The organism is Erwinia rhapontici (assembly GCF_012271765.1).
GTDB classification, from domain to species: Bacteria; Pseudomonadota; Gammaproteobacteria; order Enterobacterales; family Enterobacteriaceae; genus Erwinia; species Erwinia rhapontici.
This window is the reverse complement of sequence record NZ_VRKO01000014.1, coordinates 346029-402925: the sequence shown is the minus strand read 5'-3', so window position 1 is coordinate 402925 and position 56897 is coordinate 346029. Positions and strand designations below refer to the sequence as shown.

The window sequence follows — 56897 nt, the reverse complement described above, 5'->3', positions numbered from 1 at the left end:
TGCATCACGTACGTCAACCTTGTACAGGTTACGCGCGGCCAGGAACAGGTTCTCTTCCAGTTCGCCAGTGATGATCAGCACGTCTTCCAGAGCCATGTCTTTCAGTTTCTCTACCAGCAGCTTAGTTTTAGGTGCTTCCAGAGAGAACTGCTCGACAACGATCAGACGATCTTGACGTACCAGTTCGGACAGGATGCTTTTCAGCGCGCCGCGGTACATCTTTTTGTTAACTTTTTGACTGTGGTCCTGTGGCTTCGCAGCGAAGGTAACACCACCTGAACGCCAGATTGGGCTCTTTACAGAACCTGCACGAGCGCGGCCGGTACCTTTCTGGCGCCATGGCTTTTTGCCTGAACCAGTTACTTCAGCACGAGTCTTCTGAGCACGAGTACCCTGACGAGCACCTGCTGCATAAGCAACAACAACCTGGTGTACCAGCGCTTCGTTGAAATCACGACCGAAGGTAGTTTCGGAAACAGTCAGCGCGCTTTGCGCGTCTTTCAATACTAATTCCATTGCTATCCCCTTACGCCTTCACAGCTGGTTTAACGATAAGGTCGCAACCGGTAGCACCGGGTACTGCACCTTTAACCAGCAGCAGGTTGCGCTCAGCGTCAACACGTACAACGTCCAGACTCTGAACAGTTACACGCTCGTTGCCCATCTGGCCTGCCATTTTCTTGCCTTTGAACACTTTGCCCGGAGTCTGGTTCTGACCGATAGAACCCGGTACGCGGTGTGACAAGGAGTTACCGTGCGTAGCATCCTGAGTACGGAAGTTCCAGCGCTTTACAGTACCGGCAAAACCTTTACCTTTAGATGTTCCAGTCACGTCAACTTTTTTCACGTCAGCGAAAATGTCAACATTAATGCTCTGACCTACAGTGAACTCTGCGCCATCAACGGTGCGGAATTCCCACAGACCACGGCCAGCTTCAACGCCAGCTTTAGCAAAATGACCTGCTTCAGGCTTAGTTACGCGGTTAGCTTTTTTAGCACCGGTAGTTACCTGGATAGCAGTGTAACCGTCGTTTTCCAGGCCTTTGACCTGAGTAACGCGGTTTGCTTCAATTTCGATCACGGTTACAGGGATAGAAACGCCATCTTCTGTGAAGATACGGGTCATACCCACTTTTTTACCGACTAAACCAATCATTGTTTCAACCTCTCAATCGCTCAATGACCTGATTAACCCAGGCTGATCTGCACGTCAACACCTGCAGCCAGATCCAGACGCATCAGAGCATCAACCGTTTTTTCGGTTGGCTCAACGATGTCAACCAGACGCTTGTGAGTGCGAATCTCATACTGATCGCGCGCATCTTTGTTGACGTGCGGAGAGATCAGAACGGTAAAGCGCTCTTTGCGGGTCGGCAGCGGGATAGGACCACGTACCTGCGCACCAGTGCGCTTGGCAGTCTCTACGATTTCCGCAGTTGATTGATCGATCAGACGATGATCAAACGCTTTAAGACGGATACGGATTCTTTGGTTCTGCATGAGACCAGAGCTCCAATTATTTATAAACGAAAAGAATTACTACTCGCATCCATTACGATTGATGGAGGAGTGTAATCGTTGAGCACATAACCCGCATATCGCGAGTATTGTTGACAGGTACTTTCGTACTTGTCTGCGATTCATATCGAATCGCGCCTTACCATATTGGCAGGCCCGCGTATTATACGTACATCCGGAGGTAAAGCAAACACTATGTTCGTTTATCACCAAGGACGGGCATAAAAAAAGAGCGCCGAAGCGCTCTCTTTTCGTGCTCTGGCAGAGCACGCTCTGCCAGACAAGTTTCGACAATTAAGCGATAACTTTAGCAACAACACCCGCGCCAACAGTACGACCACCTTCACGGATTGCGAAACGCAGACCGTCGTCCATTGCGATTGGGTGGATCAGGGTAACAACCATCTGAATGTTGTCGCCTGGCATAACCATCTCAACGCCTTCTGGCAGTTCGATGGTACCGGTCACGTCAGTTGTACGGAAGTAGAACTGTGGACGGTAGCCTTTGAAGAACGGAGTATGACGGCCGCCTTCATCCTTGGACAGGATGTACACTTCAGATTCGAACTTGGTGTGTGGCTTGATTGAACCTGGCTTAGCCAGAACCTGTCCACGCTGGATATCTTCGCGCTTGATACCACGCAGCAGGATACCACAGTTCTCACCCGCACGGCCTTCGTCCAGCAGCTTACGGAACATTTCAACGCCGGTACAAGTTGATTTCACGGTATCTTTGATACCAACGATCTCAACTTCTTCACCCACTTTAACAATACCGCGCTCTACACGACCGGTAACAACAGTACCACGGCCGGAGATGGAGAATACGTCTTCGATTGGCAGCAGGAATGGCTTATCAATCGCACGCTCTGGTTCTGGGATGTAGTTATCCAGGTGACCAGCCAGTTCGATGATCTTAGCTTCCCACTCAGCGTCACCCTGCAGTGCTTTCAGTGCAGAACCACGAACAACCGGGATGTCGTCGCCAGGGAAATCGTAAGCAGACAGCAGCTCACGCACTTCCATTTCAACCAGCTCCAGCAGCTCTTCGTCGTCAACCATGTCGCATTTGTTCATGAATACGATCATGAATGGAACGCCAACCTGGCGACCCAGCAGGATGTGCTCACGGGTCTGAGGCATTGGGCCGTCAGTTGCAGCAACAACCAGAATCGCGCCATCCATCTGAGCAGCACCGGTGATCATGTTTTTCACATAGTCGGCGTGGCCTGGGCAGTCAACGTGCGCGTAGTGGCGAGTTGGGGTGTCATATTCAACGTGAGAAGTGTTGATGGTGATACCACGTGCTTTTTCTTCTGGTGCGTTATCGATCTGGTCGAATGCACGAGCAGAACCGCCGTAGGTTTTAGCCAGAACGGTGGTGATAGCTGCAGTCAGGGTAGTTTTACCGTGGTCAACGTGGCCGATAGTACCTACGTTGACGTGCGGTTTGGAACGTTCAAATTTCTCTTTAGCCACGACGATATTCCTTACTTTAATGCTCTCACCCTTTGGTGAGAGCATAGGATCAATATTTAAACTGTAGCTTATTTGCTACGAGCTTCAATTACGGCCTGAGCGACGTTGTTCGGCGCATCATCATACTTCAGGAACTCCATGGAGTACGAAGCACGGCCTTTAGTCAGAGAACGCAACTGGGTCGCGTAACCAAACATTTCAGACAGCGGAACTTCAGCATGAATCTGAACGCCAGTAGCGTTTGATTCCTGACCTTTCAGCTGGCCACGACGTCTGCTCAAGTCACCGATAACATCACCGGTGTTCTCTTCTGGAGATTCAACTTCAACCTTCATGATTGGTTCAAGCAGTACCGGCTTCGCTTTCTTAAAGCCGTCTTTGAACGCGATAGAAGCTGCCAGTTTAAACGCCAGTTCTGAGGAGTCAACGTCATGGTATGAACCAAAGTGCAGACGAACACCCAGATCAACAACCGGATAACCAGCCAGCGGGCCTGATTTCAGCTGCTCCTGGATACCTTTATCAACAGCAGGGATGTATTCACCAGGAATCACGCCGCCTTTGATATCGTTGACGAACTCGTAACCTTTAGGGTTAACGCCCGGCTCCAGTGGGTACATGTCGATAACAACATGACCGTACTGACCACGACCACCAGACTGCTTGGCGTGTTTACCTTCGATATCGGTAACTTTCGCGCGAATTGCTTCACGGTAAGCAACCTGAGGTTTACCCACGTTCGCTTCAACGTTGAATTCACGCTTCATGCGGTCAACGATGATGTCGAGGTGCAGCTCACCCATACCAGCGATGATGGTCTGGTTAGTTTCTTCATCAGTCCATACGCGGAATGATGGATCCTCTTTCGCCAGACGACCCAGAGCCAGACCCATTTTTTCCTGGTCAGCTTTGGTTTTTGGTTCAACAGCGATCGAGATTACTGGCTCAGGGAACTCCATGCGCTCCAGAATGATCACGTTGTCCGGGTCACACAGGGTGTCACCAGTGGTCACGTCTTTCAGACCGATAGCTGCAGCGATGTCGCCTGCGCGAACTTCTTTAATCTCTTCACGCTTGTTGGCGTGCATCTGTACGATACGGCCCAGACGCTCACGAGCAGATTTAACCGGGTTGAACACGGTATCGCCTGAGTTCACAACGCCAGAGTAGACGCGGAAGAAGGTCAGGTTACCCACGAATGGGTCGGTAGCGATTTTGAACGCCAGAGCAGCAAACGGTTCTTTGTCGTCTGAGTGACGAACAGCCGGAGTGTCTTTACCGTCGTCTAACATACCGTTAATAGCGGTAACGTCAGTCGGTGCTGGCAGGTATTCAACAACCGCATCCAGCATCGCCTGAACACCTTTGTTCTTAAATGCAGAACCACAGGTGACCAGAATGATTTCGCTGTTCAGTACGCGCTTACGCAGAGAAGTTTTGATCTCTTCTTCGGTCAGCTCTTCGCCACCAAAGAATTTCTCCATCAGCTCATCAGAACCTTCAGCTGCAGCTTCAACAAGCTTCGCACGCCATTCTTCAGCCAGTTCCTGCATATCAGCTGGAATCTCTTCGTAAACGAAGGTAACGCCCTGATCGGCATCGTTCCAGTTGATCGCTTTCATTTTCACCAGGTCAACAACACCGGTGAATTTCTCTTCTGCGCCGATGGCCAGCTGCAATGGCACCGGGTTTGCACCCAGACGCGCTTTCATCTGCTCAACAACTTTCAGGAAGTTAGCACCCATGCGGTCCATTTTGTTAACGAACGCAATGCGTGGAACTTTATATTTGTTAGCCTGACGCCATACGGTCTCAGACTGTGGCTGAACGCCACCAACTGCACAGTAAACCATTACTGCGCCATCAAGCACACGCATAGAACGCTCAACTTCGATAGTGAAGTCAACGTGTCCCGGGGTGTCGATGATGTTTACGTGGTGCGGCTCAAACTGCTTAGCCATACCAGACCAGAAACAGGTGGTCGCAGCGGAAGTGATGGTAATACCACGTTCCTGTTCCTGCTCCATCCAGTCCATGGTGGCTGCGCCGTCATGTACTTCACCGATTTTGTGGTTTACACCGGTGTAGAACAGAACACGTTCGGTAGTGGTCGTCTTACCGGCGTCGATGTGTGCGCTGATACCAATGTTACGGTAACGCTCAATGGGTGTTTTACGAGCCATTTGATTCCTCTGATTCTTAGACGTTCTAAGTTAAAAAAGCCCAGCAGGTGAGTCACTGGGACGCCCGCTGGGTTTATAACAACTACAGTGCTGTTACCAGCGGTAGTGAGCGAACGCCTTGTTGGCTTCGGCCATACGGTGAACGTCTTCACGTTTCTTCACTGCAGTGCCTTTGTTTTCTGCAGCATCAGAAAGTTCGTTCGCCAGGCGCAGAGCCATTGATTTATCACCGCGTTTACGAGCAGCTTCAACGATCCAACGCATTGCCAGAGCATTACGACGAACCGGACGGACTTCAACTGGTACCTGATAAGTAGAACCACCAACGCGACGGGATTTAACTTCCACGGTTGGGCGGACATTGTCCAAGGCTACTTCGAATGCTTCCAGCTCGTTTTTACCAGAACGCTGAGCCAGGGTCTCCAGCGCGTTATAAACGATAGTTTCAGCAGTAGATTTTTTACCATCTACCATCAGGATATTGACAAATTTGGCCAGCAATTCTGATCCGAACTTAGGATCTGGCAGGATTTTACGCTGACCAATGACGCGACGACGTGGCATGGAAATACTCCGTTGTTAATTCAGGATTGTCCAAAACTCTACGAGTTTATTATGACATTTAAGATAAAACGTTTGGCCTTACTTAACGGAGAACCATTAAGCCTTTGGCTTCTTCACGCCGTACTTGGAGCGAGCCTGCTTACGGTCTTTAACACCTGAGCAGTCCAGCGCGCCACGAACGGTGTGGTAACGCACACCTGGCAAGTCTTTTACACGACCGCCACGGATCAGGATCACGGAGTGTTCCTGCAGGTTATGACCTTCACCGCCGATGTAGGAGGTAACTTCAAAACCGTTGGTCAAACGAACACGACATACTTTACGCAGTGCGGAGTTCGGTTTTTTAGGGGTAGTAGTGTATACACGAGTACATACACCACGTTTCTGCGGGCAGGCTTCCAGCGCAGGCACGTTGCTCTTTGCAACTTTGCGTACGCGTGGTTTGCGAACCAGCTGGTTAACTGTTGCCATTAAATAGCTCCTGGGATTTAGCTTTGCTTCGTAAACACGTAATAAATCGCCTCGCGGAATCACGAGGCCGCAGAATTTTAGAGCTGGTCTGAAAAAGAGTCAAGAAATAACCAGGATTACCGCACTTACCAGGTCATTTGTTGCGAATGCCTGACCGCCAGCGTAACAAAACCAGTATAGCTTACTGTTGTTACCCTGGTCGAAATTTGAGCGGCCAGGCCGCGGGCATCAAGATCTTCCTGCAGAACGTACACAGAGATGGGGGCATTCAGCAGCGCTTCAAGGGCGGAACTGCCCTCAAGGGCAGCGATAACCCCATCCTGCAGCAGCAGAACATCATCACCCTCTGCCAGCAAGCGTAGCATGGCCGGCAGGTCACAGTGGAAAGGCGAGGTCATCAAGGTATGCAGCATGGTTTCCTCTAGAAGGTCATGACCCGGTCATAATCATTCAGCATGGTACGAAGGGCATCCGGGGCCAGGACTTCAGCCGACAGCACCCGCACAGCATCAGAAGCCATACCGCGTTCTGCCAGTGCTGCTGCGCACAGATAACAACGATCAACGTCATACAGCGGCAGCACACCAAATGTCGCGATGTAGTCGCGCGCCAAAATCTGCTGCGGCTGCTGGCCTTGAGTGAGTTGCAGCACACCATCGCTGACAAAAAAAAGTGCAATTTCATCGCTGAGCGCTGACGTGGCGAGAACCGCATCCAGCCCTTCACGGCCGGCACTGGAGCCATGCGGTCCCTGAGTGAATACAAATGCAACGCGTGCCATCAGAACTGCACCAGACGATCACAGGTCAGCGCGGCTTCAGCCAGCGCCCCTAACCCCGAAAGCTGAAACCCGTCTGCCAGATTGGCGACAGGCAGCCCCAGATTGCTGGCTTCCTGCTGGTCGGTAATGCCACGGCGCAGGGCAGCAGCCACGCAAATATTCAGCGTCACGCCCTGTTTCTGCTGCAATGATTGCCAATGACGGGTGAGGTCGAACTCATCGCTGGCGGGGGCATTGAGCACGCTGGCATTCAGGACCCCTTCACGATAGAAGAAAACACTGTCAAGTGTATGCCCCTGTTCCAACAGGGCATTAGCAAACAGCCAGGCACTGCTTGCCTGCTGCGTGCCATAGGCTGGCCCGGTGACCAGCAGGGAGAAACGCATTACTTATCCTGCCCGTGGAAATCGCCATTTTTAAACTGACGGATGTAGAGATAGACAGTGTGCTTGGAGATATTGAGACGATCCGCCACCTGATTGATGGCATCTTTGATATCAAAGATACCCTTCTCATACATATTGAGAACAATCTGGCGATTTTTGGCATTGTTCGACACATTACGGTCGGCACTAACTTCTTCAATCGTAAACTCCAGCGTCTGCATCACCAGATCTTCCACCGAAGAGGCAAAGTTCACTGAGGAGGCAACTTCCTGGGTTTCCGGCGGCATAAACGTCGCCATGATCTGTGAGAAAGGCACATCAAGGTTCATGTTGATGCACAGCAGACCAATCACACGCTGTTGGCGATTGCGGATGGCAATCGTCACCGACTTCATCAGCACACCGCTTTTCGCCCGAGTAAAATAGGCTTTGGAAACGTTACTGTCCGCCCCGGTCATATCGTGCAGCATACGCAGGGCAAGATCGGTAATCGGAGAGCCAATTTTACGCCCGGTATGTTCACCGTTAGCAATGCGCACCGCAGAACATTTTAGATCCTCCAGCGAGTGCAGAACGATCTCACAGTGCGAGCCAATCAGCATCGCGAGGCCATCAACGACGGACTCGTAAGATTTTAAAATTTCGAAATCACCGGGCGTAAAGGGGTGCTGCTCCAGCAGCTCCGAATCCGCAACATCACCGGAGAAAAGTGAATTAGACATGAACGACACCACCCTTTGACAAGAGCCTGTCACACGGCGCCAGGGGCAGACTCATTCTTATTAATTGCGCGCGGGTTAGTCTAGCAAATATGGGAAAGGCGTGTCCCGCCCTTTGTCGTTAAATACAACCTGGCGCAAAGAAGGAGTGGAAACAGGGGGTAAAGCAAAAAAAAACGCCACCCGAAGGTGGCGATTATCAACTTATTTCTTGGCTTTCGCATCAGCGGCGGCAGGAGCTGCCTGCTCTGCATTATCATCCGCTTTCGCTGCTGGCTTGATGTCGAGCAGTTCAACATCGAAGACCAGGGTGGAGTTAGCCGGGATGCCTGGAACGCCATTTTTGCCGTAAGCCAGATTCGGTGGGATCACCAGCTTGATCTTGCCACCTTTTTTAACGTGCTTCAGACCTTCGGTCCAACCCGGGATAACACCATCCAGACGGAATGACAGTGGCTCACCACGAGTGTAAGAGTTGTCGAACTCAGTACCATCAATCAGCGTACCTTTGTAATTCACAACAACCGTGTCGCTGTCTTTTGGCGCATCACCCGTCCCTTCTTTCTCTACCTGGTAGAGAAGACCGGTTTCGGTTTTCTTCACGCCTTTTTCTTTCGCGAATTTCGCCGCATAAGCATCACCTTTCGTGGTGTTCTCTTTTGCGTCTTTTTCCATCTTCGCCTGCGCTGCACCTTTCACACGACCTTCGAAAGATTGCAGTGTTTGTTCAATTTCCTGGTCAGAGAGCTTGCTCTTACCGGCAAACGCATCCTGTACACCCGCGATAAGCTGGTCTTTATCCAGTGCGATGCCCAGTTTTTCCTGCTCCTTCAGGGAGTTCTCCATGTAGCGACCCAAAGACGCGCCCAGTGCATAAGCTGACTGCTGGTCGTCATTTTTGAATGCGGCATTTTTTGGTGCCTGCTGCTGCGCAGTTGGCTTAACCGGAACAGCATCAGCAGCCATAACCAGAGGAGCATTCAGTGCAACAGCCATAGTGGTAGCTAACATTGTGACTTTAAACAGTGATTTCATCCATTTCTCCAAAACCGAAGCATCTCACCTCGGAAATCGTTTGCAGACCTGCGGTCTGTAATATAACCGGGGGCGGGATCACAAAACAATCTCGCCATAAAAACTCGAAGTTAACTTCCGACCGCGTGATTATCCGAAAGTTTCAACACAAGGAATGGTGATTCGTTCGCGCCTTTTCAACCTCTGGTGGCCAATTTAAGCCAATACACTTACTTCTGCCTGCATTTTACCGTTAGAATCGGACAATTCGCGAGCCCGGAAGACGGGCCGGTAGTAACAAGAGGAAACAGAATGCAACAATCACTGCTGGAACAACGGCTGGAGATAATGGAGAGTAAGCTGGCGTTCCAGGAGCACACCATTGAGGAACTTAACCTGACGGTGGTGCAACACGAGCTGGAAATGGCCCGACTGCGTGAATTGATGCGCCTGCTGACCGACAAGCTCAAAGCCGCCGCGCCATCGATGCTGGCGGATCCCTCCGAAGAAACCCCACCCCCTCACTATTGACACCGGGTCGAGGCGTGCCTCAGCACTACGATGGTTCTTCGGAAGGCCAGGTATGCCTCGCCCCTATGTTGATTCTTCGCAAGGCTCGGCATGGGTGCTTCGTAGGGGGCGGGCATGCCCGCCCCAATCCCCCCAGGCAAAGCAAAAAGGCCACCCGAAGGTGACCTTTTATCGCTGATATTCCTCAGTATGTCGTGCAATAGCCAACGCAGCTACAGCACGAAAGACGACGGAATATTAGTGGCTGCAGCCGCAACCGCCAGTCCCGCAACCGCCCTGACCATGGTCGTGATCATGGTCGTGGTCGTGGTGATGGCCGTCTTCGCCGTGAACGTGGCCGTGGGCCAGCTCTTCTTCCGTTGCTTCGCGAATAGCGATAACTTCAACGTTAAAGTTCAGGTTCTGACCTGCCAGCATGTGGTTACCATCAACCACTACGTGCTCGTCTTCCACTTCGGTAATTTCTACCGGCACTGGACCCTGGTCGGTTTCTGCCAGGAAGCGCATGCCAACCTGCAGTTCATCAACACCCATAAATACGTCTTTTGGGACGCGTTGTACCAGATTGTCATCGTAGGCACCGTACGCATCGTTTGACTCGATATTCACATCAAACTTATCGCCGACCACATGATCTTCCAGTGCTTTTTCCAGCCCGGAGATCAGAGAACCATGACCGTGCAGGTAGTCCAGCGGTGCACTCACCGGGGATTCATCAACCAACACACCGTCTTCTGTACGCACCTGGTATGCCAGGCTGACCACGAGGTCTTTTGCTACTTTCATGATTACTCCTAACCGTTGAGAGCTTGAGCCCTGATTCATTGACTGCCATTGTCAGCCTTAGTGGCTCTAAGTGGCGACGATTGTATCGAATTTCAATGCGGCTGTAAGGAACAACGTAAAAAAAGCTGAATCAGCGCGTTACTCCGGGTGGAAAATACCGATAACTTGCTCATTTTCGCGCACCTGCTCACGAGCCTGTTTATCCGCTTCACGCATCTGATGGCCGCACTTTACGCACTCCACCACATCAATATTATTTTCCCGCCACAGGGCGAGGGTGTCTTTTGCCTGGCACTTTGGACAAGTCGCACCAGCGATAAAACGTTTACGCATAGTATTATTCCATATGAAATTTGGCGTTATCGGCGATGAGCGTTCGATTACGATAGCCAAAAATTAATCCGCCTCATCCCAGCCATCATATTGCCGCTTCTCATGCTGCATCTCAGCCTGGAAGATATCTTCCAGCTCGCGTCTGGCCTCTTTCACTCTTGAAATCTGCTGGCTGTCGGTATGATTTGGCATCAGCTCACGCAACATTCTCATATCCAGACGGCGGAAATGTTGCTGGGCACGGAACGCCTGATGCGGATGCATACCCAGCGTCATCAGAGTCTTACGCCCCAGTTCCAGCGCACTGCTGAACGTTTCACGGGAGAACTGCGTCACCCCCGCCTGCAACAGTTCATGTGCTTCAACACGGCCACGTGCACGCGCCAGGATCTGCAAGTGCGGGAAATGATGCTGACACAGATGAACGATCTCCATCGCATCTTCCGGGCCGTTGCAGGTTATCACGATAGACTGCGCCGTTTCTGCTCCCGCGGCACGTAATAACTCCAGCTCGGTGGCATCACCGTAATACACTTTGTAACCATATTTACGCATCAGGCTGACTGCACTGATATCACGTTCCAGTACCGTAATGCGCTTTTCATTGGCCATCAACAAACGCGCCACAACCTGACCGAAGCGACCAAAGCCCACCACAATTACCTGAGGCTTATCATCTTCAACAAAGGGTTTTTCCTGGCTGTCATCCACTTCATTAAAGCGACGCTCAAGAATTTTATCCACGCCCTGCATCAACAGCGGTGTGGTCATCATCGACAACGTAACCGTGACCAGCAGCAATGGCATCTGATCGCCACTGAACAGCTTTGCTGACGCTGCCGCAGAGAACAACACAAAAGCAAATTCCCCGCCCTGGCTGAGCACCCCGGCAAACTGCAACCGCTCAGAGCTGCGCAGGCCATAGATGCGTGACAGCAGATAGAGCACCGCCGTTTTCACCGCCACCAGGGTCACAACGCCTATCAGAATCTCAACAATATGGGTATAGAGCACACCGAGGTTTAACGCCATGCCTACCGAAATAAAGAACAATCCGAGCAGTAGTCCTTTAAAGGGATCGATGGCAATTTCCAGCTCGTGGCGATACTCACTCTCCGCCAGCAGGATACCGGCAATAAAGGTGCCCAACGCCATCGACAGACCGAGCGCATCCATAAACAGCGCCGACCCAAGCACCAGTAGCAATGCCGCCGCAGTGAAGACTTCGCGCACACCGGAGGCCGCAATAAAACGGAAAATGGGCCGCAGCAGATAGCGTCCGCCGACCAGCATTCCGCCAAACGCCAGTACTTTCATGCCGACCTTCATCCAGTCGGTATGACCACTGTCGCCGCCTGCCAGCAGCGGTACCAGCGCCAGCGCCGGGATTACGGCAAGGTCCTGGAACAGCAACACGGAAAAACCGAGCTGGCCTGACTCATTGCGGTTCATCGCTTTATCGCGCATGAGCTGCAACGCCATTGCCGTTGAGGACATCGCCAGGCCGATCCCGCCAATGGTCGCCGCCTGCCAGGAGAAATCGGTCAGCCACAGCAGCCCGCCCAGCACCAGCGCACTGAGGATCACCTGAGCAGCACCGACACCAAATATCGAACGCCGCAGCTCCCATAGTTTGGAGGGTTTCAACTCCAGCCCGATGATAAACATCAGGAACACCACGCCCAGCTCGGAGAAGTGCAGGATCTCATCGACGTCGCTGATGAAACCCAATCCCCAGGGCCCGATAGCGATCCCCGCCAGCAAATACCCCAGCACCGCGCCAATCCCCAGGCGAGCGGCGATAGGCACTGCAATCACCGCCGCAAACAGATACACCACGCCTGCGGTCAGAAGACTTTGACCTTCCATCTACACTCCTCCGTGTGGCAACGGGTTGGACAACCAGTCGCCATAGGCACGGGCATAATTTTGCATGACATCAGCGGACTGGCGACGCGCCCAGTAAATGATCATAGGCGTCATCCAGTGCATATTGCACATCTGTGCGGTCAACTCGAAAGGACGCATAATGTCCGACATCGGATAACGGTTCAGCCCTTCCTGATGGTAAGCCGCTTCCGGTTCTCCAGTAGTGATCACGCTGCGCCAGTATTTGCCTTCCAGCACATTACCGCCCACCCCGCTGGCAAAGCCACGTGACAGCACGCGGTCCAGCCACTCTTTCAGCAACGCAGGGCAACTGTAGGTGTAAAGAGGATGTTGAAAAACGATGATATCGTGTTCACGCAGCAGTTGCTGCTCACGGTGAATATCAATAAAAAAATCCGGATAGTGTGCGTACAGGTCATGCACCGTCACATGCTCAAAATGACGCGCCGGCTGCAACAAAACGCGATTAGCAATCGAATCCTGAGACTCCGGATGGGCGTACAACAGCAGGACTTTAGGCAGCTGCGACATCATTCCCCTCCAAATCGTCGTCATGGCGGGATATTTCCGCTACCATGCTCGACGCAACGGAACTACTTGATTCCGCAAAACTGATTATGATGGTGTAATTTAACATACTCTGAACTTACGGCGCTTATGATTGTATTCTCCTCGTTACAAATTCGTCGCGGTGTCCGCGTACTGCTGGACAACGCAACAGCCACGATCAACCCCGGTCAGAAAGTCGGCCTGGTCGGCAAAAACGGCTGTGGCAAATCGACGCTGCTGGCCCTGCTGAAAAACGAGATAAGCGCCGATGCCGGTAGCTTCAGTTACCCGGGTAACTGGTCGCTGGCGTGGGTCAATCAGGAAACGCCAGCGCTGGACGTTCCGGCCATTGAGTATGTTATTGATGGTGACCGCGAATTTCGTCAGCTTGAATCTGAATTAGCCCATGCAAATGAAATTAACGACGGCCATGCCATCGCCACGCTGCATGGCAAGCTGGATGCGGTTCAGGCCTGGACCATTCAGTCACGCGCCGCCAGTCTGCTGGACGGCCTCGGTTTCAGCCAGGAACAATTACAGCGACCGGTGAGTGATTTCTCTGGCGGCTGGCGTATGCGCCTTAACCTTGCGCAGGCACTAATCTGCCGCTCAGACCTGCTGCTGCTGGATGAACCGACCAACCACCTTGATCTTGATGCCGTGATCTGGCTGGAACGCTGGCTGAAAAGCTACAGTGGTACGCTGATCCTGATTTCGCACGATCGGGACTTCCTTGACCCGGTGGTCGACAAAATCCTGCACATAGAGCAGCAGTCCATCTTCGAGTACACCGGCAACTACAGCTCGTTCGAAATTCAGCGTGCGACCAAACTTTCACAACAGCAGTCGATGTTCGAACATCAGCAGCAAAAAGTGGCGCACCTGCAAAGCTTTATCGATCGGTTTAAAGCGAAAGCCAGCAAGGCGAAACAGGCACAGAGCCGCATCAAAATGCTGGAACGTATGGAGCTTATCGCCCCGGCTCACGTTGATAACCCGTTTACCTTCAGCTTCCGCGAGCCTGAAAGCCTGCCGAATCCCCTGTTGAAAATGGAAAAAGTCAGCGCGGGTTATGGCGACAGAAAAATCCTTAACTCGATCAAACTCAACCTGGTACCCGGCTCACGTATTGGTCTGCTGGGGCGTAACGGCGCAGGTAAATCAACGCTGATTAAGCTGTTGGCCGGTGAACTGGCCCCGCTGGAAGGGGATATCGGGCTGTCGAAAGGCATTAAGCTTGGCTACTTCGCCCAGCATCAGCTGGAGTTTTTGCGCGCCGATGAGTCCCCCATTCAGCACCTGGTGCGCCTGGCACCGAAAGTGCTGGAACAACAGCTGCGCGACTATCTTGGCGGCTTTGGTTTCCAGGGCGATAAAGTCACGGAAGAAACACGCCGTTTCTCCGGTGGCGAGAAAGCGCGCCTGGTCCTGGCCTTAGTGGTCTGGCAACGTCCCAACCTGCTGCTGCTGGATGAACCGACAAACCATCTTGACCTCGATATGCGTCAGGCACTGACCGAGGCACTGATCGATTTCGAAGGCGCTCTGGTTGTTGTGTCGCATGACCGCCATCTGCTGCGCTCCACCACCGACGATCTCTACCTGGTGCACGATGGCAAAGTCGAAGCCTTCGAAGGAGACCTGGAAGATTATCAGCAGTGGTTGAGTGACCTCCAACGTCAGACCAGCGCAGAGGCCGCCCCGAAAGCCGACAGCGCCAACAGCGCTCAGGCCCGTAAAGACCAGAAACGCCGCGATGCCGAACTGCGCACCCAGACTCAGCCACTGCGTAAGCAGATTGAGAAACTGGAGAAGCAGATGGAAAAGCACAACGCCCAGCTGGCTGACGCGGAGAGTAAACTGTCTGAAAGCGCCATTTACGATCAGAGCCGCAAAGCCGATCTGACCGCTGCACTGCAACAGCAGGCAACGGCGAAATCAGCATTGGAAGAGTGCGAAATGGAATGGCTGGAAGCGCAGGAAGAATTAGAGTCGATCATGAACGCCTGATGCAGCAGTCCGGGCGCGGCATGCCACGCCCCTACGACACTGATTTATCGGGATAACGCACTCTGGGACACAACCCGACGCGGCATACCGCGCCACTACGACACTGATTTAACGGGATAACGCACTCTGGGACACAACCCGACGCGGCATGCCACGCCCCTACGACACTGATTTATCGGGATAACACATTCGTAGGGGTCGGGCATGCCCGACCCGCATCTCGTTACTGCGCCGCCAGACGCTGGCGAAGCGCGGTCAGATCTTCAACGTTATGCAGCTTTCCATCCAGGAAACGGATTTTCAGCTCCCCACCCTGCTCCTGCTGCCAGCTCTGACCGTCCAGCAGACGATATTTCCCTTCATCATCTTTTTCCACCCGTAACAGGCCCCGCGCAGAGTTTTTCATGCCATTGTCCGTTTTCGGCTGTTTGAAGATCTCACGCCCCTCACCGTTCACTTCGCCATAGGTCGCTTTCATCGCGAAACCAAAGGTGTCACGCGTGTTGTACTGATAAGTATAAGACCCGACGCCGAACACCACATTGCTGCTGGCAAAACCTTTGGCCTCCAGACGGCTCAGGATCAGATTGGCACGCTCAAGGGTAATCGAGTCGCCGTAAATCAGGCCAACATGCGGGTCCAGCACCTTGTAGCCCTTCGCATTGATCGTGCCGCCGAAGATCTCCCACAGCACTTCGACGGAGCCTTTCTGTTGTGCACTGCGTGCCGGATCGCGGTCGGCATCGTCGCCGCTGCCGCACAGTATCTCCACCGGGTCACCGCTGTCAGGGCGGAACACCAGACGGCCTTCACGCGCCATGATCTCGGGTTTGAGCTCGCGGCTGTATTCGGTCAGTACTTTCCAGTAATCCCAGGTATCGGACACCACCGAAACAAACCCGGCAGGATAAAGCTCCGTCAGCAGACGACGGAAGGTGGCGATCTCACCCTGCTCCTCACCCATGCACATCACGCTGTGCTCGGTGGCAGGAATACTCCCGGCAATAAACGTCCCTTCTGCCGGGCGGTAGTACTGCTGCGCATAGAGAATAGAAGGCAGACTGTCAGTACCGGTAAAACTCAGCAGGTGGCCCACCCCCGATTGTGCAGCATCATGCAGGCCTGACATGCCGCGGAACGAGAAGTCATGACACTGAAAATCGACATGTGTCATATCGTCACAGGTCCGTTCCGCCCACTGCTGACAAATCTGGCGATAGTGGTGCGCCACGGTAGCATTGGTGGAAGACTTCCACAGCTCTGCCGACATCACGCTCTCAAGGTAGTTAACCAGCCAGAAAAACTCATCCACGGTATTGGTGATGGTCAGCACCGGAATTTTCATTGACACTTTGCTGCCTTCATCCAGGCTTTTGATCGCCAGCGGCAAATAGCCCAGGCGATGCAGTGCGCGGATATGCTCCACGCTGACGCTATTTTTTCCCAGGTAGCTGTCCATCAGTTGTTGATACTCGCCCACCACCTGCTCTTCCGGCTGGGCAAAGAATTTGTCGTTAAACAAATCGACCATAAACCACTGTAAAAAACCCTGCAGGCCGAAAAACACCAGCGCATCATCCGCCAGCGGTGAGTGGAAATAACGATTTCCACGCGGGGTAAAGTTGGAGTACACGCGGTTCGTTCCCGCGGGGTACTGTTCGCGATGTGTGGTTTTGTAGCCGTCGATAGCCATAATCGGATTAATTTGCATGGGATGCTCCTTCACTGCGGTAAATGGTGTCGATATCAATCAGTTCTACACGTTCCTGCGCCAGTTCATGTCCCGCCAGTGATGTGGTGGTCCAGATGCGGTCGATCCCCTGGCTCAGCAGGTGATCCACTCCTTTGCTGAACAGGCCGTGCGTGACATACAGGCTGACCGAACGCGCCCCGGCAGCACGCAACACCGCAGCTGAACCGATAAAAGTGCCTCCGGCATCGCAGAGGTCGTCAGCAATCAGCACGTCCCGGTTCATCACATCGCCTTTCAACAGCTCGAATCCGCTCAGTGCACCGCTGGCAATATCACGGTGTTTGCCCAGAATGCCGTATTCCGTGGCGTTGACCTGCTGCGCCAGCGCATGCACCTTCTTCAACGCACCTGCATCGGGCGCAACCAGCATCATGCCTTGCGCCAGTTCAGCGCGCAGCGTAGGGCTGTGGATCAGAGCGCGATGCTGTGGGATCGCCACCAGACGGTCAACAACGCCTGCGGCCACATCGCTATGCGGATCAAGCACCACTACGCGGTCAAAGCGCAGTTGATTAAGAAAACCGGCAAACACTTTCAACGCAAAACTGTCACCGTCACGCATGGTGCGGTCCTGGCGGGCATAGGGCAGCCACGGCAGCTCAAGAGTCGTCTGGCGCAGCAGGCAGCGCTGGCGTACCGCATCCAGTACCTGCGCGACCAGCATCAGGTCATCCAGAGTCTGCATCGCACTGGCACGCAGCGTCAGAATGGTGGCCTGCGGATCAAGCGACGACAGCACACGTCCCCAGACCGCACCGTCAGGAAAGCGGCCGCTTTCCAGCGCGGCCTCCTGACCATCGAGTGTTAATTGCAGTTTCATCATCGCAGACTCCTATTTACCAATTAATGTCTCAAGGACATTTATATAATTGTCCAAGAGACACTAATTAACAAGTAAAAAATAACTCGCGGAGAGAAAAACTGGTTAACACCATGATTTTAAATCAAATAAATCTCATCAAAAAAGCGGCATGATTGAATCATTACGCCGGGGCTGGTAGTGTGTCCCAGCGACACTTCCTGCAGGAACCCTATGATGTCATCAGAAGAAGAGTATCTGGCGCAGTACGATGCCTCACGCTATGCCGCACCGCTTGTCACCGTCGACAGCGTGCTGTTTACCCTATGGCAGGAACAGCTGTGCGTGTTACTGGTACAACGTGCTAATCATCCGCAACGGGGATGGTGGGGGCTACCGGGAGGGTTTATTGATATGCAACAGGATGAATCCACGCGTGCCACGGCGCTGCGTAAACTGCGTGAGAAAACCACGGTCAATCCTCCGTGGCTTGAACAGCTGGCAACCTGGTCAGGGCCAGATCGAGATCCCCGCGGCTGGAGCCTGACCACTGCCTGGTATGCGCTGATCGCCGCGGAAAATTGCCGCGCAGAAAGTGAGGACGTGAGCGATGTGCAGTGGCAACCGCTGGCCGGGCTGGCACAGCGCAGCGATATCGCCTTTGACCACCAGCTGATTATTGCCGAAGCCCTGCAACGGCTACGGCAAAAAACGCTCTACTCCCTGCTGCCCGTCTACTGCCTGCCTGCCGCCTTTACCCTCACGCAGTTGCAGGACGTAACCGAAACGATCCTCGACCGCCCGGTGCAGCGTAAAAGCCTGATCCGTCGTTTTGAGGCCTCAGCGATGTTTGAGGAAACCGGGGAAAGCGTGGCGACGGGCGCGCGAAAGGCCAAACTGTATCGCCTTAAGCCGGGTGCGGATGTCCATAACTTCTCACGCAACCTGATGATCGACAATTAAAACGGCTGTACCGGGCTGCGACTGTGTTGCTGCGTCTCCTCGCGCTTTGTCTCGCTCCGGTACAATCCATTTTGTTAAAAGGGCTTGTCCCCTAATATCGTTGCTCTGTGCATGATGCGGCGCGCCGGTAAATAATCCGCATTGGCATAATGCTGCGTCACACGGTTATCCCAGATGGCCACATCACCCACCTGCCAGCGCCAGCGCACCTGGAAGTCAGGTTTGGTGACATGGGCAAACAAGAAATGCAGCAGCGCATCACTCTCCTTCTCTGTCAGACCGACAATACGCGTGGTAAAGCCTTCATTAACAAATAACGCCTTTTTACCGCTGACCGGATGGGTGCGGATCACTGGATGTAACACGGGCGGATTCTTCGCCACCGCCTGCTGCCAGCGCTGATGCTCTTCCTCACTGCCGCGATATTTGTATTCCTGGAAGGCTTTGCGGAAATCATGCTCGGCCTGTAACCCACCCAGCAGCACCTGTAACGGTTCAGACAGCGCGTTATACGCAGCGATCCCACTGGTCCACAGCGTATCGCCCCCGGTTTCGGGTAACTGCTTCGCCGCGAGGATCGCCCCGGCTGGAGGGGTTTCAATAAACGTCACATCGGTATGCCAGTTGTCGTTATCCGGCGGGTTATCGTCATGGGTATCCAGCACGATAATCTCCTCCACATCCGGCGCATGCGGATAAACCGGGTGAATATGCAGGTCGCCAAACCGTGCCGCCAGCTGGCGATGCTGCTGCGGGGTTAACGGCTGGTCACGCAGGAACAGTACCTGATGGCGGATCAGCGCATGATAGAGCTGCTCAAACTGCGCATCGCTTAACGGGCGGGTCAAATCGACATCGCTGACCTGGGCACCAATATAGGGGCCAAGCGCCTGAATTTTAATACGTTCGTTCATTGTTGTACTCCATGCCAGGGGGTAAGGCGGCGCTGCAAGGCGCGTAGCCCCAGCTCCAGCGCAAAAGCTATCAGGGCGATCACCGAGATACCGGCCAGCACCACATCGGTGGCGAGAAACTCGCCAGCTGACTGCACCATAAAGCCCAGTCCGCGGGTGGCGGCGATCAGTTCAGCGGCCACCAGCGTCGACCAGCCGACGCCAAGACCAATACGAATGCCTGTCAGGATTTCCGGCAGCGCACCGGGCAGAACCACATGCCACAGCACCTGCCAGCGGCTGGCACCAAGTGAGCGGGCGGCACCAAGTGAGCGGGCGGCACGCAGACGGACCTGCTGAGCACTTTTTACCCCGGCCACAGCCGACATCGCGATCGGCGCAAAAATCGCCAGGTAGATCAGTAAAATTTTTGAGGTCTCGCCAATACCAAACCAGATCACCATCAGTGGCAAATAAGCCAGCGGCGGCACAGGACGGTACAGCTCAATCAACGGGTCGAGAATGCCGCGCACGGTGTCATTCAGCCCCATAAAAATGCCGACCGGAACGCCAATCAACGTCGCGGCCAACAGCGCAATCACAATGCGCGTCAGGCTCGCACCCAAATGCTGCCACAGCGTGGCATCCATAAACCCGACCGGGCTGGCGATGATCAGTAACTGGTGTAAGACCTTCTGCGGCGGCGGCAGAAACAGTGGCTCAATCAGCTGTAAGGCGGTCACGGCCCACCACACGGCCAGCAACACCAGAAGTGTACCCACGCTGAGTGTCAGCTGACGCGACAGCGGCCAGCGCCATTTCACACGGCGCACCGTGCTTTTTTCGTTAATCAGGGAGCTCATGCAAATACCTCACGCTGCTGGAACACCCGGCCGAGTACGTATTCACGGCGTTCAATAAAGGCAGGATCGGATTTAATCGCGCGGCAGGCTTCCCCCGCTGCATAGCGGCGGCCAAAGTCGAGTGACAGGCGTTCGACAATACGGCCCGGCCCCGGAGACAGTAGAATCAGTTCGCTGGCGAGGAATACGGCTTCCTCAATATCGTGCGTAATCAACAGAATCTGTTTGCCACTGTCGCGCCATAACGTCAGCAACAGTTCCTGCATCTGCTCGCGGGTAAAGGCGTCAAGTGCGCCGAAGGGTTCATCGAGCAGCAGCAGACGCGGGTCAGCCGCCAGTGCGCGGGCAATGCCAACGCGTTGACGCATACCGCCCGAAAGCTGCCAGATAAAGCGTTTTTCAGCACCCTCCAGCCCGACTTTTTTCAGCATCTGGCGTGCCACTGCCCGGCGGGCATTTTTTTCCACTCCTGCCAGCTGCAGCCCGAATGCAACGTTATCCAGTACATTGCGCCATGGCAGCAGCCCTTCATGCTGAAAGACCACGCCCCGGTCGGCGCCCGGTCCACTCACCGGCTGGCCGTTCAGCGTAATGCTGCCACTGTCTGCCGGAATAAATCCGGCAATCAGGTTAAGCAGCGTCGTCTTACCACAGCCCGATGGGCCCAGAACCACTACCAGCTCTCCATTGCCGATCGACAGGTTGATATCCTGTAATGCCAGTTGTCCTGCATAGCTGGCGCGAAGATGAGAGACTGACAGCATGATTCTGGCTCCTGTTATTGTGCGAGGGGTTTCACAAAGCGGTCGGTGACATAGCTGCTGTAATCCGTTGCGATGTCCGGCACTTTGCCCTGCTCCTTCAGGAACTGGGCCGTATCCACAATCGCCTTGTTAACCGGGCCGTTAAGCTGCTCCACCTGCTGTTTCGCTGTCAGATAGGTATTTCCTTCCACCAGAACCGGAACGTCGGCATTCGGCACACCGCTGAAGCGCGACAGTTTGGTCAGGTTATCGTCCTGCTTCAGCCACTGCTGCGGGTTATCAAGATAGGCTTTCTGCGCGTCCAGTGCGCTGCGGGCAAAGGCAGTCACCACTTCCGGATGCTGCTGGGCAAAGTCTTTACGCACTACCCACACATCCAGCGTTGGCGAACCCCATTTCCCGACCTGGGCGGAATCGGTCAGCACCTTGCCGTCTTTCTCCAGCTGATTCACTGCCGGAGCCCAGACGTAAGCACCATCGATGTCACCACGCTGCCAGGCTGCAAGAATGGCCGGGGGTTGCAGGTTGATGATCTGTACCTGGCCCGGCTTAATGCCCCAGTGCTTCAACGACGCCAGCAGACTGTAATGCGTGGTTGAAATAAAGGGCACGGCGATGCGCTTGCCAATCAGGTCTTTCGGACTCTTGATGTCTTTTTTCACCACCAGCGCTTCGGAGTTGCCCAGTTGGGAAGCCAGCAGGAACACCTCGATAGGCAGTTTTTGACTGGCGGCGACCGCCAGTGGGCTGGAACCGATATTGCCGATCTGTACGTCGCCGGAAGCCAGTGCGCGGATCACGCTGGAGCCGCTGTCGAATTTACGCCAGTCGACTTTCGCCCCGCTCTCTTTGGCAAAGGTGCCGTCAGCCTGAGCGACTTTTGCCGGTTCTGCTGATGTCTGATACGCGATGGTGACATCGACTGCCTGAACGCTGAGTGCTGTCAGTGACAATGCCGCTGCCAATATTGAAAGTGTGAATTTACCCGCCATAGCCCGCTCCAGAGATTATTGTTATTGGTGAACACCTCCTTTGTAACCGGGCGCGACTATCGTAATAAAGTAATTAAAAATTCTTTTTTATATCAAAAATTACTTAGGAAGAATTGTGAATTGATTTGCCAAAAAATGGTAAAAGCCTTAGTTAAGCGTATTTTCAGAATAAGCAGGGTCTACGCACTGCGCATTTCCCTTGCACCACAGTCTCAACGCCAGGCGACTGCCCTGCAAAAAGAGATGGCCGATACCATCAATCAAATGCTGAAACGCAAAGCCTGACGGCCATCAATAGCGGAAAAACTACCGACATATGCGTTACAAGCACTGAACTCCGCCTTCGCCCAGCAGCATTTGCGCCTGCTGGAAAACGATACGCTGGCGTTCGAGACCGGCCTCACCGTGCTGAACAGTCTGCTGAAAACCGATGGGTTTAAGCCGTAATCGGGCCGGGCATGCCCGGCCCCTACGGAAAATGAAGAATATCGTAGGTCCGAAGCACGACGTAGAGGCGGGGAAGATCGTAGGTCCGAAGCAAATACCGTAGGGGCAAGGCACGCCTCGCCCGCGGTTTTAGTGCCAGATCAGCAATACGCAGGCCGCTGTTAACAACCCCATAAAAACATTGAAAAGGGTCCAGGCCCGGCGACTGCGCAGAATGCGGCCTATCAGCGTGCCGAAGCCTAACCAGATCACCCCGGAAACAACATTGACCAGCGCCATGCCAATACTGATGGCAATCACCGAGTTTTTGTAGGCTTCACCGGCCAGACTGAAGCTGGCCACGGCACCCAGTGCCATTAGCCAGGCTTTCGGGTTAATCAGTTGCAACAGACCGCCCTGCCAGAACGGCATCGGCGCTGCGGGTGCGTTACCCGTTTCTAGTTTTTCGTATTCCGCGCTGCCGATTTTCCACGCCAGCCAGAGCAAATAGGCACTGCCCGCTATTTTCAGGAACAGATGGAGGGAAGGATAAAGCAGAATCAAACCACCCACGCCAAAGGCCACCATCAGCAGCATCACCTGCATCCCGATCATAATGCCGATCAGTAACATCAGAGAGCGCAGAAAACCAAAGTTAGCACCTGAGGCGGTGAGTAACATATTATTAGGGCCTGGCGTAATCGCCGCGACCCACAGAAAGCCCAGCATTGATAAAAACAGACTCAGTTCCATAGAACGGGTGCTCCCCACCCCTCTGAAAAATTAACAACCTGACGAAGCTAACAGCGTGCTATGGATCCTACAAGCTCTAACCCGATAAATTTTAGCCCCCTGACGGATAACGCTTTTCGTCCACTAATGGGCACCAGCAATCCGCATCTGCAAACCATTCTGCCGCGCCTGATCCGTCGCCGCATTACCCTGCAACCCCACTGGCAGCGCCTGACGTTACCGGATAGCGATTTTGTCGATCTGGCATGGAGTGAAGATCCGGCGGCCGCACGCCACAAACCCCGAGTGGTCCTGTTCCACGGGCTGGAGGGCAGTTTTCACAGCCCTTATGCGCACGGCCTGCTTCAGGCGTGGAAAGATCGCGGCTGGCTTGGCGTGGTGATGCATTTTCGCGGTTGCAGTGGTGTACCGAATCGGCTCAACCGTATCTATCACTCCGGTGAGACAGAAGACGCCAGCTACTTTTTGCAGTGGTTGCGCGATGAATGGGGACAGGTTCCTACCGCCGCGGTGGGGATTTCCCTGGGCGGGAATATGCTGGCCTGTATGATGGGCAAGCAGGGCGAGGGCTGCCTGCTGGACGCGGGCGTGGTGGTTTCCGCCCCGCTGATGCTGGAACCCTGTAGTCTGCGGCTGGAGCAGGGATTTTCACGCATCTATCAGCGTTATTTGCTGGGATTGCTGAAGCAGAATGCCGAACGCAAACTCCGCGCGTGGCCGGGAACACTCCCTGTCGACCTGGCTCAGCTTAAATCGCTGCGCCTGCTACGCGACTTTGACGATGCGATCACCGCGCGCGCGCACGGCTTTGCGGATGCCAGCGACTACTATCATCGTTGCAGCGCCATGCCGTTGCTCCCCGGCGTGCGTAAACCGTTATTGGTGATACACGCGAAAGACGACCCTTTTATGACCCCTGAGGTCATCCCTGATCCGGCATTACTGCCCGCCTGTGTTGAGTATCAGCTGACGCAGCACGGTGGACACGTCGGTTTCGTCGGCGGCACGCTGCGTAAACCTGCGATGTGGCTGGAACAGCGCATCCCTCAGTGGCTTAACACCTGGCTGGAGAAATGATGATTATCCCCTGGAAAGACCTTGATACCGAGACGCTCGACAATTTGATTGAATCCTTCGTGCTGCGTGAAGGCACCGACTATGGTGAACAGGAGCGCTCGCTAAAACAGAAAGTCGACGATGTCCGTCGCCAGCTCAACAGCGGCGAGGTGGTGCTGGTGTGGTCGGAATTGCATGAATCCGTCAACATCATGCCGCGCGGCCAGTTTCGTGAATAAATAGTCGTGAATAAGTAAACGTGAAGCCATAATGACTTGGACGGGTAAAACATGTTACCAATGATCCGTCCGTCCGACCTTTATCAGGGAGTTGCACGCCATGTCAGCCAAACATCCGGTCATCGCCGTCACCGGCTCCAGTGGGGCAGGAACCACCACCACCAGCCTGGCTTTCAGGAAGATTTTTCAGCAACTTAATCTGCGGGCAGCCGAGGTCGAAGGGGACAGTTTCCACCGTTTTACCCGCCCGGAAATGGATATGGCAATCCGTAAAGCGCGCGATATGGGAAAGCACGTCAGCTATTTTGGCCCTGAAGCCAATGACTTTGGCCTGCTGGAGCAAACGTTCAGTGAATATGGTCGCAGCGGTAAAGGGCAGTCGCGCAAATATCTGCACACCTATGATGAAGCCGTACCCTGGAACCAGGTGCCGGGTACATTTACCCCGTGGCAGCCGCTGCCTGAACCCACCGATGTCCTGTTTTATGAGGGTTTGCATGGCGGCGTAATGACTCCGCTGCACAACGTGGCAGACAAGGTGGACCTGCTGGTCGGCGTGGTGCCTATCGTTAACCTGGAGTGGATACAAAAACTGGTGCGCGACACGGGTGAACGCGGTCACTCGCGTGAAGCGGTCATGGATTCAGTGGTGCGTTCCATGGAGGACTACATTAACTTTATTACGCCGCAGTTCTCACGCACTCATATTAACTTCCAGCGCGTCCCCACGGTGGATACCTCTAACCCCTTTGCTGCTCGCGGCATCCCCTCTCTGGATGAAAGTTTTGTCGTCATCCACTTTCAGGGGCTGGAAGATATCGACTTCCCCTATCTTCTCTCCATGTTGCAAGGTTCGTTTATCTCGCATATCAAAACCCTGGTGGTACCAGGTGGAAAAATGGGACTGGCAATGGAGTTGATTATGGGGCCACTGGTCAAACGCCTTATCGAAGGCAAAAAAATCGGCTGACCCCATTTATCCTGTTATCGCTTCATCAGCAGGCGGTGGATAAAGCCGGTATGCAGCCTCACCCCGATTTTTAGCGCATCTTCGTCAAGGCGAAAATGGGGGTTATGCAGCCCCCGGCAGGTCCCTTTTTCCGGGTTGCCCGACCCGACCCACAGGAAACAGCCCGGCACTACCTGCTGATAGGCTGAGAAGTCCTCGCAGCCAAACATTGGATGCAGCATAACCTGCAAGGCATCATCCCCCAGCGTGGCAATCACATTATCCACTGCAATACGGCAGGCGTCCGGGTGATTAACCCCGGTGGTGTAACCCGGCGTCCATTTCAGCACGTAGCTGGCCCCTGCTCCCTGCGTCATTCCGTCCAGCTGCTGTGACATCATCTGCGGGATAGTGTTACGCGCACTCTGGCTGAGCGTGCGCAGCGTGCCGCGCAGATGCGCCGTGTCAGGGATAACGTTATAGCCGCCGTCAGCCTGAAAACTCGCGACCGTCAGTACGGCACCTTCGTTAGGGTCAAGACGACGTGAGACAATCTGCTGAAGTGCCTGCACCACTCCTGCGCCCAGCGTCACCGGGTCGATACTCTCCTGCGGCATCGCTGCGTGGGCGCCTTTTCCCTGCAGGGTCAGGTCGAAGTTATCGCTGGCAGCGCTGAAGACGCCCTCTTTCACAGCCACCTGGCCGGTAGACAGTCCAGGGAAAACATGCAGACCGAAGATCATTGATACACCGTTCAATACGCCCAGCTTAATCAGCTCGCTGGCCCCGCCTGGTGGCACTTCTTCCGCATGCTGGAAAATAAAGCGCACTTTGCCGGCAAGCTTACTCTGCTGCTGGCACAACACCCATGCCGCCCCCATCAGCATTGCCGTATGCGCATCATGCCCGCAGGCATGCATCACACCGCGATTGCGCGAGGTGAAAGGTTCACTGTTCAACTCCTCAATAGGCAGCGCATCCATATCGGCCCTCAGGGCAATGCAGTCACCACTACGCGGCCCCTCAAGTTCAGCCAGTACGCTATTTGGCGTCGGGCGACTAAGTGTTAATGGGCCAAACTTTGCCAGTTCAGCGGCAACATAGTCTGCGGTGCCATGCTCGTGGAAAGAGAGTTCGGCATTCGCGTGAATATGCCGCCGCCATTGCAGCACCTTTGGTGTGACATCCTGAATCAGCGTCTCGATAGTCATCATGACTCCTGGTTGATTAAATCTGACAACGGCAGACCAGGCAGCAACAGAGAATCATGGGCAAACGCCGGACATTCAGCTGTTGTTTCGCCAGCCTGCAGCAAATTAAGAAAGGAATGTAGAACGAGGGAAATATACCGCTGATGTTATTCGCCTGCCGTGGCGTGAAATGCGGGTAGAGAGAGGAATAGCAGGATGTGTACGCTACGTTCTGTCAGCTGTGGGTAACGACAACGAACATCGTTACCCATAAGAAACCAGCTTCAGGTCAGATCTGTCACTTCATAGCTGTGCGTCATTTTCACCGCGCTCCCCAGCATAATCGCCACCGAGCAGTATTTCTCCGCAGAGAGGTCGACCGCACGTGAAACGGCTTTATCCGTTAACGCCTTGCCGCTGACAATAAAGTGGAGGTTAATATGGGTGAAAATACGCGGTGCCTCTTCACGACGTTCCGAGGTCAATTTAACTTCACAGTCGGCGACATCGTGACGGCCTTTCTGCAGAATAGACACCACATCAATCGCACTGCATCCCCCGGCAGCCATCAGCACCATCTCCATCGGGCTGGGTGCTTTATCCCCCGCGTTGCCATCCATCAAAATCTGATGGCCGGATGAGGATTCTCCCAAAAACGTCATCCCTTCAACCCACTTAACTCGTGCTTGCATCACAAAATCCTCTCATTGATTCAGTTACCGCAGAGTACGCTGCACTCACAAAAACGGCAACGTTGCCTTTTTCGAACTATGCTGAAGCGAGACAACAGAAGACAGTCTTGTAAAGCTGTGCTACAAACGAAGCTGCAATATTTTACTGGCATAACAATGCACGGTAAAAACGGGACGACAGCACGAGCCATGCTCTTAACAGAGGCCCGTATAATTTCCCTATGGGAACGCTTGAATATTTCAACGCCTGGCAGGGATACATCCCCTGATACCCAAAAATATTTCGCGCTTCAGGCCAGCGGCAACGCATCTGCAGCACGCCGAATACAGGGTATATTTAGGCACGATTACAACAGAGGATAACAGCGAATGGTTCTCGGCAAACCGCAAACAGACCCTACACTCGAATGGTTCCTGTCACATTGCCATATTCACAAATATCCATCCAAAAGCACTCTGATTCATCAGGGTGAGAAGGCGGAAACCCTCTATTACATCGTTAAAGGATCAGTAGCGGTGTTAATCAAGGATGAAGAAGGCAAAGAGATGATCCTCTCCTACCTCAATCAGGGCGACTTCATTGGCGAGCTGGGCCTCTTTGAAGAAGGTCAGGAGCGCAGTGCATGGGTACGTGCGAAAACAGCCTGTGAAGTGGCTGAAATTTCCTACAAAAAATTCCGTCAGTTGATTCAGGTGAATCCTGACATCCTGATGCGCCTGTCTTCACAGATGGCGCGTCGCCTGCAAGTCACATCAGAGAAAGTGGGTAATTTAGCTTTCCTTGATGTGACCGGACGCATTGCCCAAACGTTGTTGAATCTGGCGAAACAACCGGATGCCATGACGCACCCGGATGGGATGCAGATCAAAATCACCCGTCAGGAGATCGGCCAGATCGTCGGCTGCTCCCGCGAAACGGTGGGTCGTATTCTGAAAATGCTGGAAGATCAAAACCTGATCTCAGCACATGGTAAAACCATTGTTGTTTACGGAACACGTTAACCGGCTCTGAACCCACGGCGCGACGCCCAGTCGCGCCGTTTTTATTTGGTGTGGCTCATGTGGCGGAGAATTATCTATCACCCCGAAGTTAACTACGCACTCAGGCAAACACTGGTGCTGTGTTTACCCGTGGCGATCGGCTGGATGCTCGGCAACCTGCAAAACGGCCTGCTGTTCTCATTAGTCCCCGCCTGTTGTAACAATGCCGGTCTTGATACTCCACACAAACGCTTCTTCAAACGTCTGATCGTAGGCGGTTGCCTGTTTGCTTTCAGTAGCTTTTTGATTCAGTACGCCGGGGCAGAAGAGGTGCCACTGCCCGTGATCCTGCTGGTCATGGCACTGCTGCTTGGCGTCACCGGTGAAATCAGTCCGCTGCACGGTCGTCTGCTACCGGCATCGCTGATTGCCGCCATTTTCACCCTCAGTCTGGCCGGACGCATGCCCATGTGGCAGCCGCCGCTATTGTTCATTCTCGGTACCGTCTGGTATGGCGCGTTTAACTGGTTCTGGTTCTGGCTGTGGAAAGAGCAGCCGATGCGCGAAACCCTCAGTCTGCTCTATCATGAACTGGCTGATTACTGCGAAGCGAAATACAGTCTGCTAACCCAGTTGACCGATCCCCAAACCGCCCTGCCTCCCCTGTTGGTCCGCCAACAGAAAGCCGTCGATCTGATTAACACCTGTTACCAGCAAATGCATATGCTGGCCGCCAATCGCGACCATTATCAGCGACTGACGCGCGCATTTCAGGTCGCCCTCGATCTACAGGAACATATCGCCGTCAGCCTGCATCAGCCCGAGGAAGTACAGAAGCTGGTAGAGCAGAGCCACGCCGAGGCGGTGATCCGCTGGAATGCGCAGACCATTGCCACACGCCTGCGGGTACTGGCTGACGATATCCTCTATCACCGCTTCCCTGAACGTTTCACGATGGAAAAACCGCTTCAGGCACTGGAAAAAATATCCCGTCAGCACCCCGATAATCCGGTTGGCAACTTTTGCTATTATCACTTCAGCCGTATCGCCCGCGTGCTACGCACCCAGCACCCGTTGTACCGTCGCGACCTGATGGCAGACCGCCAGCGCCGCCTGCCGCTGTTTCCTGCGTTGAAGAGTTATCTGTCGCTGAAATCCTCTGCCCTGCGCACCGCCGCACGCTATGCAGTCATGCTGACCTTCGCCAGTTCACTGGCCCTGTTCTTCAATCTGCCGAAGCCTTACTGGATACTGATGACGGTGATGTTTGTCAGCCTCAACGGTTACAGCGCTACTCGGGTACGTATCCAGCACAGGGCGCTGGGAACGCTGGCCGGGTTGGCCATTGCCGCTGCCACGCTCGGTTTACATGCCCCGGAATCCTGGGTGCTGCTGGTGATGCTACTGATTACCCTGGTGAGCTATCTGTTTATCCGCAAGTTTTACGGCTGGGCAACCGTAGGATTCACGGTCACCGCGGTGTATACATTGCAACTGCTGTCGCTGAACGGAGCGCAGTTCCTGCTGCCGCGCTTAATGGATACACTAATGGGCTGTCTGATTGCCTTCGGCGGCATGATTTGGCTATGGCCACAGTGGCAGAGTGGATTGATGCGTCAGAATGCGCACGATGCGCTGGAGACCTATCAGGAGGCATTGCAGAAGCTGCTGGGCAGCGAACAGGATGCGGAAAAACTGGCATACCAGCGTATGCGGGTGAATCAGGCGCATAATGCGCTGTTTAACTCACTGCATCAGGCGATGCAGGAACCGGGCTTTAATTCACGCTACCTGGCCGATATGCAGCTGTGGGTCACGCACAGCCAGTTTATTGTTGAGCATATCAACGCCATGACCATTCTGGCGCGGGAGCATACGATGCTAACGCCGACGCTGGCAGAGCGCTATTTGCAATCCTGCGAAATTGCCCTGCAACGCTGTCAGCAGCGTCTGGAGTATGACGGACCGGATTCAGGCAGCAATGTACTGGATGCCCCCGAGGACTTCCATCAGGGGCCGGTGACCATTATGGAGCGACACGTGAAGCGTATTCTTGGCCACCTCAGCGTAATGCACACCATTTCGTCGCTGACCTGGAGCCAGCGCCCACATCATGGCCGCTGGCTGTCCCGGCGCTTGAGGAAATCGTCATGATCGCGGGTCAGGCATGCCTGACCCCTACGAATTAGCGGCATGCCGACGTTGGTCTGGGATATGCCTGACCCCTACGAATTAGCGGCATGCCGACGCTGGTCTGGGATATGCCTGACATCGACGAATTAGCGGCATGCCGACGCTGGTCTGGGATATGCCTGACATCGACGAAACAACGTAGGGGCGGGGCATGCCCCGCCCACGGCAATCAGCCCAGGACTTTCTCAACAGCCGTGGCGAAACGCGCCATGCCTTCGGCGATATCCGTTGGCTCAATGACCAGCGAAGGCGCAAAACGCATCACGTCAGTTCCGGCAACCAGCACCATCACACCGGCTTCTGCTGCGGCGTTAAGAATATCGCGCGCACGTCCAGCATGCTGTGATTTCAGCTCCGCGCCAATCAGCAGGCCTTTGCCACGGATATCGCTGAACAGATCGAAACGGGCATCCAGCGCCTGAAGCGCATCAACAAACAGCTGACGGCGCTCTTCCACACCTTCCAGCACCTCTGGCGTATTGATGATATCCAGTGCAGCTTCAGCCACCGCACAGGCCAGCGGATTACCGCCATAGGTGGTGCCATGCACGCCAGGCGCCATAACCGATGCAATGTCGTTAGTCGTTAACATGGCACTGACCGGGAAACCACCGCCCAGCGCTTTGGCGGTGGTGAGAATATCCGGCTGCACACCATAATGCTCATACGCAAACAGTTTACCGCTGCGGCCCATGCCGCTTTGCACTTCATCCAGAACCAGCAGCGCATTATGTTCATCACAGAGCTGACGCAGCCCCTGCATAAATTCTGGCGTCGCGGGCATCACGCCCCCTTCTCCCTGAATCGGCTCAACCACAATGGCGCAGGTATGATCGTCAATCACCGCTTTTACTGCGGCCAGATCGTTAAACGGGACGTGGACGATATCGGCAGGTTTTGGCCCGAAGCCATCGGAATACTTCGGCTGGCCGCCAACGGACACCGTAAACAGCGTGCGACCGTGGAAGGCGTTATGGAAGGCAATGATTTTACTTTTGAACGGGCTGTGACGTTTGGTGGCGTAGTAACGCGCCAGCTTAAACGCCGCTTCGTTTGCTTCCGCACCGGAGTTAGCAAAGAACACTCGCTCGGCAAAAGTCGCGTTGATCAGTTTGGTCGCCAGACGCAGGGCAGGTTCGTTAGTGAAGACGTTACTGGTGTGCCACAGGGTTTCACCCTGCGTTTTTAATGCCTCTACCAGCGCCGGATGGCAATGCCCGAGCGCGGTGACCGCAATACCGCCAGAGAAATCAATGTACTCTTTACCCTGCTGATCCCAAACGCGGCTGCCTTTCCCTTTCACCGGCACAAACTGTGCTGGTGCATAAACAGGCAAAATCACCTCATCGAACGTTGCACGTGTTACCGCTAATTTTTCCGCCGCCATTCACTACCTCACCATTTAGTCTTTTCAGGGATGTGAAAATATAGTCATAAAATATGCATAAAAAGTCACTAAAAGGCAAACGTTAATCAGCGTTTGAGGAAATTATCCAGCAGTTGATGCCCCTGCTCGCTGAGGATGCTTTCCGGGTGAAACTGCACCCCTTCCAGCGATAACGTGCGGTGGCGGAAGCCCATGATCTCATCAGGCTGACCATTCTCATCCACGGTCCAGGCGGTCACTTCAAACTCAGCAGGCAGACTGCCGCTTTCAACAATCAATGAATGATAGCGGGTCACCGTCAGGGGATGATTCAGCCCGGCAAACACGCCGCCATCACGATGTTCAATCGCTGATGTTTTGCCGTGCATCACCTTGCGTGCGCGTACCACGCGGGCGCCAAAGGCCTGTGCGATTGCCTGGTGCCCCAGACAAACGCCAAGGATAGGCAATTTCCCGGAGAAATAACGGATAGCCTCAAGAGAGATCCCGGCTTCATTCGGTGTACAGGGGCCTGGAGAGATCACCAGATGTTCCGGCGCCAGCGCGTCAATCTCAGCCAGCGTGATCTCGTCATTGCGGCGCACGCATACCTCGGCTCCCAGCTCAGAAAAATACTGGTAGAGGTTCCAGGTGAAGGAGTCGTAGTTGTCGATCAGAAGCAGCATGGTGGGCTCGTTACAGCAGGACCGCCACCAGGCGGCCCTGACAGAATGCCATCAGAGAATTATGGCAGCACTTTGGCAGACAGGATCACCACCGGCGTCACCGGAACATTCTGGTAAGGACCAAAAGTTTTCGTCTGCACCTGGGCGATCTTATCGGCCACATCCATTCCCTTCACCACTTTACCGAAGACGGCATAGCCAAAATCACGCTGACCATGATCGAGGAAGGCGTTATCGGCCACGTTGATAAAGAACTGGCTGGTTGCACTGTCCTTCTCAGCCGTACGCGCCATTGAAATGGTGCCACGTTTATTGAGCAGGCCGTTATCTGCCTCATTTTTTATCGGCGGTTTAGGCTGCTTCTGCTGCATGTCAGCGGTGAATCCCCCGCCCTGCAGCATAAAGCCCGGGATCACGCGGTGAAAAATGGTGTTGTTATAAAAACCATTGTTGACGTAATCCACAAAATTAGTCACCGATACCGGTGCTTTCTGGTTGTTCAGTTCCAGTTCGATAGTACCGGCGGAAGTGGTCAGCAGCACATGCGTGTCCCCCTTCGCGGCAATAGCGGAGGCAGAGATTGTCGACAGGGCAAGAACGGTCGCCACTGCGGTCAAAGTACGTTTCAACATGAAAGATTCCTTACTGAGTGCAACAAACCATAAAAACAACGCTGATTGTAAAGAGGCACTTACCAACGCGCCAGCGTTTTACCTTTATTTACGCTGCAAACATCTTGAAGCAAACGGGATAAGAGAAGTCCGAATGGTGATAATGATCACGTTATGAATGAAATATGAAGATATTCATTTCATTAAATATTTAAGCAGATCACGAATATCGTTAAACTTCTCTCGTTTACCACGGGCATTCCGCCCGACGACTTCTCTTTCAAACAGGTTTCCACTATGACAAATCGCGATCGAATTGGGCTTACCTGGATCAGCTTCTTCTCTTATGCGCTGACCGGTGCAGTGGTTATCGTTACCGGTATGGTACTGGAGAATATTGCTGCTTACTTCCAGCTGCCCGTGGCACAGATGAGTAATACCTTTACCTTCCTGAACGCCGGTATCCTGCTGGCGGTATTCCTGAACGCCTGGCTGATGGAAATTGTGCCACTGAAGCGTCAGCTTATTTTCGGCTTTGTGCTGATGGTGCTGGCCGTGCTGGGCTTGATGAACAGCCACAGCCTCACCGTTTTCTCTCTGTGCATGTTTGTGCTTGGCGTGGTGAGTGGTATTACCATGTCCATCGGTACGTTCCTGATCACCCATCTGTATGAAGGACGTCAGCGTGGCTCTCGCCTGCTGTTTACCGACTCCTTCTTCAGCATGGCGGGTACCATTTTCCCGATTATTGCTGCCGCTATTCTCGCGCGTTCTCTGCCGTGGTACTGGGTATACGCCTGCATCGGCGTCATCTATGTCGCCATCTTTGTTCTGGCACTGTGCTTTGAATTCCCGGTACTGGGCAAGAAAGCCACCAGAGGCGAGCCTGTAGTGAAAGAGAAGTGGGGCATCGGCGTCGGCCTGTTGGCTGTGGCAGCACTGTGCTACATCCTTGGCCAGCTTGGCTTTATTGGCTGGGTGCCGCTGTACGCGACCAAAAATATGGGGCAGAGTATCGAACAAGCCGGGGGTCTGGTCGGTAACTTCTGGACCGCGTATATGATTGGTATGTGGGCCTTCAGTGCCATTCTGCGTTTCTTCGATCCGCAGCGCATCCTCACCGTACTGGCACTGGCCGCCACTGCGCTGATGTACTGGTTTATCAGCGCGACGGATGCATCCATGCTGAAGTGGATCATGATGAGCCTGGGCTTCTTCTCCAGCGCTATCTACACCACCATTATCACACTGGGTTCGTTGCAGACTAAGGTCGCTTCGCCAAAACTGGTGAACTTCATCCTGACCTGCGGCACCGTTGGCACCATGTTGACCTTCGTGGTCACTGGCCCGATCGTAGAGAAAGGCGGTGCACACGCGGCGCTGGCGACCGCTAACGGCCTGTACGCGGTGGTCTTTGTGATGTGTCTGCTGCTCGGTTTCGTCAGCAAGCACAAGTTGCATGGACATATGGGTTCCCACTAACCTTAAGATGTCAAAAAGGCCGGTTAATCCGGCCTTTTTTTATGCAGCGTCATCGCCTGAAATCCACCTTTTCACTCTCATCCAAATGGATAATGCTGGTGGCGGGAGCTGTCTCGGCGATCACTCGTCCATCACGGATCGAGTAGCGCACTGGAACCTGACGGCGCAAGGCATCAAAACCGCTCTCAGCAGGCAAGATCACCAGGTTAGCACTGTTACCGCATTGGATACCGTAATCCTTCAGTTGCAGCGTTCTGGCGCTGTAAGTGGTTATCAGGTTAATCCCAGCATCTAACTGTTCGTATCCCATCAACTGGCACACGTGCATCCCCATGTGCAAGACCTGCAACATGCTGGCAGTCCCCAGAGGATACCAGGGGTCGAAAACATCATCGTGACCAAAGCAGACATTAATGTCCGCCTCCAGCATCTCTTTCACCCGCGTAATGCCCCGGCGCTTCGGATAGGTATCGAAACGGCCCTGTAGGTGAATATTCACCAGCGGGTTAGCCACAAAATTAATTCCAGACAGCTTTAGCAGGCGGAACAGACGTGAGGTGTAAGCACCGTTATAGGAGTGCATTGCGGTGGTATGACTGGCCGTCACGCGGGCTCCCATCTGTTCACGGTGCGCCAGCGCCGCGACGGTTTCAACAAAACGCGACTGTTCATCATCGATCTCATCACAATGCACATCCACCATACGCTGATACTTTTGCGCCAGTGCGAAAGCACGGTGCAATGACTCAACGCCGTATTCTCGGGTGAACTCAAAATGCGGTATTGCCCCCACCACATCGGCCCCTAATTGCAATGCTTTCTCCAGCAGCGCTTCACCATCGGGGTAAGACAAAATGCCCTCCTGCGGGAAGGCCACCAGTTGAATATCCACCCATGGCACCATCTCCTGCTTCACTTCCAGCATCGCTTTCAGCGCGGTCAGCGTCGGGTCGGAGACATCAATATGGGTACGCACATGCTGAATACCGTTGGCGATTTGCCACTTCAGTGTCTGACGAGCCCGCTGCTTAACATCATCATGCGTCAGCGTGGCCTTACGCTCAGCCCAGCGCTCAATGCCCTCGAACAAGGTCCCAGACTGATTCCAGGTAGGCTCACCCGCTGTCTGCGTGGTGTCCAGATGAATATGCGGTTCAATAAACGGAGGGAAGGCCAACCCACCTTCGGCATCCAGTGCTTCACCGCTGGCACGCGTTGGTGGCTGTGGCATGATATGCACAATCTTGCCCTGTTGGATCTCAATCTGCCAAAGCCCTTCACGCTCCGGCAGGCGAACGTGATTAATCCACTGTAATTCTGGACGCATAAATATCCCTCCGTCATCAATAAGACACGCTGTTAACCCTATCACGGATTAATACTGCTGCCGGAAATCTCTGAATGAACCGATGAAAATCAGCAGCCTGAATGCTAATTTCCCCTCTATACTCAGCATTCTGATTGACTGCGAGGAAAGGACCATGAAGCACCTGATCATCGCCTGCATGCTGGTAAGCCAGCCACTGATGGCGGCTGCACCTGACTATGCCACGCTGGAAGGTATCTGGCACGTTGATGCCGTACATGTGGATAGCACAGGCATCCAGGCTGTGGTGGAGAACGATCCGCAATATATGGGCGCAGTGGTGACGTTTTCGTCAAATAAGATTATGTGGAGTCAAGGCAGTGCGCAGCGGACGATCGATCCGGCAACGGATAACTGTCTGAAGAGACCGACGTTGACGTCTGCCGATGAGAACGATCCCGAAGACAGCTATCAGGTCGCGGGTGGGTACAATGTGATATGTGGCGATGAGCCGTGGGGGCCGGGGGCCGTCGTTACCGCACCGGTCAACGATACGCTAACACTCTACTGGTTTGACGGGGCAATTCTGGTATTGAAAAAAGAGCACCGCCAGTCATGATGCTCTTGCTTTCTTAACGGGTGGCAACCCTTAGCAGATTGCCACCGGTAACGATTTACGGCTGAGCAACGAAGCCGATGGCCTCATACACTTTTTTCAGGGTGCCCTGCGCCTGCGCACGCGCTTTTGCTGCACCATCACGCATCACCTGCTCAAGGAAGGCTTCATCATCGCGGTAACGATGATAACGCTCCTGCAGCTCACCCAGCATGGCTGATACCGCATCCGCAACCGCTCCTTTCAGGTGGCCATACATCTGGCCAGCAAACTCGGCTTCCAGCTCGGCCATCGTCTTACCGGTCACACCGGACAAAATATCCAGCAGATTCGACACACCAGGCTTCTCTTTCACATCATAACGCACCACCGGTGGTTCATCGCCGTCGGTCATCGCACGTTTAATTTTCTTCACTACCGACTTCGGATCTTCCAGCAGGCCGATAACGTTATTGCGGTTATCATCAGACTTGGACATTTTCTTGGTCGGCTCCAGCAGCGACATCACGCGCGCCCCGGATTTAGGAATAAACGGCTCTGGCACGGTAAAGATGTCGCCGTACAGTGCGTTAAAGCGCGAAGCCACATCACGGCTCAGCTCCAGATGCTGTTTCTGGTCTTCACCTACCGGCACCTGAGTGGTCTGATACAACAGGATATCTGCCGCCATCAGCACCGGGTAGTCAAACAGCCCCGCATTGATATTTTCTTCGTAACGTGCGGATTTGTCTTTAAACTGAGTCATACGGCTCAGTTCACCGAAATAGGTGTAACAGTTAAGGATCCAGCCAAGCTGCGTATGCTCAGGCACGTGCGACTGAACAAAAATGGTGCTTTTCTGTGGATCGATGCCGCAGGCAAGATAGAGTGCCAGCGTATCCAGCGTAGCCTTGCGCAGTGCAACCGGGTCCTGACGAACCGTGATGGCGTGCAGGTCAACGATGCAGTAGATGCAGTGGTAATCATCCTGCATCTGTACCCACTGACGCAGCGCACCCATATAGTTACCGATGGTCAGTTCACCTGAAGGCTGTGCGCCGCTAAATACGATGGGTTTGCTCATGTTTCCGTCCTGAATAATTACAGCCCGAGTGCGGGCAACAAATCGTTAAAATGATCAAGCGTGATGTCGGGCTGACTGGTGGCAATAGGCTCACCGTAGTTATAGCCGTAAGTCAGGCCAATGCAGGGACATCCTGCCGCCTGCGCGGCTTGAATATCATTGCGTGAGTCGCCAACAAATACCAACTCTCCCGGTAGCAGACCAAACTTGCCCAAAACCAGAAACAGCGGGGCCGGATGCGGTTTCTTTGCCACTACATCATCGCCACCAATAATCAGGGAAAAGTAGTCGGCAATACCGAGCGATTGCAGCAGTGGAGCAACAAACGGAGTGGGCTTATTGGTGACCAGCGCCATCGGCAGGTTATGTGCAGCCAGCGCGGCCAGCGTCTCTTTGACGCCAGGATACAGCAGGCTGCCACCATCTACGCTCTGTGCATAGTGTTTATCCAGCAGCACCCGCGCATCAGACAGCAGGGCGCTCTGTGGGGCATGGCCCAGCGCCCAGGTCAGAGCGCGCTCGATCAGAATATCCGCCCCGTTGCCAATCCAGGTTGATACCCGCTCAACACCCGCTATGGGTAGGTTCAGCTCATTGAGTGCGCTATCAACGGCACTCGTCAATCCTGGGGCGCTATCGGTCAGCGTGCCATCAAGATCAAACGCGAGGGCACGGACGTTAGTGAAATGACCCATGACGAGACTTCTCCAGTTCGGTGCGCATATCATCGATCACTTTTTTGTAATCGGGATGACCAAAAATGGCTGAACCGGCAACAAACATATCGGCACCCGCTGCGGCAATCTCACCAATGTTGTCCGCTTTGACGCCGCCATCCACTTCCAGGCGAATATCATAGCCGCTCTGATCGATTAGCTTACGTACCTGACGCAGTTTATTCAGGGTACCCGGAATAAATGACTGACCACCGAAGCCCGGGTTCACGGACATCAGAAGGATCACATCCAGCTTATCCATCACATAATCAAGCACGCTGAGAGGGGTTGCCGGGTTCAGCACCAGGCCCGCCTTGCAGCCCTGCTCTTTAATTAATTGCAGTGTGCGATCAACATGCTCGGAGGCTTCTGGATGGAAGGTGATATAGCTGGCACCGGCCTTGGCAAAATCAGGTATCAAACGATCAACCGGTTTGGCCATCAGATGGACATCGATCGGCGCAGTCACGCCATAATCGCGCAGGGCTTTTAACACCATCGGCCCCATCGTGAGATTGGGAACGTAATGGTTATCCATCACATCAAAGTGAACCACATCACCGCCAGCAGCCAGTGCTTTAGCAGTGTCTTCGCCCAGGCGGGCAAAATCTGCGGAAAGAATTGATGGGGCAATTAAAAACTGTTTCATCCGTTTCTCCCTGGTTGTGCCTGAGTTTCAGGCGTCATCACCGGCCAGTATACAACGCCAGTAATTCATTGACCTTACTTCGCGTGTTGCCACTGCGGCTGATCGAACGACGCACTTTGATTTCATGCAGGATAGCGCCCTCGTACCACTGACGTGTTAGCGGCGTATCGTGGTTCGATATCAGCACGGTAATGCTCTGCTCGTTGGCCAGCATCGTAGCCAGTTCGACCAAATGTTGTTGCTCACGCATGCTAAAGCTGTTGGTGTGGTACGCCGTAAAGTTAGCGGTCGTGGAGAGCGGTGCATAGGGTGGATCGCAATAGACCACTGCCCCCTTTTGCACTTTCCCCAGCGTAACATCGTAAGATTCACAGACAAAAGTCGCCTGCTGGGCCCGTTCGGCAAACCAGTAAATTTCATCTTGCGGAAAGTAGGGTCTGCGATAACGACCAAACGGCACGTTGAACTCACCGCTCAGGTTATAACGGCACAAGCCGTTGTAACAATGGCGGTTGAGGTATAAAAACAACACCGCTCGTCGGTAATCATCGCGGCACAGATTAAACTCTTTGCGATAGGCGTAGTACACCGCCGAATCATTCGTTTCAGGAACGAAGAGCATGCGCACATCTGCCACGAATTCATCCGTGCGTTCTTTAACGATGTTATAGAGGTTAATCAGATCGCTGTTAATGTCTGCGAGAATGTACTTTGAGTACTGGGTGTTAAGAAATACCGAGCCCGCCCCTACGAAGGGTTCGATCAAACAGTCCCCTTCAGGGAGATGGCGTCGGATATCATCGAGCAACGGGTACTTGCCACCTGCCCACTTCAAGAAAGCGCGATTTTTTTTCATGCTGTCGTTAATTACTTTTACTCATCAGGCTGTGGTTACACCGACAGCATATCTGCGCTTTGAATGCTCTGCGTGCCAGCGGCACGCACACACACTAAGGATACGCCGGGTTTCCCCGGCGGGGTGTTATTTACCCGCTTCTTTTTTTACCTGGCTCACCGGTTTTACCCAAGGGTTCTGAGCACGAACTTCCGCCGGTAGAGAGGCAACAGCGCGTTTAGCATCACCTGAAGTCGCATAAGAGCCACTCACCAGTACATACCAAGGCTGTCCGTTACGCGTGGTCTGATAGACATGATAGCCACTCAGATTTTGTTTTTTCGCCCAGGCATTCAACGTGTCTGAACGCGATGCACTGCTTAGCTGCAGCGTAAAGTTACCGCCGGGGGTGCTACCGCTACGCGCGGCTGGCGTACTCTGACTGGCTGTAGTCGCTGGTTTACTTTCTTTCGCCGCAGGCTTACTGGCAGCAGGCGTATGGGCCGCCGCCGGTTTATTCTGATGCGTTGCCGTCGGACGTGGAGCCGTAACAGGTTTGTTGCTTGCCTGGCGCGGAGTTTCTGCCCCTGGTGCTACTGTAGCAGCCGCCGTTGGCAATGAAGACTCTCCCTGACCTGCCTGTGCTGCAGCATCAACCTGCCCTTGCTGGTCATTCAAAGCTGTATTCAGATCGCCTGGCAGCTCAACACGCTGTTGATTCGGCGGTGTCTGCACTGGCTGTGCTTCTGTCGGCGTTGGGGAAATCGGTGGAACACCCACATTCTGTGACGAAGCCGACTGAGTATTATTCGCGGTTGTACCGGTTTCAGACGTAGCTGGCTGGCCTGACTGGCCGCTCATTGAAGAGGACCCGGAGAGATCGATATTCTTTTCACCACCGGCGTTACCCGCAGGCGTTGCAGGCTGTTTCGCACTGCTGTTATCAGGTGATTTCAATGCAGACCCAATACCTAACACAAGCAGCAGCAGAACCAGGATACCAATTCCCATCATCATATGCTGTCGGGATACAGGGATTTTTGGTGCAGACGACGTTTTGCGGGACCGCGTTGGTCGGCGGTCGCTGGTGTCAGGTTTTAACTCGTCTTCCGGTTTAAACTCGTCCATTTAACCTCCTCCCATAGAGCGGCAATGCCGTTCGAACCCTTGAACGGCGATACATCAGAATAGTAGCCAGGAGACCTGGTTACAGATAATCACTATGGCTTCAGACAATCCTGAATGGATGCAAGAACCATATCATGTGGTACTCCGCTGCGCACTTCGGCTTTGCCGATGGCCAGGGGAAGAATCAGACGCAGCTTGCCAGCCAGGACTTTTTTATCACGCATCATATGTGGCAGGTAGTCAGCCGCCGCCATACTTTCTGGCCCATGTACCGGTAACCCGGCACGCTGTAACAACGTGATAATACGGTCTGTATCTTGCGAACTGAACTGACCAAGACGTTCAGCGTTGCGTGCAGCCATTACCATCCCGGCTGCCACCGCTTCGCCGTGCAGCCAGTTGCCGTAACCCATATGGGCTTCAATGGCGTGACCATAGGTATGCCCAAGGTTCAGCAACGCACGCTGGCCGTGCTCATGTTCATCTGCTGCCACCACTTCTGCTTTCAACTCACAGCAGCGGCGAATACAGTACGCTAGCGCCGTGCCATCCAGCGCCAGCAAGGCATCCAGATTGTCTTCAAGCCAGGTGAAGAATTCACCGTCAAGGATGATGCCGTATTTGATCACTTCCGCCAGACCGGAAGAGAACTCACGCGCTGGTAGGGTATTCAGACAGTCAAGATCTACCACCACCGAGGCAGGTTGATAAAATGCCCCGATCATGTTTTTACCCAACGGATGATTGACGGCAGTTTTCCCCCCCACAGAGGAGTCAACCTGCGACAACAGCGTGGTTGGGACCTGGATAAAACGTACGCCACGCTGGTAGCTGGCGGCTGCAAATCCGGTTAGATCACCAATCACACCGCCACCCAGTGCCACCAAAGTGGTATCCCGGCCATGAGGCCTGGACAGTAATGCGGTAAATACCTGATCCATCACGGCCAGCGATTTAAACTGCTCACCGTCCGGCAGAATCACCTGATCGACCACCACGCCCGCGCCCTCAAGGCGTGAACGCAATGGTTCCAGATAGAGAGGAGCCAGCGTCTGGTTGGTTACCAGCATGACCTGATCGCCCGCTTTAAGCGGCCAAAAAGAAGCCGGATCTGCGAACAACCCGGCGGCGATGGTAATGGGGTAACTGCGATCCCCAAGAGTTACGGTAATCCTCTCCATGACGCTGTATCACCTTTTTTGCTGTGCCCACAAGTGGGCCGTCAGAGCCTGAATCAGCTCTTTTCCAACATATTGATAATTTGATTAGCCACCACTTTCGCACTTTGATCGTCAGTACGAATGGTTACGTCGGCAATCTCTTCATACATCGGATTGCGTTCATCGGCTAATGCTTCCAGCACTTCACGCGGTGGAGAATCCACCTGCAACAGCGGACGTTTTTTGTCGCGCTGAGTACGTGCCAGTTGCTTTTCGATAGTCGTTTCAAGATAAACCACTACGCCACGGGCGGAGAGACGATTGCGCGTTTCGCGCGACTTGACGGAACCGCCACCTGTCGCCAGCACAATGCCCTGCTTTTCAGTGAGTTCATTGATGATTTTTTCTTCGCGATCGCGGAAGCCTTCTTCGCCTTCGACGTCAAAAACCCAGCCCACATCCGCTCCGGTACGTCGCTCAATTTCTTGATCGGAATCGAAAAATTCCATATTGAGTTGTTGAGCTAACTGACGCCCAATAGTGCTTTTGCCGGCACCCATAGGCCCAACCAGAAAGATATTGCGTTTCTCTGCCATTTTTTCGGTATTACTAAGACAATTCGTTGATGATACCCCGCCTTAAACCAGGCAGGACATGAACTGAAACCTCATGAGCGATAGTGCGAGAGTCAGACGAAAATTATCTCAACACTGAAGGTGTTTTGGCAACCGATTAAATTTACCTTGCCCATTGCACGCAATATTTTGGCGCGTTTCAGTCCGCTTCATTTATCAGCCGGATGTGGTTGCATCGGCTACGCCGGTTGCGCACGATAAAAAACGGTTAAAAAGCATTCGCTGCTAAGGGCACCTGGCCCGTAATTCAAAATCGCTAAACCTTGTAAGCTAATTCCGTCCTTGCGTCAAACCCAACTGTCAGCAATTCCGGAAAAAACATGCAGGTGTTACAGTTTGCCTCAAAAATCGCATTAATCGCTACGAATCAGTCTCGGTGTGATGAAGATCACCAATTCACGCCTTTTTTGTTCACGTACATCGTGACGAAACAGGCCACCCAGTAGCGGAATATCGCCCAGAAAAGGCACCTTAGTGCGCCCTGTGGCGCTCTGTTGCTGAAAAATCCCTCCCAGCGCCAGCGTCTGCCCATCCTTCAACATCACTTGGGTATCAATCTCCTGTTTATCGATGGTCAGGACCTCGTTTTCACCGCTTCGCATATTTTTTCCGGGTACATTTTGAGAAATATGCAGTTTCAGTAAAATCCGACCGTTAGCCTGTACCTCTGGCGTGACTTCCATCGCCAGCATCGCCTCTTTGAACTCCATGGTGGTCGACCCCCTATTTCCACTGGCAACTTCGTAGGGAATTTCCGTACCTTGTTTGATACTGGCCGTCTGCTGATGCGATGTGAACAAGCGTGGGCTGGCAATAATCTCGGCCTGCTGCTCTCTTTCCAGCGCGCTCAGCTCAAGATCCAGCAACTGACCATCCAGTTTTGCCAGCGTCAAACCCACCATACCTGCCGGGCGACTGACGCCAAGATCCACTCTCAGCTGGCTGCTACGCAGCGCCTCTGCCACCTGTTCAGATCCACTTAGCCCCCAGTTAACCCCTAATTCACGCAGATTCTCTTCACTGATGGTGACGATATGTGCTGCCAGCTCAATCTGAGCCAACGGCACATCCAGCTGGCGCACCCAACGTTCTGCCTGATCGAGGGCACTTTCAGTATCACGTAATAACAAACTGTTAGTCCGGCTATCCAGCGTAATGCTGCCACGCGCGGTCATTAATCGGGCGCGCTCATTTTGCAGGCTGCCGTTGACCGCTGCGGCATCGGCATGCTGGAGAGTGAGCGTACGATTATGCAGGGGGAGCGTCTGTTCCTGAGCTTCACGGCGTGCGGCCGTTTTTCGCTCCTCCTCTTGCTGCCAGCTCTCCGGATAAATCAGCATCACGTTGCCCTGTTTTTCCATTGTCAGGCGCCCCATTTTTAACACCAACTGTAAAGCCTGCTGCCAGGGCACGTCTTTCAGCCGAAGAGAAAGCGTGCCTTCAACCCCCGGTGCTACCACCAGGTTGAGCTGCTGGTAATCGGCCAGCGCCTGCAATACCTGCCCGACGGGAGCGGCGTCAAAAGCGAGAGAGAGGGGAATCTGGCTGGCTGATAACGGGCTTATCAGCGCCAGCCAGAGGTAAATTATCCTGAGCATGATGTCGTCCTTTTAAACCCAGCCGCCGTGACGGCGGGCAGTCCTGTAAAGTCGTGATCGTGACAGTCTGAGCATCAATCTCCGCGATACGCCACTCCGTGCCGGGTAATGGGTCGCCAGTCTGCCGCCAGAGCAATTTATGTTGAGACGAGACCAGCCACGCGTCATAGCGGCCCTCTCGGCCAATCAGTCCCAGTAAACGCCAGGTGAGTTCCGTCTCTGCAACGGACGCGCAACGCTGGACGTTCAGAGGAAAAAAGGGATCGCGCGCCCACACGTTACACATCAACAACAGCAATCCCCAGGCCAGCTTAATTTTCATCCGTTAACTCCATGACCAGGCGCAATTGCTGTTCCTCACGTTGCAGTTTGAACTGGGAAAACAGTAACGTGGGCTGAAGCGCAGAAAGATAATCCAGCAGCGCAATAAATTGTGGCCAGTTCAGCATCAGAGACAGCTCACCGCCCTGCCCGGCAGGGTGCCAGTATTCCAGTACCGCACCGCTGGCTTTGAGCAGGTCAGGCAGTAAAAAAGGCCGGATGACGTCAGAGGTAAGCCGTGCCTCGATCTGTTCTGTCTGCTGCTGCACGGTGGCAAGTGCGGGCATGGCGCGGAGTAATTGCAGCTGCTGACGATAACGGTGTGCCAGCTGCTGCCACTGCTGTTCGCCCTGCTGCTGCTTTTGTTTTATCGGATGCCACCAGGCGCCCCATAACAGCATCGCCAGCAACAGCGCAGCGCCACAAAAACTGCCCAAGCGTATCCATGCCGGCATTTGCAACCAACCGATCAGCCAGCGGTGCATCATTCGTCGGCACCAGGAGACAAAAACGGTAGTGCCTGCATATCAAACGTCATTTCGCCCGTGCGAACACGCTGGACTGCCCCCAAATTGACCTGTTTAAACAACGTGACCTCGCGTAATCTGTCACGCAACTGGTGCAGTTCCTGAATGCTGGCCGCCACCCCGCGTAACACCAGTTCCTTGCGGGTTTTATGCAACACGCTCAGCCAGGTATCCGGTGGAAAGTACAGGCCAAGACCCCGCGCGAAATCACGCCACTGGGTCATCTGCTGTTGACGGTGCATGAGGTGATGCTGCTGACGTTGCAAGGCGCTGAGCTGCTGTCGTGCGGCCTGCGTGCGTGCATTCAGGGCCTGCACATCGTTTAGCGCGGCGCTCCACAGACCCTGCGTGCGACTCTGCTGGTGATTGAGACTGCGCTGCCAGTATCCCTCCAGCATCAGCATGGAAAACACCAGAACTAAAACGCCCCCTGCCAGACGCCAGACGCGCCAGCGCTTCTGCAATTTCACCTGCCGCCAGGGCAATAAGTTCACCCATACCATCAGCAATCCTCCGGGCGTAATGCCAGACCGGTTGCCAATGCAAAAGCACCGTCATACACGGGCAACGGCGGCTGATAACATTGCACTGCGGCCAGCGGCGACAAGGCGAAGGTGCCTTCCGGCCGCTCTTCTGCCAGCACAGAGCTGTACCAGACTGAGTGGCTGCCTTGTAAATATCGCTGCTGTAGTGCGCTAAAATCGGCTGCATCTTCCAGTGAACACCAGCCCCAGGCATGAACACCCGACTGCGGGGCATACCACAGCCAGTGATCGTTCAGGCGGTGCACCAGTGCGGCGGACGCCTCCAGTGACAGTCCACGAGCCAGCGCATACAGTGCCGCCGGAGTCAGTTCCAGAACATCGGGAGCCAGCGAGGCCTGTTGCAGGCAGTCTACCCAATTTTGTAGTGCATCCTGGCGTGCCGCCGTCAGATACATCGCCCCGTCAACGTCATCACTACCACGGTAATCCAGCGCCAGCGCTTCGGGTGCGATAGGGAAAAATCGTCTCGCCGCCGCCATGATGTAACTGTTACGATCGGGCTCACGTAATCGTAAGGCAGGCTTCGCCAGTTGGCGCTGCATGACGAGCTGCGGGGGGAAGCCGACCCGCAGTGAAATGCGAGCAGGAAGATGTTTACGCCAGCGTTGCAGTAATGCCACAACATCGTCCGGGCGTTGCACCAGGCCATTTCTTAACGTATCTTGCGGCAACGTATGCTGCCACCAATGACGTAGCTGCCAGCCGTTTCGACGGCGCTGGATGCCCAGGGCGCAGAGCTGCCCGTTTTGAATATCCAGCCCGACTTGCCATGTCTTAAAAGCCATTGCGCGATCTCCTTATCGTCTGTTGAAAAGGACGTATCCAAGGTACAGGCTTGCCTTTATACTACCGCGCGATTGTTTATAAACTGCCCAACCGACTTTAAGTGGGAAATATCAGGTGAAGTTCGTAAAGTATTTATTGATCCTTGCAGTGTGTTGCATCTTGCTGGGAGCTGGCTCGATCTATGGTTTGTACAAATACATAGAGCCACAGCTCCCGGATGTCGCCACGCTGAAAGATGTGCGTCTGCAGACGCCAATGCAGGTCTACAGTGCCGATAACGAGCTTATCGCACAGTACGGCGAGAAACGCCGTATTCCACTGACGCTGCAACAAATCCCACCGCAAATGGTGAAGGCCTTTATCGCGACGGAAGACAGCCGCTTCTATGAACATCATGGCGTCGACCCGATTGGTATTTTCCGTGCAGCCAGCATTGCGCTGGTTTCCGGTCATGCGTCGCAGGGGGCCAGTACCATTACCCAGCAGCTGGCACGTAACTTCTTCCTCAGCCCGGAACGTACACTGATACGTAAGGTCAAGGAGGTGTTCCTCGCCATTCGCATTGAACAGATGATGAGCAAGGACGAGATCCTTGAGCTGTATCTGAACAAGATTTACCTCGGCTACCGCGCCTATGGTGTTGGCGCTGCGGCACAGGTCTATTTTGGTAAAAGCGTTGATCAGCTGTCACTGAGTGAGATCGCCATGATCGCCGGCCTGCCAAAAGCACCGTCGACATTTAACCCACTCTATTCTCATGATCGTGCCGTGCAGCGTCGCAATACCGTTCTGGCACGTATGCTTGACCAGCACTACATCACGCAGATGCAGTATAACGAAGCGCGCAGCACACCACTGGTGGCGAACTATCATGTGCCGGAAATTGCTTTCTCAGCGCCGTATCTGACTGAGATGGTGCGTCAGGAGATGATCAAGCGCTTCGGTGAGAACGCCTACAACGACGGTTATAAGGTCTATACCACCGTCACCCGTAAGCTCCAGTTGGCGGCACAGACATCGGTTCAGGACAACGTTATTGCCTATGATATGCGTCATGGTTATCGCGGTCCGGCCAGTGTGCTGTGGAAAGTGGGTGAGCAGGCGTGGGGCCACAGCGAAATCATGAAAACGCTGAAGTCTTTACCGGTGTACGGTCCGCTGTTCCCGGCAGTGGTTACCACCAGTAATAGCGAGGAAGCCACGGCCATTATGCGTGATGGCAGCAGCGTTGCGCTAAACCTCGCCAGTGTTCGCTGGGCCCGCCCGTTCAAGTCAGACACCTTACAAGGTGCCACACCGCGTTCGGTGAGCCAGGTATTGCAGCCTGGTCAGCAGATTTGGGTACGCAAGGTGGATAACGACTGGCAACTGGGCCAGGTGCCGGATGTGAACTCCTCACTGGTATCGCTCGACCCACACGATGGTGCCGTGCGCGCCCTTGTGGGCGGTTTTGACTTCAATCTGAGCAAGTTTAACCGTGCAACCCAGGCGTTACGCCAGGTCGGTTCGAATATCAAACCGTTCCTGTATACCGCAGCAATGGACCGTGGTTTGACGCTGGCATCTATTCTTAACGACGTGCCGATTTCTCGTTGGGATGCAGGTGCCGGTGCTGACTGGCGTCCGAAAAACTCACCCAATACCTACGCGGGTCCCATTCGTCTGCGCCAGGGGTTGGGTGAGTCGAAGAACGTTGTGATGGTGCGCGCCATGCGCGCCATGGGCGTCGACTATGCGGCCGAATATTTGCAGCGTTTTGGTTTCCCGGCACAGAACATCGTCCATACGGAATCACTGGCGCTGGGCTCGGCCTCCTTCACCCCATTGCAGATGGTACGTGGCTACTCTGTGATGGCGAACGGCGGCTTCCTGGTTGACCCGTACTTCATCACGCGCATCGATGATGAGCAAGGCAACCACGTCTTCGAAGCGAAACCGAAAGTCGCCTGTGCAGAGTGCAATCTGCCGGTGATCTATGGCAACACTCAGAAGGCCGTCGCACTGAGTGAAGACAGCGTAGAAAACGTGGCGGTATCGTCGGAAGGTAACAATGTTGCCGTACCACAACCGCAGCTGGAGCAGGTTCCACAGCAGGGTCAGCAGGATGGCCAGCAGCAATATGCGCCACACGTGATCAACACCCCGCTGTCATTCCTGATTAAAAGTGCGCTGAATTCGAATGTGTTTGGTGAGCCAGGCTGGATGGGCACTGGCTGGCGGGCTGGCCGCGACCTTAAACGTAACGATATCGGTGGCAAAACCGGTACCACTAACAGCTCAAAAGATGCCTGGTTCTCCGGCTACGGGCCGGGGGTTGTCACCTCGGTGTGGATCGGTTTTGACGATCACCGCCGTGACCTCGGACGCACCACGGCTTCCGGGGCGATTAAAGATCAGATATCAGGCTACGAAGGCGGTGCCAAGAGCGCACAGCCAGCATGGGATGACTATATGAAATCCGCGCTGGATGGTGTGCCGTTACAACCATTGACGCCGCCAGAAGGCGTAGTGACGGTCAATATCGACCGCAGCACCGGCAAACTGGCGAACGGTGGCGGCAATAGCCGCGCGGAATACTTCATCAACGGCACCCAGCCGACTGAATATTCCGTACATGACGTCGGAACCACACTGATGGACAACGGCGAAAGCCACGAGTTGTTCTGATACAAAAATGCCGGGCAATTGCCCGGCATTTTTTATTTCAGGTCAGTCAACCACACTCACCCGTTACGATGGCTCACATCAGTAACTCAGCCGGCCTTGCTTCACCAGCCATTCACGGACCAGAAACAGCGCACTGACGTTACGCGATTCGCGAAAATCAGGTTCATCCAGGAGCGCCAGCAAATTATTTAGCGGCCAGCGCAGTTGCGGTAATGGCTCAGGTTCATCCCCTTCCAGTTGCTCAGGATAAAGTCCCTCTGCCACCACAATGTTCATCTGACTGGAAAAATAGGACGGCGCCATCGTCAGTTTTCCCAGTGTCTCCAACTGATGAGCGCCAAACCCGGCCTCTTCTTTTAGTTCACGATTGGCGGCTTCAAACGGCGTTTCGCCAGCATCAATCAATCCCTTCGGGAACCCCAGCTCATAGCTTTCCAGCCCGACAGCATATTCCTGAATCAGAATCAGATGATCGTCGACAATCGGTACGATCATAACCGCTTCACGGCCAGAGGAACGCATACGTTCGTACACACGGCGCGCACCGTTGCTGAACTCCAGATCAACGGCTTCTACCGTGAACAACCTGGAGCGCGCAACAGCTTCAACTTTGTGGATAGTAGGTTTTTGTAATTGTCTGGTCATCATGGCCCCAGCGAAAAGCCGAATAAGGTTAACGTCATGCCCGGTGCAAACACGGGTGTGCTATTGTCCATTGTGCGGCAGGTGCCGCAGGAATCCAATCATCGCATGAATCATTTTACTTTTTTATAACAAATCCTTGTTAATATGAGGAAAATCTTTTAAAGAATGTCAATTGAACGACTAAAAAATAGGATTATGCCGATATCTGTTATGGCAAATGCCTGGTAACATCACCCCCGGCCATGCTATACAATTATTCTAATTTTATGATTTTTAGCGCTATTTTTAATCACACAGTGAATTGCCTATTCTGTCTTCACTCGCCATTTTTGGCTGGTATTGACCCACCATCTTATGCGAGAGAAATGACAGGAGCATCGTGGCAGGAATGAGGGGAGCATGAGCACAATAGTCATCATATTGGCTGTAATGCTGGCCTGCTCGGTGACGGCAGGTTGTTTTTTTTGGTACGCTATGCGGCATCGCCCGCCGTTGGCGAAACCACTGCCATTCATTAGTCCCCCTTATCGCAAACTGAGCGAAGAAGAACGCACAGCGGTAGAACGCTACGTCTCCATGCTGGCTAATAATCAGCATGATACCCAGCCAACCGGTGCCAGCAGCTCACCCGAACAACTGGTTCTGACATCTCAAAGCAACAATGTTTATCCCGTCACTCGCTCCATCACCCGCTACGGACTCTCCACCGACGACCAAAATAAATGGCGCTACTACCTGGATGCGGTTGAAGTGCATCTGCCCCCACTGTGGGAGCAGTACATTGCGGAAGAGAACTACGTTGAGCTCATTAAAACGCAAACGATCCCGCTGGTCATTTCACTCAATGGGCACTCACTGACTCAATATCGTTGGGAATCGCCTGCACTGGTGCCGATGGTACGCGCGACCGGGCAAAATGCCTCTATCCGCAAAGAAGAGGGCGAGAACGTTGAGCTTCTCAGCGTTCGCAAGGAGAGTCTGGAAGAGTATGCATTGAGCAAACCGGATGGCACCCGGGAAGCCCTGCTTATCAGCACGGGATTACTGCTGTTTTTCATCAGCCTCGTGGGGCCGGTTGTTCTGATGCCCTGGCTGATACTGGCGGGTATCTGCATGATTTTATTCAGCATCTGGATGCTGTACCGCCGCCCCACAGAGAAAGACCTGCGTGACATTCACTGCCTGCGCGGCGCACCGAAACGCTGGGGCTTATTTGGCGAATCCAACCAGGGCCAGGTCAGTAACATCTCGTTGGGTATTATCGATTTGATCTATCCGCCACACTGGCAAAGCTACGTAGCCCAGGATCTGGGTCAAACCACCGACGTTGATATCTATCTTAACCGCCAGGTCGTTCGCCAGGGACGTTTCCTCTCCCTGCAGGATGAGGTGCGTAATTTCCCAATCCAACACTGGCGTAAAAATGTTGTGCTGGCTGCGGGTGCGTTGTTGGTGCTGGTACTGCTGATTTCCTGGATCCCCCTGAGCATGCCACTGAAGTTGAGCCTGGCATGGATTAAAGGCACCGAAAGTCTGCAGGTCACGCAGGTGAGTGACTTAGAAAACGTTGCCCTGCATGTAGGCGACAGCCTGAAAGTCAAAGGCACGGGGATGTGTTCGATTCCAACCACCTATCAGGGCAACCGCAGCTATGACTTTATGCCGTTCGACTGCTCTGCGGTCTACTGGAACAACGCTGAACCCCTGCCCCTGCCGCAGTCCGATATTATCGATAAAGCCACTGCACTGCTGGATACCACCCGGATGCAGCTTCATCCGCAGACCAGCACCGACCCAAAACTCAATCCGCAGCTGGCCACCGCCATTCAGAAGTCAGGCATGATCCTGCTGGACGATTTCTCAGATATCGTGCAAAAAACGCAGGATTTGTGCAGCCAGGAACAGGACTGTGTGCGTCTGAAAAATGCGCTGGTCAACCTCGGCAATGCCAAAGACTGGCAAACGCTGGTGCATCGTGCCAATTCCGGTGCACTCAACGGCATGAACGTGTTACTTCGCCCGGTGAGTGCCGAAGCGCTGGAAAACCTGGTCAATACCGCAACCTCCTCTTTCTTCTATCGTGAAACACGCCGTGCCGCAGACGCACTGAACAGCCCTCCTCCGGGTGGTTTTCTGATCCTCAGTGACGAAGGTCGCCAGTTGGTGAATCAGCCCTCCCCGGCAGCATCACTGTTTGATTACAACGCCCCCGACCAGTGGCCAGAACTGCAACGTCTGGCAGGTATGCTGCTGCACACGCCGTTTAACGCTAACGGGATCATTACCAGCATCACCATCGATGCCAACGGCACACGCCACATCGCACTGCACAGCGAGCCGGACACCATCACATTATGGCACTACCTCGGCAGCAGCCTGTTGTTGCTGTTGCTCTCTCTGATCCTGGTCATTAACACGCTACTGGCACTGCGTCGCATTCACCGTAATCGTCTTCGGATGATGGAAATTCACCAGTATTACGACAAATGCCTCAACCATTCGCTCAACGATATACAGACCGTGCGGCCGATGTTCTGAGCCCATCGCATCTGTGCTATTTTTAATAGCTAATGCCCTCCATACCCAAAATAATCCTGGACGCCCCCACCCGTTAACTTGAAAGATGACGGGGGACACCCTATATAGGGGTATTCCCAAAAGGAGCAGCGATGAAAGAGAAACCCTCTGACGGGGTCCGGCTCGATAAATGGCTTTGGGCCGCACGGTTTTATAAAACCCGGGCAGACGCACGCGAAATGATCGAAGGCGGCAAAGTCCATTACAACGGTCAACGCAGCAAACCCAGTAAACTGGTGGAAGTGGCTGCCGAGCTGACGCTGCGCCAGGGTAACGATCAGCGCACCGTGGTGATTGAAGCGATCACTGACAAACGTGGCCCGGCGACTGTTGCGCAACAATTGTACCGCGAAACGGTAGAGAGTATTGAGAAGCGGGAAAAAGTGGCGCTGGCGCGTAAAATGAATGCCCTCACTATGCCGCACCCTGACCGGCGCCCTGATAAAAAGGAACGTCGTGACCTGATGAAATTTAAACATTCTGGCGACGAATAACGCCACACTCGAGAGAAACACTATGTCCCAGCAAGACCAAATGCACCGTTACCTGTTCGAAAACCATGCTGTGCGCGGCGAACTGGTTACCGTATCCCAGACATGGCAGGAAATCATTGAGGGTCATGACTACCCTCAGCCAGTGCAACAGGTCCTTGGCGAACTGCTGGTGGCCACCAGCCTGCTGACAGCTACCCTGAAATTTGACGGTGACATCACGGTGCAATTACAGGGTGATGGCCCGCTTAATATGGCCGTAATCAACGGTAACAATCTTCAGGAAATGCGTGGTGTTGCACGTATGCAGGGTGAGATTGCCGATGGCAGCAGCCTGAAAGAGATGGTCGGCAATGGCTATCTGGTGATCACCATTTCTCCGAAAGAAGGTGAGCGCTACCAGGGCGTAGTCGGGCTGGAAGGTGACACCCTTGCCGCCTGCCTGGAAGATTACTTTATGCGTTCAGAGCAGCTCCCTACTCGTCTGTTTATCCGCACCGGCGAAACAGAATCGCAGGTGGGTGCAGCCGGTATTCTGTTGCAGGTTCTGCCGGCTCAGGATGCCAGCCTGGATGAGTTCAACCATCTGGCGACGTTGACAGAAACGATCAAAACAGAAGAGCTGCTGGGCCTGCCAGCAAATGACGTGCTGTGGCGTCTCTATCATCAGGAAGAAGTCACCCTGTTTGAACCCCAGAACGTGAGCTTCAAGTGCACCTGTTCACGCGAACGTTGCGGCGATGTGCTGCGAACACTGCCGGATGAAGAAGTGGACCAGATCCTGCAGGAAGATGGCAACATTGATATGCACTGTGACTACTGCGGTAATCACTACGTCTATGATGCGGTCGATATTGCCGCGATCCGTAATGATTCTGCGACAGGTGACCAACAGGTTCACTAATCGCCAGGGGCCGGATATTACCCGGCCTTTTTCTTTTCAACGATGCCCCGTTTTTACCCCGCCTGTCTTTATTTTCTATCGAAAAACAATACGATACTCCCGTCACAAAAAATCGCATTTTCCCGCTAAAAATTCTTCATAACCTGGTATTTATCACTACAAAAAGACACCGACTTAGCACTATTGATGCAACAAATGCGATTCTTTTCATTGAACCCGGCGTGGCTTCTCATTTTCCTTCTTTGCCGCTTTCGCTGTTTTCTGGCGGGTGTAAACTGCGCGCGATCGTGGCATCACCCGGCACTGATGCAGAAGCCGGAGGTTGCTCGCGGTAATAAAGTTGAAATACCCCTACAATTTGACGCAGTACAAAAAACCGACAAAGGAGCAGTAACATGCACACTAACGACCTGACCTTGCAGGACCTCGTCGCTTATGGCATCACTGATACGGTGAAGGTGATTCATAATCCTGATTATGACACCCTGTTTAAGGAAGAAACCCTACCCACATTAAACGGTTTTGAGCGCGGTATCGTCACGCAGTCTGGCGCTGTCGCCGTTGATACCGGCATTTTTACCGGACGCTCTCCGAAAGACAAATATCTGGTACGTGACGAAACCACCCGCGACACGCTGTGGTGGAGTGACAATGGGAAAGGTAAAAACGATAACCACCCCCTCTCGCAGGAGACCTGGCAGTCGCTGAAAAACCTTGTCACAAAGCAGCTCTCCGGCAAACGCCTGTTTGTTATCGATGCCTGGTGCGGCGCTAACCCGGACTCACGCCTCTGCGTACGCTTTATCACGGAAGTCGCCTGGCAGGCGCACTTCGTGAAGAACATGTTTATCCGCCCGGATAAAGCAGCTCTGGCGAATTTCATACCCGACTTCGTGGTGATGAACGGCGCCAAGTGCACCAACCCGGACTGGCAGGCTCAGGGGCTGAATTCCGAGAACTTTGTCGCCTTTAACCTGACGGAAAACATGCAGCTTATCGGGGGAACCTGGTACGGCGGCGAGATGAAGAAAGGGTTGTTCACTATGATGAACTACCTGCTGCCGCTAAAAGGGATTGCGTCGATGCACTGCTCGGCCAACGTCGGTGAAAAAGGGGATGTTGCCATTTTCTTCGGCCTCTCAGGCACGGGCAAAACCACACTGTCTACCGATCCAAAGCGCAAGCTGATTGGCGATGATGAACATGGCTGGGATGATGACGGCGTGTTTAACTTTGAAGGGGGCTGTTACGCTAAAACTATCAAACTGTCAGAAAAAGCAGAACCGGAGATCTACCATGCGATCCGCCCGGATGCCCTGCTGGAGAACGTTGTCGTTCGCAGCGATGGTTCGGTGGATTATGACGACAGCAGCAAGACCGAGAACACCCGCGTCTCCTACCCGATTGATCATATCGACAATATCGTTAAACCGGTGTCGAAAGCCGGCCACGCGAAGAAAGTGATTTTCCTGACCGCTGACGCTTTCGGTGTGCTGCCCCCCGTATCACGCCTGACCGCCGAGCAGACCCAGTACCATTTCCTTTCCGGTTTTACCGCCAAACTGGCCGGTACTGAGCGTGGAGTCACCGAACCTACTCCCACCTTCTCAGCCTGCTTTGGTGCCGCGTTCCTGACCCTGCACCCCACACAGTACGCAGAGGTTTTGGTGAAACGGATGAAGGACGCAGGCGCAGAAGCCTGGCTGGTGAATACCGGCTGGAACGGCAGTGGGAAACGTATTTCGCTCGCCGATACACGGGCGATTATCAACGCTATCCTCAGTGGCGACATCGCCCATGCAGAAACCACCACGTTGCCTGTTTTCAACCTGGAGATACCGCTGACCCTGCAAGGCGTAGACAGCAAACTGCTCGACCCGCGTCAAACCTGGGCGAGTGAAGCCGAATGGGAAACAAAGGCTCGGGATTTGGCGCAGAGGTTTATCAACAACTTCGATAAGTTCACCGACACTAAAGCGGGTGAAGCACTGGTGAAAGCCGGGCCGAAACTGTAAGCCAGTCAGTGGAATCGGGTGAGGCATGCCTCACCCCTACGACATCATGCCGCACCCTTGCCTGTCACTGGGTAGGCCCTGGCGGAAGGCTGGCAGGTGGCAATGGCAGCCAGGCACGAATGCGTAAGCCCCCTTTTTCACTCTTACCAATCTCCAGCGCCCCCTGGTGAGCATCAATAATACGCTGCACAATCGCCAGTCCCAGGCCCGTTCCGCTGGTACTGCGTGCGCTGTCACCACGCACAAACGGCTGAAGCAGGTGCTTAAGCTGGTCGGGTTCAATACCGGGACCATCATCGTCTACCTGGAACCAGGCTCGATGCAGCTCACGCCCGGAACTGACCTTAATCCAGCCATTACCATAGCGGGCAGCATTGACGACCATGTTGGCAATCGCACGCTTAATCGCAAGGGGATTGATATCCAGCATCAGCTCAGCGGACATCACGGCATTCTCAATTTCACGCTCGTAACCGCTTTCTGCCGCCACCACTTCTCCCAGCACACTGTTGAGGTCCGCGCGTTCAAACTGCATCTCCTGCCCGGTACGCAGGTAATCAATAAACTGTTCGATAATCGCATTACATTCTTCGATATCTTTATTGATCGACTCAGCCAGATAGCCATCCTGCTCTGACATCATTTCCGTTGCCAGACGAATACGCGTCAATGGCGTTCTCAGGTCATGACTCACCCCGGCCATCAGCAGGGTTCGGTCATCGGCTAACTGCTTCACGCCAGATGCCATCTGATTAAATGCCCGCGTCACGGAACGGACCTCAGAGGCACCATACTCGCGCAGTGGCGGGGGGATAATGCCTTTACCCACCTGTAACGCCGCGTGCTCC

Annotated in this window: 59 protein-coding genes (2 of these 59 cut by a window edge); 16 read left to right on the top strand and 43 right to left on the bottom strand. The window is 53.9% G+C overall.

The annotated features are described in order from the left end of the window. The 12 genes from rplD to fkpA all read right to left on the bottom strand — a co-directional run. Positions 1-516: the 5' portion of a 50S ribosomal protein L4 gene (gene rplD, locus FVB43_RS15475; protein ID WP_133847027.1), read on the bottom strand. Its footprint begins 90 nt before the window's first position; only the first 516 of its 606 coding nucleotides appear in the window; the start codon lies at positions 514-516; its stop codon lies beyond the left edge, outside the window. 10 nt (positions 517-526) lie between these two features. Beyond that, on the bottom strand, positions 527-1156 hold the full coding sequence (gene rplC / locus FVB43_RS15470; RefSeq protein WP_133847028.1) for a 50S ribosomal protein L3: 630 nt from the start codon (positions 1154-1156) through the stop codon (positions 527-529). 32 nt (positions 1157-1188) lie between these two features. After that, positions 1189-1500, bottom strand: a complete 312-nt coding sequence (gene rpsJ, locus FVB43_RS15465; RefSeq protein WP_001181005.1) for a 30S ribosomal protein S10 — start codon at positions 1498-1500, stop codon at positions 1189-1191. A 312-nt stretch (positions 1501-1812) separates the two neighbouring features. Continuing rightward, on the bottom strand, positions 1813-2997 hold the full coding sequence (tuf, locus tag FVB43_RS15460) for an elongation factor Tu (RefSeq protein ID WP_167864269.1): 1185 nt from the start codon (positions 2995-2997) through the stop codon (positions 1813-1815). Between the two features lie 68 nt (positions 2998-3065). After that, complete coding sequence (gene fusA, locus FVB43_RS15455) at positions 3066-5180, bottom strand: elongation factor G (protein WP_133846701.1); 2115 nt, start codon at positions 5178-5180, stop codon at positions 3066-3068. 93 nt (positions 5181-5273) lie between these two features. After that, complete coding sequence (gene rpsG / locus FVB43_RS15450; protein ID WP_004160604.1) at positions 5274-5744, bottom strand: 30S ribosomal protein S7; 471 nt, start codon at positions 5742-5744, stop codon at positions 5274-5276. A gap of 96 nt (positions 5745-5840) precedes the next feature. After that, positions 5841-6215 carry a 30S ribosomal protein S12 gene (rpsL, locus tag FVB43_RS15445; RefSeq protein WP_003852912.1) on the bottom strand — a complete coding sequence of 125 codons (375 nt, stop codon included), beginning with the start codon at positions 6213-6215 and terminating at the stop codon, positions 5841-5843. Positions 6216-6340: 125 nt separating this feature from the next. Further along, positions 6341-6628 (bottom strand): sulfurtransferase complex subunit TusB, encoded by a 288-nt coding sequence (gene tusB / locus FVB43_RS15440; protein ID WP_133846700.1) that lies wholly within the window; start codon positions 6626-6628, stop codon positions 6341-6343. 8 nt (positions 6629-6636) lie between these two features. Then, a complete protein-coding gene (tusC, locus tag FVB43_RS15435) occupies positions 6637-6996 on the bottom strand; it encodes a sulfurtransferase complex subunit TusC (protein WP_133846699.1) in 360 nt (119 codons plus the stop codon). Then, positions 6996-7382, bottom strand: coding sequence for a sulfurtransferase complex subunit TusD (tusD, locus tag FVB43_RS15430; RefSeq protein WP_133846698.1), 387 nt, complete (start codon positions 7380-7382; stop codon positions 6996-6998). The genes tusC and tusD overlap by 1 nt, the downstream gene beginning before the upstream one ends. Next, positions 7382-8104 (bottom strand): helix-turn-helix transcriptional regulator, encoded by a 723-nt coding sequence (locus FVB43_RS15425; RefSeq protein WP_133846697.1) that lies wholly within the window; start codon positions 8102-8104, stop codon positions 7382-7384. Before FVB43_RS15425 ends, tusD begins: the two co-directional genes overlap by 1 nt. A gap of 201 nt (positions 8105-8305) precedes the next feature. Next, complete coding sequence (gene fkpA, locus FVB43_RS15420; RefSeq protein WP_159337879.1) at positions 8306-9136, bottom strand: FKBP-type peptidyl-prolyl cis-trans isomerase; 831 nt, start codon at positions 9134-9136, stop codon at positions 8306-8308. Positions 9137-9427: 291 nt separating this feature from the next. Here fkpA and FVB43_RS15415 point away from each other — a divergent pair, with 291 nt between their 5' ends. Further along, the gene (locus FVB43_RS15415; protein WP_133846695.1) at positions 9428-9646 is read left to right on the top strand and encodes a SlyX family protein; all 219 of its coding nucleotides are present in this window, start codon (positions 9428-9430) and stop codon (positions 9644-9646) included. A 237-nt stretch (positions 9647-9883) separates the two neighbouring features. Here the strand turns inward: FVB43_RS15415 and slyD are convergent, their stop codons facing one another. From slyD to kefG, 4 genes are all read right to left on the bottom strand, one after another. Beyond that, a complete protein-coding gene (gene slyD, locus FVB43_RS15410; RefSeq protein ID WP_133846694.1) occupies positions 9884-10432 on the bottom strand; it encodes a peptidylprolyl isomerase in 549 nt (182 codons plus the stop codon). A 138-nt stretch (positions 10433-10570) separates the two neighbouring features. Then, a complete protein-coding gene (locus tag FVB43_RS15405) occupies positions 10571-10765 on the bottom strand; it encodes a YheV family putative zinc ribbon protein (protein ID WP_133846693.1) in 195 nt (64 codons plus the stop codon). 63 nt (positions 10766-10828) lie between these two features. Continuing rightward, positions 10829-12634 (bottom strand): glutathione-regulated potassium-efflux system protein KefB, encoded by a 1806-nt coding sequence (gene kefB, locus FVB43_RS15400; protein WP_133846692.1) that lies wholly within the window; start codon positions 12632-12634, stop codon positions 10829-10831. After that, positions 12635-13186: a glutathione-regulated potassium-efflux system ancillary protein KefG gene (gene kefG, locus FVB43_RS15395; RefSeq protein ID WP_133846707.1), complete on the bottom strand. Its 552-nt coding sequence runs from the start codon at positions 13184-13186 to the stop codon at positions 12635-12637. It abuts the gene before it with no gap. A 126-nt stretch (positions 13187-13312) separates the two neighbouring features. Here kefG and FVB43_RS15390 point away from each other — a divergent pair, with 126 nt between their 5' ends. Next, positions 13313-15214, top strand: a complete 1902-nt coding sequence (locus FVB43_RS15390) for an ABC transporter ATP-binding protein (protein WP_133846691.1) — start codon at positions 13313-13315, stop codon at positions 15212-15214. 223 nt (positions 15215-15437) lie between these two features. Here FVB43_RS15390 and FVB43_RS15385 read toward each other — a convergent pair whose 3' ends face one another. Then, a complete protein-coding gene (locus tag FVB43_RS15385; protein ID WP_167864268.1) occupies positions 15438-16925 on the bottom strand; it encodes a nicotinate phosphoribosyltransferase in 1488 nt (495 codons plus the stop codon). Further along, positions 16915-17790, bottom strand: coding sequence for a ribose-phosphate diphosphokinase (prs, locus tag FVB43_RS15380; RefSeq protein WP_167864267.1), 876 nt, complete (start codon positions 17788-17790; stop codon positions 16915-16917). Before prs ends, FVB43_RS15385 begins: the two co-directional genes overlap by 11 nt. 213 nt (positions 17791-18003) lie before the next feature. On the opposite strand from prs, the gene FVB43_RS15375 reads away from it, so the two are divergent. Continuing rightward, positions 18004-18729, top strand: a complete 726-nt coding sequence (locus FVB43_RS15375) for an NUDIX hydrolase (RefSeq protein ID WP_167864283.1) — start codon at positions 18004-18006, stop codon at positions 18727-18729. A 74-nt stretch (positions 18730-18803) separates the two neighbouring features. Here the strand turns inward: FVB43_RS15375 and tauD are convergent, their stop codons facing one another. Genes tauD through tauA form a run of 4 tightly spaced genes read right to left on the bottom strand, consistent with a single transcriptional unit; the run spans position 18804 to position 22241 of the window. Beyond that, positions 18804-19643, bottom strand: a complete 840-nt coding sequence (tauD, locus tag FVB43_RS15370) for a taurine dioxygenase (RefSeq protein WP_133846688.1) — start codon at positions 19641-19643, stop codon at positions 18804-18806. Beyond that, entirely contained in the window at positions 19640-20485 is an 846-nt protein-coding gene (tauC, locus tag FVB43_RS15365) for a taurine ABC transporter permease TauC (protein ID WP_167864266.1), read from the bottom strand. The genes tauD and tauC overlap by 4 nt, the downstream gene beginning before the upstream one ends. Continuing rightward, positions 20482-21249, bottom strand: a complete 768-nt coding sequence (tauB, locus tag FVB43_RS15360; RefSeq protein ID WP_167864265.1) for a taurine ABC transporter ATP-binding subunit — start codon at positions 21247-21249, stop codon at positions 20482-20484. Before tauB ends, tauC begins: the two co-directional genes overlap by 4 nt. Before the next feature lie 14 nt (positions 21250-21263). Beyond that, the gene (tauA, locus tag FVB43_RS15355) at positions 21264-22241 is read right to left on the bottom strand and encodes a taurine ABC transporter substrate-binding protein (protein WP_159337869.1); all 978 of its coding nucleotides are present in this window, start codon (positions 22239-22241) and stop codon (positions 21264-21266) included. A gap of 27 nt (positions 22242-22268) precedes the next feature. Between tauA and FVB43_RS15350 the strand changes: the two genes are divergently transcribed. Further along, entirely contained in the window at positions 22269-22526 is a 258-nt protein-coding gene (locus FVB43_RS15350; protein WP_159337867.1) for a hypothetical protein, read from the top strand. A gap of 291 nt (positions 22527-22817) precedes the next feature. Here the strand turns inward: FVB43_RS15350 and FVB43_RS15345 are convergent, their stop codons facing one another. Continuing rightward, positions 22818-23420, bottom strand: a complete 603-nt coding sequence (locus FVB43_RS15345) for a LysE family translocator (protein WP_133846683.1) — start codon at positions 23418-23420, stop codon at positions 22818-22820. 60 nt (positions 23421-23480) lie between these two features. Between FVB43_RS15345 and FVB43_RS15340 the strand changes: the two genes are divergently transcribed. The 3 genes from FVB43_RS15340 (at position 23481) to FVB43_RS15330 (ending at position 25685) form a co-directional block, all read left to right on the top strand. Continuing rightward, on the top strand, positions 23481-24497 hold the full coding sequence (locus tag FVB43_RS15340) for a hydrolase (RefSeq protein WP_167864264.1): 1017 nt from the start codon (positions 23481-23483) through the stop codon (positions 24495-24497). Further along, positions 24497-24715 carry a YheU family protein gene (locus tag FVB43_RS15335; RefSeq protein ID WP_133846705.1) on the top strand — a complete coding sequence of 73 codons (219 nt, stop codon included), beginning with the start codon at positions 24497-24499 and terminating at the stop codon, positions 24713-24715. Before FVB43_RS15340 ends, FVB43_RS15335 begins: the two co-directional genes overlap by 1 nt. A 100-nt stretch (positions 24716-24815) precedes the next feature. Beyond that, a complete protein-coding gene (locus FVB43_RS15330) occupies positions 24816-25685 on the top strand; it encodes a phosphoribulokinase (RefSeq protein ID WP_133846681.1) in 870 nt (289 codons plus the stop codon). A 14-nt stretch (positions 25686-25699) separates the two neighbouring features. On the opposite strand, the gene FVB43_RS15325 is transcribed toward FVB43_RS15330, so the two are convergent. After that, the gene (locus tag FVB43_RS15325; RefSeq protein ID WP_159337863.1) at positions 25700-26878 is read right to left on the bottom strand and encodes an amidohydrolase; all 1179 of its coding nucleotides are present in this window, start codon (positions 26876-26878) and stop codon (positions 25700-25702) included. A 260-nt stretch (positions 26879-27138) separates the two neighbouring features. After that, complete coding sequence (locus FVB43_RS15320; RefSeq protein ID WP_133846679.1) at positions 27139-27546, bottom strand: OsmC family protein; 408 nt, start codon at positions 27544-27546, stop codon at positions 27139-27141. A 369-nt stretch (positions 27547-27915) separates the two neighbouring features. On the opposite strand from FVB43_RS15320, the gene crp reads away from it, so the two are divergent. Beyond that, positions 27916-28548: a cAMP-activated global transcriptional regulator CRP gene (gene crp / locus FVB43_RS15315; RefSeq protein ID WP_000242758.1), complete on the top strand. Its 633-nt coding sequence runs from the start codon at positions 27916-27918 to the stop codon at positions 28546-28548. Between the two features lie 57 nt (positions 28549-28605). Then, on the top strand, positions 28606-30681 hold the full coding sequence (locus FVB43_RS15310) for a YccS/YhfK family putative transporter (RefSeq protein ID WP_159337861.1): 2076 nt from the start codon (positions 28606-28608) through the stop codon (positions 30679-30681). 208 nt (positions 30682-30889) lie between these two features. On the opposite strand, the gene argD is transcribed toward FVB43_RS15310, so the two are convergent. The 3 genes from argD to ppiA all read right to left on the bottom strand — a co-directional run bounded on the left by argD (position 30890) and on the right by ppiA (position 33404). Further along, on the bottom strand, positions 30890-32107 hold the full coding sequence (gene argD / locus FVB43_RS15305; protein ID WP_133846677.1) for a bifunctional acetylornithine/succinyldiaminopimelate transaminase: 1218 nt from the start codon (positions 32105-32107) through the stop codon (positions 30890-30892). Between the two features lie 86 nt (positions 32108-32193). Continuing rightward, entirely contained in the window at positions 32194-32772 is a 579-nt protein-coding gene (locus tag FVB43_RS15300) for an aminodeoxychorismate synthase component II (protein ID WP_133846676.1), read from the bottom strand. A gap of 59 nt (positions 32773-32831) precedes the next feature. Then, a complete protein-coding gene (gene ppiA / locus FVB43_RS15295; RefSeq protein ID WP_133846675.1) occupies positions 32832-33404 on the bottom strand; it encodes a peptidylprolyl isomerase A in 573 nt (190 codons plus the stop codon). A gap of 276 nt (positions 33405-33680) precedes the next feature. Between ppiA and tsgA the strand changes: the two genes are divergently transcribed. Next, positions 33681-34865: an MFS transporter TsgA gene (tsgA, locus tag FVB43_RS15290; RefSeq protein ID WP_133846674.1), complete on the top strand. Its 1185-nt coding sequence runs from the start codon at positions 33681-33683 to the stop codon at positions 34863-34865. Between the two features lie 49 nt (positions 34866-34914). On the opposite strand, the gene FVB43_RS15285 is transcribed toward tsgA, so the two are convergent. Next, entirely contained in the window at positions 34915-36192 is a 1278-nt protein-coding gene (locus FVB43_RS15285) for a cytosine deaminase (protein WP_167864263.1), read from the bottom strand. A gap of 154 nt (positions 36193-36346) precedes the next feature. On the opposite strand from FVB43_RS15285, the gene FVB43_RS15280 reads away from it, so the two are divergent. After that, positions 36347-36790: a hypothetical protein gene (locus FVB43_RS15280; protein WP_133846672.1), complete on the top strand. Its 444-nt coding sequence runs from the start codon at positions 36347-36349 to the stop codon at positions 36788-36790. 55 nt (positions 36791-36845) lie between these two features. Here the strand turns inward: FVB43_RS15280 and trpS are convergent, their stop codons facing one another. From trpS to pilM, 12 genes are all read right to left on the bottom strand, one after another. Continuing rightward, a complete protein-coding gene (gene trpS / locus FVB43_RS15275; RefSeq protein WP_133846671.1) occupies positions 36846-37850 on the bottom strand; it encodes a tryptophan--tRNA ligase in 1005 nt (334 codons plus the stop codon). Positions 37851-37867: 17 nt separating this feature from the next. Then, entirely contained in the window at positions 37868-38545 is a 678-nt protein-coding gene (locus FVB43_RS15270; RefSeq protein ID WP_167864262.1) for a phosphoglycolate phosphatase, read from the bottom strand. Further along, entirely contained in the window at positions 38529-39215 is a 687-nt protein-coding gene (gene rpe / locus FVB43_RS15265) for a ribulose-phosphate 3-epimerase (protein WP_133846669.1), read from the bottom strand. The genes FVB43_RS15270 and rpe overlap by 17 nt, the downstream gene beginning before the upstream one ends. A 37-nt stretch (positions 39216-39252) precedes the next feature. Then, on the bottom strand, positions 39253-40071 hold the full coding sequence (gene dam, locus FVB43_RS15260; protein WP_133846668.1) for an adenine-specific DNA-methyltransferase: 819 nt from the start codon (positions 40069-40071) through the stop codon (positions 39253-39255). A 126-nt stretch (positions 40072-40197) separates the two neighbouring features. Further along, a complete protein-coding gene (locus FVB43_RS15255) occupies positions 40198-41178 on the bottom strand; it encodes an SPOR domain-containing protein (protein WP_133846667.1) in 981 nt (326 codons plus the stop codon). 92 nt (positions 41179-41270) lie between these two features. After that, entirely contained in the window at positions 41271-42359 is a 1089-nt protein-coding gene (aroB, locus tag FVB43_RS15250; RefSeq protein WP_133846666.1) for a 3-dehydroquinate synthase, read from the bottom strand. Between the two features lie 53 nt (positions 42360-42412). Next, positions 42413-42934, bottom strand: coding sequence for a shikimate kinase AroK (gene aroK, locus FVB43_RS15245; RefSeq protein WP_048917675.1), 522 nt, complete (start codon positions 42932-42934; stop codon positions 42413-42415). Positions 42935-43326: 392 nt separating this feature from the next. Next, positions 43327-44571, bottom strand: a complete 1245-nt coding sequence (gene hofQ / locus FVB43_RS15240; protein WP_133846665.1) for a DNA uptake porin HofQ — start codon at positions 44569-44571, stop codon at positions 43327-43329. After that, positions 44492-44893, bottom strand: coding sequence for a HofP DNA utilization family protein (locus FVB43_RS15235; RefSeq protein WP_133846664.1), 402 nt, complete (start codon positions 44891-44893; stop codon positions 44492-44494). Before FVB43_RS15235 ends, hofQ begins: the two co-directional genes overlap by 80 nt. Then, on the bottom strand, positions 44883-45380 hold the full coding sequence (locus FVB43_RS15230; RefSeq protein WP_159337851.1) for a HofO family protein: 498 nt from the start codon (positions 45378-45380) through the stop codon (positions 44883-44885). The genes FVB43_RS15235 and FVB43_RS15230 overlap by 11 nt, the downstream gene beginning before the upstream one ends. Then, positions 45377-45922 (bottom strand): PilN domain-containing protein, encoded by a 546-nt coding sequence (locus FVB43_RS15225; RefSeq protein WP_167864261.1) that lies wholly within the window; start codon positions 45920-45922, stop codon positions 45377-45379. Before FVB43_RS15225 ends, FVB43_RS15230 begins: the two co-directional genes overlap by 4 nt. After that, a complete protein-coding gene (pilM, locus tag FVB43_RS15220; RefSeq protein ID WP_133846661.1) occupies positions 45922-46749 on the bottom strand; it encodes a pilus assembly protein PilM in 828 nt (275 codons plus the stop codon). The genes FVB43_RS15225 and pilM overlap by 1 nt, the downstream gene beginning before the upstream one ends. A 115-nt stretch (positions 46750-46864) precedes the next feature. Here pilM and mrcA point away from each other — a divergent pair, with 115 nt between their 5' ends. Further along, entirely contained in the window at positions 46865-49417 is a 2553-nt protein-coding gene (gene mrcA, locus FVB43_RS15215; RefSeq protein ID WP_133846660.1) for a peptidoglycan glycosyltransferase/peptidoglycan DD-transpeptidase MrcA, read from the top strand. A gap of 78 nt (positions 49418-49495) precedes the next feature. Here the strand turns inward: mrcA and nudE are convergent, their stop codons facing one another. Next, on the bottom strand, positions 49496-50062 hold the full coding sequence (nudE, locus tag FVB43_RS15210; protein WP_133846704.1) for an ADP compounds hydrolase NudE: 567 nt from the start codon (positions 50060-50062) through the stop codon (positions 49496-49498). Between the two features lie 399 nt (positions 50063-50461). On the opposite strand from nudE, the gene FVB43_RS15205 reads away from it, so the two are divergent. The 4 genes from FVB43_RS15205 to pckA all read left to right on the top strand — a co-directional run bounded on the left by FVB43_RS15205 (position 50462) and on the right by pckA (position 56049). Further along, positions 50462-52600, top strand: coding sequence for an intracellular growth attenuator family protein (locus tag FVB43_RS15205; protein WP_167864260.1), 2139 nt, complete (start codon positions 50462-50464; stop codon positions 52598-52600). Positions 52601-52731: 131 nt separating this feature from the next. Further along, on the top strand, positions 52732-53133 hold the full coding sequence (gene hslR, locus FVB43_RS15200; RefSeq protein WP_133846658.1) for a ribosome-associated heat shock protein Hsp15: 402 nt from the start codon (positions 52732-52734) through the stop codon (positions 53131-53133). 22 nt (positions 53134-53155) lie between these two features. Next, a complete protein-coding gene (gene hslO, locus FVB43_RS15195) occupies positions 53156-54034 on the top strand; it encodes an Hsp33 family molecular chaperone HslO (RefSeq protein WP_133846657.1) in 879 nt (292 codons plus the stop codon). Between the two features lie 395 nt (positions 54035-54429). After that, the gene (gene pckA / locus FVB43_RS15190) at positions 54430-56049 is read left to right on the top strand and encodes a phosphoenolpyruvate carboxykinase (ATP) (RefSeq protein ID WP_133846656.1); all 1620 of its coding nucleotides are present in this window, start codon (positions 54430-54432) and stop codon (positions 56047-56049) included. Between the two features lie 64 nt (positions 56050-56113). Here the strand turns inward: pckA and envZ are convergent, their stop codons facing one another. Further along, positions 56114-56897: the 3' portion of a two-component system sensor histidine kinase EnvZ gene (gene envZ, locus FVB43_RS15185; protein WP_133846655.1), read on the bottom strand. It continues 566 nt past the right edge of the window; the window shows 784 of its 1350 coding nt (coding positions 567-1350); its start codon lies beyond the right edge, outside the window; its stop codon occupies positions 56114-56116.

Coding starts and splice junctions, on each gene's coding strand:
- rplC (WP_133847028.1), bottom strand. CDS start 1,156: ATGATTGGTTTAGTCGGTAAAAAAGTGGGTATGACCCGTATCTTCACA.
- rpsJ (WP_001181005.1), bottom strand. CDS start 1,500: ATGCAGAACCAAAGAATCCGTATCCGTCTTAAAGCGTTTGATCATCGT.
- fusA (WP_133846701.1), bottom strand. CDS start 5,180: ATGGCTCGTAAAACACCCATTGAGCGTTACCGTAACATTGGTATCAGC.
- rpsG (WP_004160604.1), bottom strand. CDS start 5,744: ATGCCACGTCGTCGCGTCATTGGTCAGCGTAAAATCCTGCCAGATCCT.
- rpsL (WP_003852912.1), bottom strand. CDS start 6,215: ATGGCAACAGTTAACCAGCTGGTTCGCAAACCACGCGTACGCAAAGTT.
- tusB (WP_133846700.1), bottom strand. CDS start 6,628: ATGCTGCATACCTTGATGACCTCGCCTTTCCACTGTGACCTGCCGGCC.
- tusC (WP_133846699.1), bottom strand. CDS start 6,996: ATGGCACGCGTTGCATTTGTATTCACTCAGGGACCGCATGGCTCCAGT.
- tusD (WP_133846698.1), bottom strand. CDS start 7,382: ATGCGTTTCTCCCTGCTGGTCACCGGGCCAGCCTATGGCACGCAGCAG.
- FVB43_RS15425 (WP_133846697.1), bottom strand. CDS start 8,104: ATGTCTAATTCACTTTTCTCCGGTGATGTTGCGGATTCGGAGCTGCTG.
- fkpA (WP_159337879.1), bottom strand. CDS start 9,136: ATGAAATCACTGTTTAAAGTCACAATGTTAGCTACCACTATGGCTGTT.
- FVB43_RS15415 (WP_133846695.1), top strand. CDS start 9,428: ATGCAACAATCACTGCTGGAACAACGGCTGGAGATAATGGAGAGTAAG.
- slyD (WP_133846694.1), bottom strand. CDS start 10,432: ATGAAAGTAGCAAAAGACCTCGTGGTCAGCCTGGCATACCAGGTGCGT.
- FVB43_RS15405 (WP_133846693.1), bottom strand. CDS start 10,765: ATGCGTAAACGTTTTATCGCTGGTGCGACTTGTCCAAAGTGCCAGGCA.
- kefB (WP_133846692.1), bottom strand. CDS start 12,634: ATGGAAGGTCAAAGTCTTCTGACCGCAGGCGTGGTGTATCTGTTTGCG.
- kefG (WP_133846707.1), bottom strand. CDS start 13,186: ATGTCGCAGCTGCCTAAAGTCCTGCTGTTGTACGCCCATCCGGAGTCT.
- FVB43_RS15390 (WP_133846691.1), top strand. CDS start 13,313: ATGATTGTATTCTCCTCGTTACAAATTCGTCGCGGTGTCCGCGTACTG.
- FVB43_RS15385 (WP_167864268.1), bottom strand. CDS start 16,925: ATGCAAATTAATCCGATTATGGCTATCGACGGCTACAAAACCACACAT.
- prs (WP_167864267.1), bottom strand. CDS start 17,790: ATGATGAAACTGCAATTAACACTCGATGGTCAGGAGGCCGCGCTGGAA.
- FVB43_RS15375 (WP_167864283.1), top strand. CDS start 18,004: ATGTCATCAGAAGAAGAGTATCTGGCGCAGTACGATGCCTCACGCTAT.
- tauD (WP_133846688.1), bottom strand. CDS start 19,643: ATGAACGAACGTATTAAAATTCAGGCGCTTGGCCCCTATATTGGTGCC.
- tauC (WP_167864266.1), bottom strand. CDS start 20,485: ATGAGCTCCCTGATTAACGAAAAAAGCACGGTGCGCCGTGTGAAATGG.
- tauB (WP_167864265.1), bottom strand. CDS start 21,249: ATGCTGTCAGTCTCTCATCTTCGCGCCAGCTATGCAGGACAACTGGCA.
- tauA (WP_159337869.1), bottom strand. CDS start 22,241: ATGGCGGGTAAATTCACACTTTCAATATTGGCAGCGGCATTGTCACTG.
- FVB43_RS15345 (WP_133846683.1), bottom strand. CDS start 23,420: ATGGAACTGAGTCTGTTTTTATCAATGCTGGGCTTTCTGTGGGTCGCG.
- FVB43_RS15340 (WP_167864264.1), top strand. CDS start 23,481: ATGGATCCTACAAGCTCTAACCCGATAAATTTTAGCCCCCTGACGGAT.
- FVB43_RS15335 (WP_133846705.1), top strand. CDS start 24,497: ATGATTATCCCCTGGAAAGACCTTGATACCGAGACGCTCGACAATTTG.
- FVB43_RS15330 (WP_133846681.1), top strand. CDS start 24,816: ATGTCAGCCAAACATCCGGTCATCGCCGTCACCGGCTCCAGTGGGGCA.
- FVB43_RS15325 (WP_159337863.1), bottom strand. CDS start 26,878: ATGATGACTATCGAGACGCTGATTCAGGATGTCACACCAAAGGTGCTG.
- FVB43_RS15320 (WP_133846679.1), bottom strand. CDS start 27,546: ATGCAAGCACGAGTTAAGTGGGTTGAAGGGATGACGTTTTTGGGAGAA.
- crp (WP_000242758.1), top strand. CDS start 27,916: ATGGTTCTCGGCAAACCGCAAACAGACCCTACACTCGAATGGTTCCTG.
- FVB43_RS15310 (WP_159337861.1), top strand. CDS start 28,606: ATGTGGCGGAGAATTATCTATCACCCCGAAGTTAACTACGCACTCAGG.
- argD (WP_133846677.1), bottom strand. CDS start 32,107: ATGGCGGCGGAAAAATTAGCGGTAACACGTGCAACGTTCGATGAGGTG.
- FVB43_RS15300 (WP_133846676.1), bottom strand. CDS start 32,772: ATGCTGCTTCTGATCGACAACTACGACTCCTTCACCTGGAACCTCTAC.
- ppiA (WP_133846675.1), bottom strand. CDS start 33,404: ATGTTGAAACGTACTTTGACCGCAGTGGCGACCGTTCTTGCCCTGTCG.
- tsgA (WP_133846674.1), top strand. CDS start 33,681: ATGACAAATCGCGATCGAATTGGGCTTACCTGGATCAGCTTCTTCTCT.
- FVB43_RS15285 (WP_167864263.1), bottom strand. CDS start 36,192: ATGCGTCCAGAATTACAGTGGATTAATCACGTTCGCCTGCCGGAGCGT.
- FVB43_RS15280 (WP_133846672.1), top strand. CDS start 36,347: ATGAAGCACCTGATCATCGCCTGCATGCTGGTAAGCCAGCCACTGATG.
- trpS (WP_133846671.1), bottom strand. CDS start 37,850: ATGAGCAAACCCATCGTATTTAGCGGCGCACAGCCTTCAGGTGAACTG.
- FVB43_RS15270 (WP_167864262.1), bottom strand. CDS start 38,545: ATGGGTCATTTCACTAACGTCCGTGCCCTCGCGTTTGATCTTGATGGC.
- rpe (WP_133846669.1), bottom strand. CDS start 39,215: ATGAAACAGTTTTTAATTGCCCCATCAATTCTTTCCGCAGATTTTGCC.
- dam (WP_133846668.1), bottom strand. CDS start 40,071: ATGAAAAAAAATCGCGCTTTCTTGAAGTGGGCAGGTGGCAAGTACCCG.
- FVB43_RS15255 (WP_133846667.1), bottom strand. CDS start 41,178: ATGGACGAGTTTAAACCGGAAGACGAGTTAAAACCTGACACCAGCGAC.
- aroB (WP_133846666.1), bottom strand. CDS start 42,359: ATGGAGAGGATTACCGTAACTCTTGGGGATCGCAGTTACCCCATTACC.
- aroK (WP_048917675.1), bottom strand. CDS start 42,934: ATGGCAGAGAAACGCAATATCTTTCTGGTTGGGCCTATGGGTGCCGGC.
- hofQ (WP_133846665.1), bottom strand. CDS start 44,571: ATGCTCAGGATAATTTACCTCTGGCTGGCGCTGATAAGCCCGTTATCA.
- FVB43_RS15235 (WP_133846664.1), bottom strand. CDS start 44,893: ATGAAAATTAAGCTGGCCTGGGGATTGCTGTTGTTGATGTGTAACGTG.
- FVB43_RS15230 (WP_159337851.1), bottom strand. CDS start 45,380: ATGATGCACCGCTGGCTGATCGGTTGGTTGCAAATGCCGGCATGGATA.
- FVB43_RS15225 (WP_167864261.1), bottom strand. CDS start 45,922: ATGGTATGGGTGAACTTATTGCCCTGGCGGCAGGTGAAATTGCAGAAG.
- pilM (WP_133846661.1), bottom strand. CDS start 46,749: ATGGCTTTTAAGACATGGCAAGTCGGGCTGGATATTCAAAACGGGCAG.
- nudE (WP_133846704.1), bottom strand. CDS start 50,062: ATGACCAGACAATTACAAAAACCTACTATCCACAAAGTTGAAGCTGTT.
- FVB43_RS15205 (WP_167864260.1), top strand. CDS start 50,462: ATGAGCACAATAGTCATCATATTGGCTGTAATGCTGGCCTGCTCGGTG.
- hslR (WP_133846658.1), top strand. CDS start 52,732: ATGAAAGAGAAACCCTCTGACGGGGTCCGGCTCGATAAATGGCTTTGG.
- hslO (WP_133846657.1), top strand. CDS start 53,156: ATGTCCCAGCAAGACCAAATGCACCGTTACCTGTTCGAAAACCATGCT.
- pckA (WP_133846656.1), top strand. CDS start 54,430: ATGCACACTAACGACCTGACCTTGCAGGACCTCGTCGCTTATGGCATC.